The following is a 54568-nucleotide window of genomic DNA, read 5'->3' as shown; positions in this document are numbered from 1 at the left end:
TATATAAACCAAATACATAATCAGTGTAAAAATTACCCTGGTGCGCTATTGTGGCCGAGTTGGCATTAAATATAACCGAGTTACAATCCCATTTAATATAGGCCAAGGTTGGGTTTTTGGTGAACAGGTCATCAACTATACCATATACAAAATCTTGCACCTTAGGATTGGTTAAATCTAACACCAGCTGATTACGCATGTAATACTCCGGGCGTTGCGGTTGTTTAACTACCCAGTCGGGGTGTTTTTCGTACAGCTCACTTTTAGGGTTCACCATTTCCGGCTCAATCCAGATGCCGAATTTTACACCGGCCTCTGCTGCGGTTTTGGTTAAATAGGCTATGCCGTTGGGGAGTTTATTTTTGGTCACTTCCCAATCGCCCAAGCCAGATTTATCGCCGTTGCGCGGATATTTGTTACCAAACCAGCCGTCATCCAACAAAAACAAGTCGACACCTAATGTTTTGGTAGTTTTTAATAGCTCGGCAAGCTTGGGTTCGTTAAAATCAAAAAAGGTCGACTCCCAATTGTTTAGCAACGTCAATCTAGGGCCCTCGCCGTCGGCGATTTTATATTTGCGCGCCCAGCTTTGCAGGCTGCGGCTTGCGTCGCCTTTACCTTTATCACTTAGGATGTATACAAACTTTGGCGTAACAAATTCGGTATTAGGTTTAAGCGTATAATCGGCAGCATGGTTGTTAATACCGGCAATTAAGCGCAGGTTATTGTTAGGGTCAACCTCGAAATCGATTTTATAGTTACCGCTCCACTCAAGGTTGCCGTAAAGCACTTCGCCTTCATCTTCGGTAGCGGGTTTGTTAAGCGATACCATAAATACCGGCGGTTGGAACAGATCAGCACGGGTACCCAATTTGCTATCCAGGGTTTTTATTCCGTGTGATAGTTTTTCTTCTTCAGGCTTCATTTCCTGCGCCCATTCGCCGTGGTAATGATTTAACCAATAACCATCCGATTGCAGATATAAATTAGCCGATGCATATTTATTTAATACCACATCCTTTTTTTCGTGGTGTTTAATTACGGTCCACTGCTCGGTAACGTTTTCTTTAATATAGGTTTGATAATTTAACGTAACATCAAAATTGTAAACCGAGTCGCGCAGGTTAATACTTACCAGGGTGATGTTATCGCTGATCTTTGTTGTGGTGTGATCGACATATTTTAAAGCCAATGATCTGTTGCCATCAGCATGTGTTACTGCTAACGCAGGCTCTAAAATATCAATACTGCCGGCGGTAGAATAAGCCATATTTGCCTCGCCGGTATGCGAAATATACCGGTATTGTTTAGCAATGGCCGCATATTCGCTTTGGTTGGCCAGTTTCGTACCGAAATACAGTGCATTCAACTGCTTTTTGGGTGTTACCTGTAAAACCAGGGCGTTCTTTTGCGATTCGACTGCTACAATGGTTTGTGCTTTTGCAATAAAAATATTTGCGGCTAAAAAAATAACAGGGACTATCCTTTTTATAATTGTCATGCTTATATTGGTTATAATACTTTGATAGGAAATTGGTTTGGGCTAAGATAAAAATATTTATATCAATGTAATATCTTCAATATTAGCTATGTATTAAGCTTATTTATCATCAACTAAAAAAATATTTGTAACTCCATGCAACCATTTGCTACTAAGTATCATCTTACCTTTAAATGATGTTGTTGAAACCTACTTATACAATTGATGAACTAATAGCCCGCTGCAAGGCTGGCGAACGCAAAGCGCAGGAGCTGCTGTATAAGCAGTTTGCAGCTAAAATGCTGGGCGTTTGCATGCGCTACGCGGTTGATAAAATGGAGGCGGAGGATATGTTGCAGAATGGTTTTATGAAAGTATTTAAAAAACTGGAGGATTACCGCGGCGATGGCGCTTTTGAAGGGTGGGTGAGAAGGATAATGGTACACAGCTCCATAGAGTATTACCGCAAGCACCATAAAATGGTACAGATGGTAGATGTTACCGAAATGAGCAACGAACCATCAGTAAACCCGGCAGCGATGGCAAATATGGGTGTTAAAGACCTGATGAATATTATTCAGCAATTATCACCAGGGTACCGGATGGTATTTAACCTTTACGCGATAGATGGTTATTCGCACAAAGAAATTGCCGCGATAGTCGGCATAACAGAGGGAGCCTCAAAATCACAACTATCAAGGGCACGTACAATATTAAAGGAACAGGTTTTAAAAATGGAGGAAAAGGAATATGGATATGCAGGATAAGGAGTTTGATAAAATCTTTAACGAAAAATTTGAAGACTTTGAAGTTGAACCATCTGCAATGGTGTGGGATAATATTGCCGGAGAACTGGACGGAAAAAAAGCTAAACCAGCTATTATGCCCTGGTTAAGCATCGCCGCAACAGTTTTGGTTGTACTTACCGCGGGTATATTATTCCTGCAAAAAGGTGAATCAACAGATAATCAGCCTAAAACAAAAAAACTAGTTGCAAACCATGTTGAAACACCAACAACTATAACATCGGCATCACCGGTTGAAACTGTAACTACTAAACCGGCAGAAAATGTTGAATCGACCACACCGCACCAACATAATGTTGTAGCGTCAATAAATAATACGTCAGCTCCGGTTAATAATACAGCCGAACCGGTTATAAAAACAACAGAAACTGTAAAAAATGATAATCCACAATTAATAGCCGCGGTAATCGACCCTGCATCTACCCATGTAAGTACAGCAACTGTTCCGGATGTTACGTTAGCGCCACAAATGCTTGAGGTTGGGCAACAAGTTGAAAAACCGGTAATGGCAGCACAGTCTACAGCACCTGCCAAAAAACGTGGCATCCATAATCTGGGCGGCTTAATAAACGTCCTGGTGGCCAAAGTTGACAAACGCGAGGATAAGCTGATAGAGTTTAGCGATAGCGATGATGATGATAATGGATCAGACCTGACGGGTATAAACCTTGGACTAATAAAAATTAAAAAACAACAATAAAATCTACTTATACAATCTAAATACACACTAACATGAAACGTTTAATAATAGCTGCATTACTATGTGGCGTGGCAAGCCTTGGCCTTGCGCAAAAAACTACTACAACTACTGTAACCACTACCACCATTAATGGAAGTGACACAACAAAAACAACAAGTACCACTACTAATAATAAAACCAAAGTTACTTTTGGCAACATGAACGATTTTAAAACCAGGAGAGACAGTATGCGCCGTGACCGTAAACCATCAGGCTTTAACTTCGGGATTACTTTTTCAAGATTCGATCTGGGTTTAACTACGCTTATTGATAATGGCAGCTTTACACTATCTCCTAAAAACGATTTCCTGAGCTATCGTTCCTGGAAATCAAGCAACGTAGGTTTCGACCTGCTACAATTTGGTTACCGCTTTACGCCTAACTTTAAAGTTTATATATCGGGCGGGTTTGACTGGATGCTGTTGCGTTTACGTAAGGATATCACTATACAACGTGATGCGCCTACGTTAACTTATGTAAATGATAACATCCACTTCAGTAAAAACCGTTTTTCATCAACCTACCTGCGCGTACCATTATCGTTCGAGTTCAGGTCACACGAGTATAGCAATGGCAAACGTTTCCGCTTTATTGTAGGCCCTGAAGCGGGTATATTATTAGGTGCGCGTGTTAAACAGATAAGCGAAGAGCGTGGCAAGCAAAAGCTGGATGACGATTATCACTTTGCCAAAGTACGTTATGGTGCGTTTACCCGGATAGGTTACGGTTCGGCAGGTTTATTTGCCAAGTATTACATGAACGATATGTTTGAGAACAGCCCGGCCCAGGAAGGTTTGAAAAACTTCGCGGTAGGTGTAACCTTCGGTTTCTAACAAATACCAAATCTATATATAAATGCAAGGGTCCCGATTTATCTGGACTCTTGTTGTTTTAGCTATATTTGCGGCATGACAGATACACCCTTTTTACAAACATTAGCTGTAACCAAAACCTATCCCGGCGAACGCCTGGCAGGTGTAAAAAGGATAAGCCTTACAATTAAACCACAGAAGATAACCGCCATAATAGGCGAGAGTGGCAGCGGCAAAAGTACCTTGCTGAAATTGTTGTTTGGTTTGCTGTCGCCGGATGAGGGTAGGGTGCAGTTTAAAGGCGAGCGCATATGGGGCCCCGAAGAAAAGCTGATCCCGGGCCACGATGCCATGAAAATGGTTACCCAGGATACCGATGGACTAAATGTTTATGCCAAAGTATGGGATAACATTGCCGTATTACTCCCTAATACCGACGTAACCACCAAAGAGGAACGCACCACGCAAGTACTTAAACAACTAAACATCCAACACCTGGCTGATAAGCAGGCTTTTTTTTTAAGCGGCGGCGAAAAGCAGCGCGTAGCCATAGCCCGCGCCCTGGCAACCCGCCCCGAAGTGCTGTTGTTGGACGAGCCTTTTAACCAGGTTGATACCTCCTTCCGCGAGGGGTTGCAGCAGGATATAAGGCAGGTGGTGCATGATATGGGGTTAACGGTTATCATGGTGTCGCACGACCCTGCCGAGGTGCTATCTATGGCCGATGAACTGATCGTGCTAAAAGATGGAGAGATCATTGAAGCTGGGCATCCCAAAGCCTTGTATCAAAATCCGCAGAATCTTTATACCGCCAAGTTACTTACCAATTGTAATGTGCTATCTGCCGACGACGCCAGGAATTTCGGCATTAAAACCAAGGTCGAGCACGTGGTGATATACCCCGAATGGGCTGCGCCAACTGGTAGCTGGACCCGCAAGGACTTCACCGTAAAGCAGGTATTATTTAAAGGCAGCTATGAAGACCTGTTAGTTGAAAAGGATCATATCGTCCTGCGCTTATTGAACGACCAGCCCGGCAAATATCGTACGGGCGATACCGTGCATATTAAGATCAGTAAGTACCTGGAGTTTTAGGCGTTAAAGCATGTGTTTGTTTCACGAGTGTGTGAAACAGATGAAACAAGTGAAACAAGATTTTGAGTTAAGCGGTTGATTAACAGTTTTTTATGGAAAATCCATGAAACAAAATGAAACAAAAATGCAGCAGCAATTTGCTAATAATCAAAGAGTTATTAAAAATAACATTTGTTTAAACATGTAAATATGCCTGAAACACTTTTTTCGGGTAAGGTTGACTAATTTATTTTAGCCAAAAATAATTGCTCCGTCGCTAATCAGGTAAAACCCACGGCTTGTAATTTTGCTATCTATGCCCATCATTGCTGCAAAATCACTAACCTTCCACTCTCACTCAAACCTTCCTGGTTTTACCTGATCGCGCCTCGAAGCTTATATACCGCCGGTGACCCTAACACCGACAGTTTTATTGTAATTAGGCTCGTAAAAAGCAGAATATCACAAACCCACCCAACCCCATTCTGCTTTAATAACTATTAACTGACAGTGATCTAATTCTGTTAGTTGAAACAAATATAAATTATATTTCTAATTTATATAATGTCGTTTTAATTAAATACGTAAAATTATCTCCTTTGGTTTTCCATAACTCAAAACAATTTTTACAAACAGTTATTCTACTATCAAACAAACAACTACAACTATGAAAAAGAAGATCTATGGCTTTGTATTGCTGGCAGCAGTATTAGGCATGTTAACCACAAGTTGCGGCGCTATGAAAGGTGCTGCGCCACCACCGCCTCCGGGAGCGCCTGCACATCCGTAATTAACTTTACATCCGCTTTAATTAATTTAAGGCGGATGTTTTGTTTTGATGGATTTTGCGTAGCTTTATTTAACCATGAAACGCCTTATCTTGCTAATCTTCGTTTGTTTTGCAGCCTTTGCCAAAGCGCAAACAAATGGTGTTGATACTGCAATAAAATTTGATCATGTTATTACGGCTTATGAAAAACATTGGGTGGTTTTAAAAAAACCTGATACTGCCCTGTATTACACATTTGGATATGTTTATATCCAAAGCGATAAGGGTTTTATGTTTAAGGAGGCCGGGCAATTTGAAATCGATCAAAAAAATCAATATATACTTCGAGCGGGTAAAAAGGATAAATACGTGTTTAGTGCAGACAATGCAGATCAGTTCGCTCCGGCCAGGGTAATTCGCCTTAGGGATACTATCGGAGGTATGAATTCTAAACAGATAAGACTTCCACAGGCTGCTGTTTTACCCTCAAAACATTTTAAAGAACTGAAAATAGAGGACGAACCAAAATGGATAAAACCTTATTATACTTACAGCGATACCCTTGAACACAATTATAGGTGGGGCTGCTACCATAATGAGGAGACTGACTTTACCGTAGGAATAATTTATTGGGAAAAGGTTTACAAAATTTCGCCCCATTATAAAGGTGTAAAAGTGCCCATGGATAATGCCGCCTGGATCAATCACCAGGGGATTGAGATGAAGTTAGGCTCGGCCTATAATTCGACAAAACAATACGATAAAGCTATAGTATTATTTAAAGATGCAATACGGAATGATCCCACAAATCTTGGCTTCTATTTCGAATTAGGCGCTACTTATAGGGGAAAAGCAGATTGGCTTGGAGCAATTGATGTTTACAAACGAGGATTGGATCAGATTAAAGTTGATAAATCAGAGTTTAAAAGTTGGATGGCCGGTTTTATAAGTAACGCCTACACGGACCTAAAGAATGATGAAGAAAGTAAAAAATGGCGTGCCAAAAGTTTGGAATATAGTCCCTGTCCAAGCTGTGTTTATTAGGGATAACTGCGTTAGGGGGGGTAGTAGCGGATACCGGCCCTTGCGCCTAATGCCTGCAGCCGTATAAGCGGATAACCCGGGCCGAAGGCAACGCCATTATCACTTCATTAACACACCCCTGCAACCGCACTGTCTTTGGCACCCCTTCTCCAGAGGGGAACTTAATTCAACCGGTTCCAACACTCGCTAAACCAACTTAATCCAATTACTAAACCCACCCACAACCACTCACCCAATCAACTTAATCTAACTACTTAACTATCACAATACATCCATTCATCACCAAAGCGAAAATATTTTTTCATAACCTCTTGAAAATCATAAAATAAGTCCGTACTTTTGCAGTCCCTAAAACTGCCCACCAATGAAGGAGGACAGGGGGACTTTAAAAAAACAAAACAAGAAAGCAAGAATGCCTACTATCAATCAATTAGTTAGAAAAGGTAGAGTAGCTCTGGTTGACAAGAGTAAGTCGCCAGCGTTGGACAGCTGTCCACAGCGAAGAGGAGTGTGCACCCGTGTGTATACCACTACCCCTAAAAAACCAAACTCAGCAATGCGTAAAGTTGCCCGTGTGCGCTTAACCAACGGTAAAGAAGTAAATGCTTACATCCCTGGTGAAGGTCACAACTTGCAAGAGCACTCTATTGTGTTGATCCGTGGTGGTCGTGTTAAAGACTTACCTGGTGTGCGTTACCACATCATCCGTGGTGCGTTAGATACTTCTGGTGTTGCCGGTCGTAACCAACGTCGTTCAAAATATGGTACTAAACGCCCTAAACCAGGCCAAGCTGCTGCAGCCCCTGCAAAAGGTAAAAAGAAATAATTAAAGGAGGATAGTAACAATGAGAAAATCGAAACCAAAAAAAAGAATCCTTCTTCCTGATCCAAAATTCAATGATATTTTGGTAACCAGGTTTGTTAACAACATGATGTTTGATGGTAAAAAATCTACCGCTTACACTATATTTTATAATGCAGTTGATATTGTTGAAAAGAAAACCAGCGAAAGCGGTTTAGAAACCTGGAAAAAGGCTTTAAACAATGTTATGCCTGCAGTTGAAGTTAAAAGCCGCCGTGTTGGTGGTGCTAACTTCCAGGTACCAACCGAAGTAAGACCAGAGCGTAAAATTGCTTTAGGCATGAAATGGTTAATTAGCTATGCACGTCGTCGTGGCGAAAAAACCATGATGGAGAAATTAGCCGGCGAGATCATATCAGCAGCTAAAGGTGAAGGTGCAGCAGTGAAAAAGAAAGAAGATACGCATAAAATGGCCGAGGCTAACAAAGCGTTCTCTCACTTTAGATTCTAATTAAAGAATTATTGAATTAGTGAATTATTGATTTGGTAACATCAACCTAATCAATAATTCATTATTTCGCAGATTCAATGAACATTAACATATTCATTAATTCAATAATTCAATAACTCAATAATTAAAATGTCAAGAGATCTAAGATATACAAGAAATATAGGTATTGCCGCCCACATTGATGCTGGTAAAACCACCACTACCGAGCGTATACTTTACTACAGCGGCGTTAGCCACAAAATAGGCGAGGTACACGAAGGTGCAGCTACAATGGACTGGATGGCGCAAGAGCAGGAGCGCGGTATTACCATTACTTCGGCAGCTACTACAGTTGGTTGGAAATACAGAGGACAAGACTACCATATCAACATTATTGATACACCGGGACACGTGGATTTTACCGTAGAGGTAAACCGCAGCTTACGTGTATTAGATGGTTTGGTTTTCCTTTTTAGTGCTGTTGATGGTGTTGAGCCGCAGTCAGAAACTAACTGGCGCCTGGCTAACAACTACAACGTTGCCCGTATTGGTTTCGTTAATAAAATGGACCGTAGCGGTGCCGACTTTTTAAATGTTGTAAAACAAGTAAAAAGCATGTTAGGCAGTAACGCTGTACCATTGCAATTGCCAATTGGTGCCGAAGAAAATTTCAAAGGTGTGATTGATTTGATCAACTGGAGAGGTATTGTTTGGAATGAGCATGATAAAGGTATGACCTTTACTGAAGTGCCTATCCCTGAGGATATGATCGAAGAAGCTACTGAGTGGAGAGAGAAATTGTTGGAATCAGTAGCTGATTATGATGAGACTTTGATGGAGAAATTCTTCGAAGATCCGGCTTCAATCACTGAACGTGAAATTTTAGATGCATTGCGTAAAGCAGTGTTAGATGCTAAGATCGTTCCTATGGTATGTGGTTCATCTTTCAAAAACAAAGGTGTACAAACGATGCTTGATTATGTGATGGAATTACTTCCTTCACCTATGGACGTGGAAGGTATCATTGGTACTAACCCTGATACCGGCGAAGAAGTTTTACGTAAGCCATCAGAGAAAGAGCCTTTTGCAGCTTTAGCATTTAAAATTGCAACAGATCCTTTCGTAGGCCGTTTATGCTTTATCCGTGTTTACTCTGGTAACTTAGAAGCAGGATCATACATACACAATATGCGTTCTGACAATAAAGAGCGTATCTCTCGTATCTTCCAAATGCACGCTAACAAGCAAAACCCAATACCTAACGTAGGTGCTGGTGATATTGCTGCGGTAGTAGGCTTTAAGGATATCAAAACAGGTGATACCCTTTGCGACGAGAAACACCCGATCATATTGGAGTCAATGAACTTCCCTGATCCGGTTATCGGTTTAGCTATCGAGCCTAAAACTCAGGCTGATGTAGATAAATTAGGTATCGCTTTAGGTAAATTGTCTGAAGAGGATCCTACGTTCCACGTAAAATCTGACGAAGAAACCGGCCAAACTGTAATTTCAGGTATGGGCGAGCTTCACCTGGATATCATCATGGACCGTCTTAAACGCGAGTTTAAGGTTGAGGTTAACCAGGGTGCGCCACAGGTAGCTTTCAAAGAGGCTATCACAGGTAGTGTACAACACCGCGAAACATACAAGAAACAAACCGGTGGCCGTGGTAAATTTGCTGATATACAAGTTGTATTGTCTCCAAATGATGAAGGCAAAGAAGGGTTAACATTTATTAACGAAATTTCGGGTGGTTCAATCCCACGTGAGTTTATCCCATCTGTACAAAAAGGCTTTGAGGCTTCATTGGCAAATGGTGTGTTAGCAGGTTACCCGCTTACCGGGTTAAAAGTACGTTTGATTGATGGTTCGTTCCACGCTGTCGATTCAGATGCTTTATCATTCGAGTTAGCTGCCAAGATGGCTTACCGCGAGGCATTGCCACGTTGTAAACCGGTATTGTTAGAGCCGATCATGAAAATCGAGATCTTAACCCCTGAAGAAAACATGGGTGACGTTATCGGTGACATGAACCGTCGTCGTGGCCAGCTTTTAGGCATGGATTCACGTGCGGGTGCGCAGGTAATTAAAGCTACTGTACCACTTTCAGAAATGTTTGGTTATGTAACCCAGTTACGTACTATCACATCTGGCCGTGCTACTTCAACCATGGAGTTTGATCACTATGCTGAAGCGCCTAAAAACGTTCAGGAAGAAATAGTTGCTAAAGCAAAAGGCAGAAAAGCAGCCGGAAGTAATGCGTAAATAGAGATTAGTTGATTGGTGATTAGAAGTTAGTTACCAATCAACTTTTTAATAAATAAACAATCCGATCGCCCTAATAAATAGCTCTTAGGAACGATCATTAAAAACAAACAAGATGAGCCAAAGAATCAGAATCAAATTAAAATCTTACGATTACAACCTGGTTGATAAATCAGCCGAGAAGATCGTAAAAACAGTAAAGCCGACAGGCGCTGTAGTTAGCGGACCACTTCCGTTACCAACCGAAAAGAAAATTTTCACTGTTTTGCGTTCACCACACGTAAACAAGAAAGCACGTGAGCAATTCCAATTATGTTCTTACAAACGTTTATTGGATATCTACAGCTCAAACTCAAAAACTGTAGATGCGCTGATGAAACTTGAATTGCCAAGCGGCGTTGAAGTGGAGATCAAAGTATAACTGTACCGGAAGATCCGAAACATATAAAAAGCCATTCGATTTAGTTCGGGTGGCTTTTTTGTGTACAAGAGCGTTATAAATTAAATGCAAATTCTGTATATTTGAATATGAGCACTTATGTAATAACTCCAACAGTTGAACAAGAGAAAATTATAACTGCGTTCTTAGAAGAGCAACATATATCTTTTTTTAAGGAGGATGAAACTTTGCCAGATTTTGTTTTAGAAGGAATTGCTAAAGGGCAGTCTGAAATTGCCGCAGGGCACTTTATCACCCATGAAGAATTTGTAAATAGAATTACGAAGGGCAAATGATCTATACGGTAATTTATTCGCCGGTAGCTATAGAAACGTTTGATGAAATTACAAAGCAGATAAACAATAGATGGGGTGATAGATATGTTGATGAATTTACACAACGCACAATAAAGGTTATTGAAACAATACGAAGCTCGCCATTTATTTTCCAGGTAATAGAATCAAACGTGAATGTTCGAAAAGGGGTGATTCATAAAAATTGCTCAGTGTTTTATGAGATCAGAGATACCACAATAGATATATTATTCTTTTGGGATAACCGGCAAAACCCAATCCTTTAAAGGTTTATCAACACCCAACATACCCCAGCCCCAACAGCAGTATTAAAAAAATTAACAACATTATTCCCAATCAAACCTTTACGCTCCAACAAAGCGCCCAATACCGAATCAGTCAGGTTGCCGATAAAACCTGCTGATACAATCCAAAGAATAGCAATACTCCATCCAAAGGAACAAGCATAAAGAAAGGCTATCAGTAAAGCGCCGGCCAGCCCGATCAACGTCCCCTCCATACTTACCACGCCATCCAAACCACGGGTATCTTTTTTAAAAGTCAGGATATTCAAAAAACGGTGGCCATAAACTGTTCCTAATTCTGAGGATAAGGTATCGGCTGTAGCTGCTGCGAAGCTGCCTGCTATCATTAATGTAATGAGTGTTGCTTGGTTCGGAGAATACCAGCCATAAGCACCCAGTAGTGCCGCAACTCCACCATTGGCCAATACCTGCCCGGCAGTCCGCCCGCTTGTATGTTGTTCGGCTGCGCTGATGGCGGCTTTCTTATTTAACTGCCAGCCCGTGGCCCATGATCCGGCTATGAAAAATAAGGCTAACATTACTAAGCCGGTAAAACCTGCACCTTTGTAAATAAGTATGCCAACAAACGCGCCAGTTATAGCACCGGCAACGGTAAGCTTCTTGGCTGTGTAGCTTAAAGCAGCACTTAATAATAAAATAATAGAGATGATAATATCGGTAGTTGACATGGCCTATTCTTCCGGATTTAAAAAATCCTGCCAAACGCCTTCCAACTCATCAACTAATTCAGGCCGGATAGAAATACCCGATGCCTGCGGTGTCCAGGTTTGTGCAGCCAGGTTCCCGGTCTTTAAAATATCAAGGGTAAGTATTGGTTGTTTATCGGGATTGAGTAATATATCTATAGCTATAGTGATGCGATGATAATGCCTGCCTTTACGAAAAGCCAGGTAAGGATCAGAAGCGATAATGCCTGATGCGAAGATCCCTTTAGGTTCAACCCCAACACGAACAATGTAAGCCCTGTCCCCCGGCTGGATGGTTTTATGGCTGGCTACGCTCCAGTTATCTTCCAGCTTGCCAGTATCGGCTAACTTTTTAATATCATCGTCCATGTCAGCCCATTCAAACTTTAAGGGGTTCCAGCCAAACAGGTAAGCTTTCATACAGGTTTATTTTTTTAACTATTATGGTGTTCCGGGGTGTTCCACATGTTCCAGGGTGTTCCACATTTCAAAAATGGAACACCTGTTATTTTAAGGGTTCGGTAAAAGTTAAGCGATTATTAAATGGATCGTAAACAATTCTCCCCCTTTAGGGGGGCCGGGGGGCTTAACCCCTGCCTGTCAACTCATCAATCTTATTGCGTTCGGTTTGCAGCTCACGCGCCAGTTTCTTTTCCTTTTCGTTGGCTTTGGCTTTATAGGTTTTAAATTCTTCTTCCAGCTCGTTATAAAGGGTAGTGCGATAGGTGGCTTCCCTGCGTGCACCTCCCGATCTGGCAATAACCACACCTGCCACAATCCCAAAAACAATAACCAATCCCCACATAATAATATTATAGGTTGATTTTGCAAGCGCTATGCCAAACAGGCTTATCGTATCAGTTTGAGTTATGGTTTGCTCTTTGGCAGTCACATCGGCCTGCAGGCCTGCAATGGTTTTATTTTGTTCGGCAACTTTGTCATTTGCTGCTTTTAACTGGCCGCGGGTATTTTTTAGCGTGTCGGTAAAATTCTTCCATATAGCATCAACAAAAGGCCGCTGATAGGTGTAAACCTTCGTTAACAGGTATAGGTATTGGCCGTTAAGGCTTTTATCAACCCTTTGCGGCGCAACTGTGGTGCTGTCAGCCTTAACATCCGGCGGAGTAGTAGCTATAGTTGTTGAGGATGGATGGATAGGCTGGGGTGCCGCCGTAACTTTCTTTAGGCTATCGGCTTTTTGCCGGGCCCTGAAAGTTTTGGCATACGGGCCATAACCGTATTTGCTGTAGGGCCTGCCTGTTTTTGGGTTAATAGGTATGGCACCCGGTTGTGCAGCAGTTATTACAGGCTTGGCAACAATTGTTTTTTTAACAGTAGCTTTTTTTACACTATCCTGCGCTGCAACGTTAGTTATATAAATAGTAAGTGTTAGTAACAGCGTTAGTTTCAACATGAAATTGGTGTTCATAATTGTAAAATTAGACAATGATATATTAAAAAAACAGTAAAAAAATGCTTTGTTGCGTTTTTAGGGTATAATTGGCGCAGCTAATGTAAACCTTAATACGCATTTTTGCTTAGCATAGTTATATTAGCAGAATGAATATTGGAATTATCGGCTTAGGCGATATGGGGCGTTTATACGCTAAAGCTTTTTCAAAAGCGGGGTATATCGTAGCAGGTTGCGACTTGCCGGCTAACCGCCAACAACTTGAAGAAGAGCTTGCTCCCTTTAATATCAAAGTATTGGATAGCGGCAAGGAGATCTCTGAAACCAGCGACCTGATCATCTATTCGGTCGAGGCTGAGAAAATAGCCAAGGTAGTTGCCGAGTTTGCTTCCTACACCAAACCGGGTGCTATTGTAGCAGGGCAAACATCCGTAAAAACCCCCGAGATTGAAGCCTTTGATAAATACCTGCCGGCAACCGCGCAGATAATTACTTTCCACGGGATGCACGGCCCCGGTTTTGAGCCCAAGGGACAAACCCTGATACTGATACCGCACCGTGCGGATGAAGCCGCGAGGCAACGCATGCTCGCCCTGTTTAATGCCATAGGATCAGAGATAGTTGAACTGGCCGATTACCATGAGCATGATAAAATTGTAGCCGACACACAGGCTGTAACCCACGTTGGTTTTGAAAGCATGGGTACCGCCTGGAAAGCCGCAGGGTTTTTCCCCTGGGAAAACGCTTCTTATATTGGCGGTATTGATAATGTAAAGATATTGACCACCCTGCGCATATTCAGCTATAAAGCGCACGTATATGCCGGCTTAGCCATAATGAACCCGTATGCCCGCCAGCAGGTGAGGCAGTATGCGGTATCAGAGTCGGAATTGTTTAAGCTGATGATCCAGGAGGAGGAAGCCATTTTCCGCGAACGGCTATACCGCGCTCGCGATTTTGTTTTCCATGAAAGCCGCAAGCCTATTATGTTAAATGATAAGGTGATGAAAGAGTTTAGGCTATCACAAAATCATGACCTGCAAAAACCAAACTCGCACTTAAGCATATTAAGTATGGTTGATGCCTGGTATCATTTGGGTGTTAACCCTTACGACAACCTGATCTGCCAGACGCCACCATTCCGCCTGCGTTTAGGCATTGCCGAGTATTTGTTTAAAGATGAAGAACTGTTGGAGGAATCTATCCAGGCCGCGTTATACAATAAAACTATTCGTGGTGATGATCTGGAGTTTCACTCGGCCGTGCGCGAGTGGTCGTCCATTATAGGCTATGGTGATATGGAAGGCTATAAGAAACACTTTAATGATGTGCAGGCTTTCTTTAAAGACCGTTTGCAGGAAGGCAATAAGCAGAGTGCTGAATTGATAAGAAGGTTGATGACGGAGTAGAAAGAATTTTAATTTCGGAAGTCTGTCCCGATAGCTATCTGGATCGGAATTACTTTATCCGCTTATTCGCGTAGCCTTTCATCCGTATAAGTTATCTCTGTACGGCCATGTTTAACCGGTTTGCCATTCTCATCAACACTTACAAAAACAATTTTATCTATCGTAAGTATAGTTTTTTGGGTGATCTTGTTACGCACCTCGCAGGTTAGGGTGATGGAGGTATGGCCAAAACCAATTGCTTTAATACCTAACTCGATAATATCTCCCTGGCTGGCCGAGTTTATAAAATTAATTTCGGACATGTATTTAGTAACGCAGCCATTAGTGCCCAACTGTATAATGGTATATATAGCAGCTTCCTCGTCTATCCATGACAGCAGTCTGCCGCCAAATAGCGTTCCATGTGCATTAAGGTCTTCGGGTTTTACCCATTTGCGGGTGTAGAAATTCATAGTAGTTATTTTAGCGCAAATATACTAATCTTCATTCTCCTCATCGTCTGCTTTCCCCCATTCCACACGCAGGTCGTTAATATTTTGGGTGGATTTGCTAATCTCCTCTCGATATTTTACCTGATCGTTATCACGGTATTCTTTATATAACAATGTATACAATTTACATTCCTCCAAAAGCAGGCGCGATTTTACATTGGCTAACTTCTTTTGTTTTTTAGGAAGCGTTAATTGGTCCATTTGTACAGATACCTTTTTTAAGGTATCAATTTGCGGTAACGCTGTATGTGTGAATACAGACATGAGCGTATCATGGTTTGTGGTGTAATTACCGTAAAAATCTATCCTTAATGAGTCTGATAGCTTTTCTCCCCGCAGGCTTAGTTTTTCCAGGTCTTTAAGCTGGTATACCGGTGCAAACTGCAAACATAGGCCGGTATATATTATAGTAAGAGCCAAAGGGCCAATTATAATAAGTTTTTCCTTATAGTTTTTTAATCCCCAATAAGCCACCCATCCAAATAAGTAACCTGCTATTAAGCCACCAAAATGCGCTGCATGGTCTATCCGCTTGCCAAGAGGTATAATATTATAGGCCACAAAAATCACGGTGCTTATTAACAATGCCCTGCGCGCGTTGCCTTCATAAAATTTGGTACTGAGTAAAGCAAGTAAGATGCCGAATAGTCCAAATATTGCCCCTGATGCACCTGCCGCAACGCCATGATCATGCCATACTACGGATGTTATGCTGGCGCAGACACCGGTTAGTAAATAAAGCGCGAGGTATTTCCATTTGCCCAGCTTACTTTCTAACAATGATCCTATATATATTAATACAACCATATTGCCGGCAATATGCAAAAGCGAGAAATGCAAAAATGTATTGGTTATTAAGCGCCATACCTGTCCGTTAAGTACTTGTGTGCGGCTGCTAAACCCAAGCGACAGGTAAATATCCTCAATACTATTTATTAGATACCTGGGACCGGCAGCATGGTGCTGCGCAGCCATTATAGTCATTGCCAGTATCAGTACTATCATTATAATATGGCTTATAATATATACCGCTATGTTTACCAGTACTAATATTGGCGTAATAAAATAATCCTTTGCTGGGGTAAAGGCCGCTAAAAATCTGTGTAGTTTTTCTTTATAACCCATCGGTGGGTTATCTAAACTGATGAACTGGTTTTCTGGGATACTGTCTATTAATTGCTGGGTGGTTTCCTGCAGGGAATCTTTTAGGTGATATTCAACATATTCAATTTCGCCGTTAAGCAGCAACTCCAGGTTTTTTTCGTTTTTGCCGTAATCGTTAAAAAAGAACTGGTAGCCCACACACTCGCTTTTAATTATGGCGGTGTTATTAACTATACGTACAGACACTTCTTCGGCATAACTTTCCCACGAAATAGAGGTATAGCCTATAATACCGTCCCTATCGAAATAACTAATGCGCCAACCCAGGTTATTAAAGGCGTGATATAATAAAGTAAGGTAATGGTCGGCGCTATATTCACCTAATGGGATGGTTGTTACTTTACGTGGTGATATGCCCCAGGCCATATGGAAAATACTTAATTATTAATTTCGGCAGTTAGTTCACTGCTTGCTGGTTTACTGATCTGCAGATAAGTTAGCGCTACTGCGAAGAATAGCCAAAGATGCCTGAAGTTTAATATGTCTGTTGAAATTCCATCTATCAAAAAGAATAAATAAATTAAAAACAAAGCCAATAAAAAATTATCTGTAAGCAGGTCTTTTCTTTTAGCAAATTCGTTAAAAACAAAACCCAAAACAACCAGTAGCATAATACCTGCAAACAAGCCATTCTCGGCAAATGCCCCCAGATAGGTTGAGTGAGGATCAAAATGACCCAACCTTGGGGGGATGCCAAGGCGCTCTTTATATTGCCATAAATAATTATTAAAATTTCCTGTCCCTACTCCAAAAAAAAGGTGGTCGCGGGCTATTGCAATATCCGCTCTTTTTGTGGCCAGGTAACTGGCTTCTATTGCAACATAATTATCGGTTTGAAAAACTATCCTGTTAGTAGAAAAGGCTGTCGATTTAAGGTTCTCCATCTCTTGCGAGCCCTTTTTTAATACAATAACCTGCGTAAAAAATATCATCGGTATAGCAAACAGGGCTACTATACATATAAGTGCAGTTTTATTAAGCCTACCTATTGCTTTAAATATAAAAATAAGCATTGCTGCAATTAAAAGTAATATTGATTTGGAGAACGTTAAGATAACACAAACACAAAGAAGCGCGAAAACGATAGTTACTGTTTTGCGCAAAGGGCTATCCTTCCAAACCCCTGTTATAAATAACAACAGGAATATAAGAACGCTTATTAACATAGAGGGATATATGGTTGGCCCCTGTAACCTATATATAGATCCAAAATAAGGGTAATTGGTGGCATTAAAAATATATGGCGCCCATCCCCTTTTAAATGCCATCATGTATCCCATTATAGCAAACAGAACAATACCAAAGGTGCAAACAACAAATATTTTGGTTAATTTAATTAGCAAGTCGTTTTTATTTAGCGTGTTAAAGTAGTAGCTTAACGTTGCAAATATGGTAAATAGGTAAAATCGCCCTGTGCTTTCTAATATAGCAGCCTTGCTGTGGCTTAACAAGGAACTTGCCATATCAAACGCCATGTAAATTAATACAATTAGTATAAAGTTGCGGTTGTGTTTTAAATTGTAGCCAATAAGTTTTTTATAGGGGATAAAGGGAATCATTAATAAAAAAATGATCTCGGTAAGCTGAAGTTTTGTGCCCAGGTGCCTGATATGAACCAGGTTGGTGAAAAATACAGATGCAATTAACCCGACACATAAAAAATTGAAAATGTTAGCACTGATGCTTTTGTTATCATTTAAATGTGTGTGGTTATTTAGCATATTATAATGTCGCCAGGATTTTATAGTTACAATGATAGTAAACCAACAAGTAAATCAGTCAAATAATCAACTATTTATCGCGTAGAAATATTTATAAAAAAATATCTTGCTAAGTATTTGACAATTAAAGTAAAGTTGCTATCTTTGCCGTCCCTTAACGGGGGAAATAATATGCCTTGAACGAAGCCCTACTGCTTCGATGGGCACAAATAACATAAAGAAAATGTCAGGATTAATTGGTAAAAAAGTAGGAATGACCAGCATATTCGACGACTCAGGGAAGAATATCCCTTGCACAGTTATCGAAGCTGGCCCTTGCGTAGTAACACAAGTAAGGTCTGTTGATACAGACGGATATGCAGCTGTACAGCTTGCATATGGCGAGAAAAAGGAGAAAAACACTTCTGGTCCGTTAAAAGGCCATTTCCTAAAAGCCGGTACTGCCCCAAAACGTAAACTTGTTGAATTTAAATCTTTCGAAGACGAAAAAGCTCTTGGTGACACTGTTACTGTAGATATTTTCGCTGAAGGAGATTTTGTTGATGTAGTTGGCACGTCAAAAGGTAAAGGTTTCCAGGGTGTGGTTAAACGTCATGGTTTTGGTGGTGTGGGTATGCAAACTCACGGTCAGCATAACCGTTTACGTGCTCCGGGTTCATTAGGTGCTTCATCTTGGCCTTCACGTGTATTTAAAGGCATGCGCATGGCAGGCCAAATGGGCAATGAGCGTGTAAAAGTTCAAAACTTAGAAGTTTTGAAAGTTTATACCGAGCAAAACCTTATAGTAGTTAAAGGTTCCATCCCAGGGGCTAAGGGTTCATTCGTTATAGTGGATAAATAAGATGGAAGTTAAAGTATTAAACGTATCAGGTAAAGAAACAGGTGCCAAGGTGCAGCTTCCTGAAGCCATATTCGGTATCGAGCCCAATGATCATGCTATTTACTTAGACGTTAAGCAATTTTTAGCTAACCAACGTCAAGGTACGCATAAATCAAAACAGCGTAACGAAATTGCAGGTTCAACCCGCAAATTATATAAGCAAAAAGGTACAGGCGGTGCCCGTGCAGGTAGCGTAAAATCACCATTGTTTAACGGTGGTGGCCGTGTATTCGGTCCGCAGCCACGCGATTACAGTTTCAAATTAAACAAGAAACTTAAAGTGTTAGCACGTTATTCGGCCCTAACCTATAAAGCTAAAGACAGTAATGTAATTGTTTTGGAAGATTTTAGCTTCGACGCTATTAAAACCAAAAGCTACATACAACTGGTTGCAGATTTAAAAGCTACTGATGTTAGAACATTATTAGTATTGCCTGCAGCAAATAACAATGTGTATTTATCAAGCAGAAACCTTAAAAAAACAAAGGTTATTACAGTTGACCAAATCAATACTTATGATGTATTGAACGCAGGTAAACTGGTGTTAACAACCGGTGCTGTTAAAATTTTGGAGGAAGCATTAGCTAAGTAATATGGAAATTTTAAAGAAACCCTTACTTACTGAAAAAGTAGCTCAATTAACAGAGAAGCTTAACCGTTATGCTTTTATCGTTGACCCAAGGGCTAACAAAATTCAGATCAAAACAGCAATCGAGGCCATGTATGGCGTTAACATCACCGCTGTTAATACAATGAGATACGTAGGTAAACTGAAAAGTCGTAACACTAAAGCTGGTCCTGTTTCAGGCCGTGCAGCTACAGTAAAGAAAGCGATCATCACGTTGAAGGACGGAGAAACAATAGATTTTTATAGCAATATATAAATAGAGAGATGGCAGTAAAAAGATTTAAACCGGTTACCCCCGGTACCCGTTTCAGGGTAGGTGCTGATAACTCTGACATTACTACAAACGTGCCAGAAAAGTCGTTGATAGCTAATGTTAACACCAGATCAGGTGGACGTAACCATAGCGGTAAAATGACTATGCGCTACTTAGGTGGTGGTCACAAACAGTTATACAGATTGATCGACTTTAAACGCAATAAGTTTGACATCCCTGCAAAAGTTGCAACTATTGAGTACGATCCTAACCGTTCTGCACGTATAGCATTGCTACATTTTGTAGATGGCGAGAAAAGATATATGATTGCTCCTGCGGGATTAACAGTTGGCATGACAGTAGTGTCTGGCGAATCTGTAGCTCCTGAAGTGGGTAACACCATGCAGTTAAAGTCTATACCATTGGGTTCTATAATTCATAACATCGAATTAAACCCGGGCCAGGGCGGCATCATTGCACGCTCGGCAGGTACTTACGCACAGCTTGCAGCGCGTGATGGCAAATATGCCGTTATCAAATTGCCATCAGGCGAAACCCGTATGATATTGTCTACTTGTTTAGCAACTATCGGTACAGTTTCAAATGGCGAGAAGCAAAACGAAGTATTAGGTAAAGCTGGCCGCAAACGCTGGTTAGGCCGTCGCCCAAGAGTTCGTGGTGTAGCCATGAACCCGGTAGATCACCCTATGGGTGGTGGTGAGGGTAGAGCCTCAGGTGGTCATCCACGCTCACGTAAAGGTTTATTAGCTAAAGGCTACAAAACCCGTGACAAGAAAAAAGGGTCTGATCGTTATATCATTGAAAGAAGGAAGAAATAATAATGGCACGTTCAATAAAAAAAGGACCTTATATTGATCATAACCTTGACAGAAAAGTCTTGGTTTTAAATGAATCAAATAAAAAATCGGTTGTAAAAACATGGTCACGTCGTTCCATGATTTCTCCTGATTTCGTTGGTCATACATTCGCGGTACACAACGGTAACAAATTTATACCTGTGTATGTAACAGAAAACATGGTTGGTCACAAGTTGGGAGAATTTGCTCCAACCCGTACATTCCGCGGTCACGCAGAAAAGAAAAAATAAGCAATGGAAGCAACAACTAAAATCAAAAAGTCTGTATTAATCAGACAACGCAAAGAAGAGGCAAAAGCTCAGCAAGGCGGCGCTTCTGTTGCTAAACTGCAGAACTGTCCAACTTCGCCACGCAAAATGCGTCTGGTAGTTGACCTGATCCGCGGTGTTAACGTTGAGAAGGCGTTATATACTTTGAAATTTTTAAATAAAGAAGCAGCTATACGTGTAGAGAAGCTTTTGTTATCAGCTATTAAAAACTGGGAAGCAAAAAACGAAGGACAACGTGTTGAAGACAGCGCTTTATTTGTAAAAGAAGTATCAGTAGGCGGTGGTCGTCAAAACAAAAGGATGCGTCCAGCGCCGCAAGGCCGTGGATACCGTATCCGTAAACGTTCAAACCACGTAACGCTAATTGTGGGTAGTAAAAACGATATCAATTAATTATAATGGGACAGAAAGCACATCCAATAGGTAACAGATTAGGAATCATCAGAGGTTGGGATTCTAATTGGTTCGGTGGCAATCATTATGCCGATAAATTAGTTGAAGACGAAAAGATCCGCAAATACTTATCAGCGCGTATCAACAAAGGTGGCGTATCTAAAATTGTAATAGAGCGTACTTTAAAACGTATAACTGTAACTATACACACTGCCCGTCCGGGTATTGTTATAGGTAAAGGTGGTACCGAAGTTGATAAGATCAAAGAAGAGTTGAAAAAACTAACTAAAAAGGAAGTTCAGATCAACATATTTGAGATTAAACGCCCTGAGCTTGATGCACAATTAGTTGCAGAAGGTATAGCAAAACAACTTGAAGCACGTATATCATTCCGCCGTGCCATGAAAACTACAATTGCTTCAACCATGAGAATGGGTGCAGAAGGAATTAAAGTTATGACATCAGGCCGTTTAGGTGGCGCTGAGATGGCACGTAGCGAACAATATAAAGAAGGAAGAATTCCATTGCACACTTTCCGTGCAGACATTGACTATGCATTGGCCGAAGCCTTAACTACTTATGGTAAAATAGGTGTTAAAGTTTGGATTTGCAAAGGCGAAGTTTATGGCAAACGCGATCTATCTCCAAATATTGGTGGTACAAGCAGCGCCAGCGGTAAAGGTGGCCGTCCAGAAGGCGCAGCCGGAGGATTTGGTGACCGCAGAGGTGGTAATGAAAGAGGTGGAGAACGTGGTGGCGAGCGCAGAGGCGACCGCAAACCAGGTGCCGGTAACCCAAACAACCGCGGTGGTGGTAATAATCGCCCGGGTGGACAAGGTGGTGGCCCTAACAGAGGTGGTGGAAACCGCCCGGGTGGACCAGCTAAAAGATAATAACAGAAGTTAGAATACGATATCGATAAGATATAAAAGCTTAAGAAAATGCTACAGCCAAAAAGAACGAAGTTCAGAAAGATGCAAAAAGGCAGAATGAAAGGTTTAGCCACCCGTGGTGCTGAACTGTCATTTGGATCTTTCGGTGTAAAATCACTTGAAGCCGCCTGGATCACCAGCCGTCAGATAGAAGCTGCACGTATTGCTGTAACACGTTACATGAAACGTGAAGGGCAAGTGTGGATCAGGATTTTCCCTGATAAACCGGTAACTAAAAAGCCTGCAGAGGTACGTATGGGTAAAGGTAAAGGTGCTCCGGAATATTGGGTAGCGGTAGTTCGCCCCGGAAGGATCATTTTTGAAGCAGAAGGTGTACCACTGGAAGTTGCTAAAGAGGCTTTACGCCTTGCAGCACAAAAACTACCGGTACAAACAAGATTTGTAACACGTAGAGATTACGTAGAAGCATAAATAGAAATTGTTGTAAGTTATAAGTTGTGAGTTTTAAGTAATTATAAGATTCTTACAACATACAACTGGCAACTTATAACTGATAATAATAATAGAAATGAAGAACTCAGAAATTACAGCCATCGCAACTGAAGAGTTGGTAGCAAAATTAGGCGAGGAAAGAGCAAATCTAACCAAGCTAAAATTTGCACACGCGGTTTCAGCGATTGAGAATCCAACCCGTATTACAAAAGTGCGCAAGGATATTGCTCGTTTAAATACTGAATTAACAAAGCGTAAGGCAGCGCAAGCTTCTGAACAGAATTAATTTTTTACGCGTCGAGGAAAATGGAAAGAAATTTAAGAAAAACACGTACCGGCCTGGTAGTTAGCAATAAGATGGAAAAATCTATTGTAGTTGCTGTGGAGCGGAAGGTGAAGCACCCGATCTATGGTAAGTTTATTAAGAAAACTACCAAGTTTATGGCACATGACGAAACTAATACCTGTGGTATTGGTGACACCGTATTGATTATGGAGACTCGTCCGCTGAGCAAGAGCAAAAATTGGAGATTAGTTCAAATTTTAGAAAGAGCTAAATAAGATGGTACAACAGGAATCAAGATTAAATGTAGCTGACAACAGCGGAGCTAAAGAAGTTTTAGTGATCCGTGTGTTAGGCGGTACCGGTAAAAGATATGCCTCAATTGGTGACAAGATTGTAGTAACTGTAAAAAGTGCGCTACCTTCTGGTAACATTAAAAAAGGTACAGTATCAAAAGCCGTTGTGGTTAGGACCAAAAAAGAGATCCGCAGAAAAGATGGTTCATACATCCGTTTCGATGATAACGCGGCGGTTTTGTTAAACAACCAGGATGAGCCGAGAGGCACACGTATCTTTGGCCCTGTTGCAAGAGAATTGCGTGAGAAACAATTTATGAAAATTGTATCATTAGCACCGGAGGTATTGTAACATGGATAAGAAAGCAGCACAAGGAAAACTAAAGATCCGCAAAGGCGATTTAGTAAAAGTTATAGCCGGCGATTCAAAAGGATCACAAGGCAAAATAGTTGAAGTAATATTAGCTAAAAATAGGGCTATTGTTGAAGGTGCCAATATGGTGTCAAAACATACCAAACCTAACGCGGCTAATCCTAACGGCGGTATTGTTAAACAAGAAGCAGCTATACACATTTCAAACCTGGCATTGGTTGATCCAAAAACAGGCGCGACCACACGTGTAGGCCGTAAATTGAATGATGCCGGTAAATTAGTAAGGGTAGCAAAAAAATCAGGGGAGGAAATTAAGTAATGGAATACACACCACGATTAAAATCGAAATACAAAGAAGAAATACGCACTAACCTGAAAGATAAATTTCAGTACAAAAGCGTAATGCAGGTTCCAAAACTGGAAAAAATTGCAATTAACCAGGGTGTTGGTGGTGCTACTACGGACAAGAAATTGATCGAGAACACTATCACTGAGTTAACTACCATTACCGGTCAGCAAGCTGTTGCTTCAAAATCTAAAAAAGATATTTCAAACTTTAAATTGCGTAAAAATATGCCAATTGGCGTACGTGTTACTTTACGTGACAATACCATGTATGAGTTCCTTGATCGTTTGATCTCTGTAGCTCTTCCACGTATCCGCGATTTCAAAGGTATTAACGATAAAGGTTTTGACGGAAGAGGAAATTATACTTTAGGTATAACTGAGCAAATCATTTTCCCAGAGATCAACATTGACAAAATTAACAAAATACAGGGTATGGATATTACCTTTGTAACCTCTGCAACCAACGATGTTGAAGCATTAGAGTTACTTAAGCAATTTGGTTTACCATTTAAAAATCAAACTCCAACTAACAATGGCTAAAGAAGGTGTAAAAGCGCGCGAAGTTAAACGTGCTAAGTTAGTAGCAAAATATGCTGAAAAAAGAGCAGCTTTAAAAGCAGCCGGTGATTTTGCAGGTTTAGATGCTTTACCAAAAGCGTCATCAGCAGTAAAATTGCACAACCGTTGCAAATTAACAGGCCGCCCTCGTGGTTATATGCGCCAGTTTGGTATTTCACGTGTTACATTCCGTGAAATGGCTTTAGCTGGTAAAATACCGGGAGTAAAGAAAGCAAGCTGGTAATTTAAAGGTTATACGTGTTACGTTTTACGTAGTACGGTTTGCCTGTTAAAGCCACGTATAACGTAAAACGTAATACGTACAACAAAAAGAATTAACCGATGGCAGGTCGTCTCTGATGTTAGGAGAAGGAAACCACCATCACAACAAATAAATAATGAATACAGATCCAATCGCAGATTATCTTACCCGTGTAAGAAATGCTATTAAAGCCAACCACAGGGTTGTTGAGATTCCTGCATCTAACCTAAAGAAAGAAATCACCAAGGTGCTTTTTGACAAAGGTTACATTGCAAACTACAAGTTTGAGGAAAACGGTCCGCAAGGCACTATTAAAGTGGCTTTGAAATACCATCCAATAACTAAAATTCCTGCTATCCGCTCAATCGCACGTATAAGCAGACCAGGTTTCAGAAAATATGCTGGCACAGAGAAATTGCCACGTGTATTAAATGGTTTAGGTATCGCTATCCTATCAACTTCTCACGGTGTAATGACCGATAAAGAAGCGCGTCAGCAAAATATAGGTGGCGAAGTTTTATGCTACGTTTATTAATCAGAGGAGGAAAGAAGCAATGTCAAGAGTAGGAAAATCACCAATACCAGTACCGGCAGGCGTTACAATTACCGTATCTGAAGATAATTTAGTTACAGTAAAAGGCCCTAAAGGCGAGTTGTATCAAGCGGTGGATACAGATATAAAAGTTGTGCAGGAAGGTACAGAACTATTAGTTCAACGCCCAACTGATCAAAAACGTCATAAAGCATTACACGGTTTATACCGCGCATTGTTAAACAACATGGTTGTTGGCGTAACAACAGGTTACAAAATAGAACAAGAATTAGTAGGTGTGGGTTACCGCGCAACTAATACAGGTAATACATTAGATTTAGTGTTGGGTTTCTCTCACCATTATGTTTTTGAATTACCAAAAGAAATTAAAGTTTCAACTACTGCTGAAAAGGGTAAAAACCCAACTATAATTCTGGAATCAAACGATAAACAACTGATTGGCCAGGTAGCGGCAAAAATACGCTCGTTACGTACGCCAGAGCCTTACAAAGGTAAAGGTATCAAGTTTGTTGGCGAAGTATTGAGAAGAAAAGCAGGTAAATCAGCATCTAAAAAATAATCGTCATGGCAGCTAGAGCGAAATTATCAAGAAGAGAAAGAATTAAGATGGGAATCAGGAAGCGCCTTTCAGGTTCTTCAACCCGTCCTCGTTTGTCAGTGTACAGAAGCAATAAAGGTATTTATGCGCAGATCATTGACGATGTAACAGGAAAAACTATTGTATCAGCATCATCTTTATCAAAAGAGTTTACTGCTGATGGTACCAAGTCAGATCAATCAGTTGCCGTAGGTAAACTGGTTGCCGAGAAAGCTATTGCAGCTGGTATTAAAGATGTAGTTTTTGACAGGAACGGATACTTGTATCACGGTCGTGTTAAATCACTGGCTGAAGGTGCACGTGAAGGTGGGTTAAACTTTTAATCGAAAAGAGAAATGTCAACAATCAACATAAAAAGAGTAAAAACCAGCGAGATCGAGTTAAAAGACCGTTTGGTAAGCATACAGCGTGTAGCCAAAGTAACTAAAGGTGGCCGTACATTCAGCTTCTCAGCTATCGTAGTGGTAGGTGACGAAAATGGTGTAGTAGGTTACGGTTTAGGTAAAGCAAAAGAGGTTACAGAAGCTATTGCAAAAGGTATTGATGATGCTAAAAAGAATTTGGTAAAAGTTCCGATTATCAACAACACTATACCTCATGAGCAAATAGGTAAATTCTCAGGTGGCTTTGTATTCCTTAAGCCTGCAGCAAACGGTACCGGTGTAATAGCTGGTGGTGCGATGCGTGCAGTATTAGAGTCGGCAGGTGTACATAACGTACTTGCAAAATCAAAAGGATCATCAAACCCGCACAACGTGGTTAAAGCAACCGTATCTGCATTATCACAATTACGTGATGCACATACTGTAGCTCAACAACGCGGAATTAGTTTAGGCAAAGTTTTTAACGGATAATTATCATGTCAAAGATCAAAATTACCCTGATTAAGAGCGTGATCGATAGGACCGAGCGCCAAAAAAGAACAGTGGAAGCACTGGGCTTAAAGAAAATTAACCACAGTGTGGAAGTTGAAGCCAACGCGGCTATTATAGGTATGGTTAGAAAAGTTAACCACCTGGTAGCAGTAGAAAATATCTAATATCATGAATTTAAGTAATCTGAAACCTGCAGAAGGTTCAACCAAAAATAGAAAAAGAATTGGTCGTGGTACAGGTTCTGGCCGTGGTGGTACATCAACCCGTGGTCATAAAGGTGCCGGTTCACGTTCAGGAAAAAAAACAAAAATAGGTTTTGAAGGTGGCCAAATGCCATTACAACGCCGTGTTCCTAAAGTTGGATTTAAAAATCCTAACCGCGTGGAGTACGTTGGTGTTAACCTTGATGTATTGCAAGAACTAACAGATAAATATACACTTACAACTATAGACTTTGCTACTTTAAGGGAGCATGGTTTAGCGTCAAAAAACGACTTAATTAAAATATTGGGCCGTGGCGAGTTGAAAGCCAAATTAGAAGTTACTGCACATGCATTTACAGCTACCGCGCAAAAAGCTATTGAAGCTGCCGGTGGTACTATAGTTAAGCTATAAAACTTTAAACTTTCAAATGAAGAAGTTTTTCACTACAATATCCAATATCTGGAAAATTGAAGATCTAAGAGTGCGTATTACTAACACACTCTTATTTCTTTTAATATATCGTGTAGGTTCTTTTATCCGTTTGCCGGGAGTTAGTGATGCCATCGCATCAAAAGACAAGGCAGAAGGATTGGTAGGGCTGCTAAATATGTTTGCAGGAGGTTCGTTTTCACGGGTCTCTATTTTTGCATTAGGCGTTATGCCTTATATCTCTGCTTCCATCGTGATGCAGTTATTAGGTATTGCTGTGCCTTATTTTGCTAAAATGCAAAAAGAAGGAGAAAGCGGCCGTAACAAAATTAACCAGTGGACCCGTTACCTAACAATATTGATTACAGCTGCGCAAGCGGCGGCTTACCTGCGTTCGCAGGTAACACCTGACGAGATGCTGATAAGTAACCCAATGTTTACTATAATGAATACGTTTGTATTAACAGCGGGTACATTATTTGTAATGTGGTTAGGCGAGAAGATCACAGACAAAGGTATTGGTAACGGTATCTCCCTGATCATCATGGTTGGTATTATTGCGCAATTACCAGGTGCATTTGTAGCTGAGTTTCAAAACCGTACAACCGGTAGCGGTGGCTTAATTACATTTATTGTTGAGCTTGTTGCTTTACTGGGTGTGGTTATGTTTACTATACTAATTGTACAGGGAACCCGAAAAATTGCGGTACAGTATGCCAAGCGTATTGTAGGTAACAAACAATATGGTGGCGTGCGCCAGTATATACCTTTAAAGGTAAATGCTGCCGGTGTAATGCCTATCATCTTTGCTCAGGCATTGATGTTTATACCGGCAACTTTGGCATCGTTTTTCCCTACTGCTGCATCAAATGGTATATTGATAAAATTGTCAGATTATACTTCTTTGTTACACAACGCTGTGTTTGCAGTTCTGATTATCCTGTTTACTTATTTCTATACAGCTATTACGGTTAACCCGAAGCAAATGGCCGAGGATATGAAACGTAATAACGGATTTATACCTGGTGTTAAACCAGGCGAGGCTACAACCAGTTACATTGATGACATTATATCAAGGATTACTTTACCGGGATCTATATTTTTAGCTATCATAGCTATCATCCCGGCACTGGCAAGCTTAGTTGGTGTTAATTCATTATTTGCAAGGTTCTTTGGTGGTACATCATTGATCATCCTTGTTGGTGTTGTTTTAGATACCTTACAACAGATAGAAAGCCATTTATTAATGCGTCATTATGATGGCTTAATGAAAACAGGCAGAATAACTGGCCGTACATCAATACCTGCTGCCACCGGAACAACACCGACAGCAATTTAATAACGAATGTCAAAAATTCATTATAAGTCTGCCGAGGAGATCGAGCTTATTAGATTAAGCTCGATCTTGTTGGCAAAAACACACGGTGAAATAGCGAAAGTTATAGCGCCGGGAATAAAGACTATCGAATTAGACAAACTTGCAGAAACCTTTATACGTGATAACGGCGGCATCCCATCTTTTTTAAATTACGGAGGGTTTCCTTACTCGCTTTGTATTTCATTAAATAACCAGGTAGTACACGGCTTCCCAGGCACCTATGCTTTAAAAGAGGGCGACCTGGTATCGGTAGATTGTGGCGTAACGCTTAATAAGTACGTTGGCGATTCGGCTTTTACTTATGCCATTGGCGAGGTAAGTGACGAGATCAAAAAGCTGATGCGTGTTACGCGCGAGTGTTTAGACCTGGGCATCGAAAAGGCAGTAGTTGGTAACCGCATTGGTGATATTGGTTACGCGGTACAGGAGCATGCTGAAAAGAATGGTTTTGGTGTAGTGAAAGAATTGGTAGGCCACGGAGTGGGACTAAAGCTTCACGAAAAACCGGAAGTGCCAAACTACGGCAGGCGCGGATCAGGCATAAAGTTAGAGGAAGGGATGGTGATAGCCATTGAGCCGATGATAAATGCCGGTCGTGCAGGGGTTAAGTTTTGGGATGATGGCTGGACAGTATCAACTGTTGATGGTAAAGCATCTGCCCATTATGAGCATACAGTAGCTGTAAAAAAGGGAAAAGCAGACATATTAACGTCATTTGAGTATGTCGATAATGTTTTATCAGAAAAAGTTAATTAATTAAAAATATTTTATTAATTTTGCGTCCCGCTTTCAGGGCGGATAATTAAGTAATAATCAGTAAAATATGGCAAAACAATCTTCGATTGAACAGGACGGCACAATTCGCGAAGCGTTATCAAACGCAATGTTTAGGGTTGAGTTAGAGAATGGTCACGAGATTATTGCGCACATATCAGGTAAAATGCGCATGCATTATATCAAGATATTACCTGGCGACAGAGTGAAACTGGAAATGAGTCCATACGATCTGTCAAAAGGAAGAATAACGTACAGATATAAATAATAAATAGAGATGAAAGTTAGAGCATCCATTAAAAAGCGCAGTGTTGATTGCAAGATCATCCGTCGTAACGGGAAACTTTATGTGATAAACAAAAAGAATCCTAAGTTCAAACAGCGTCAGGGATAATTAAAAGCATTGTAATGATCCGTACAACGGTGGCCCGCCGTTCGGTCTTACTACAAACAAAAAACAAATATGGCAAGGATTTCAGGTATTGATTTACCAAAAAACAAAAGAGGAGAGATAGGTTTAACCTACATCTACGGAATAGGCCGCTCAAAATCTCAAGAAATTTTGACTAAAGCTGGTATCGACTTTAATATTAAAGTACAAGATTGGAATGATGACCAGTTAGCTTTGATTCGTGGTATTATCAACGACGAAATTAAAGTTGAAGGCGCGTTACGCTCTGAAGTTCAGTTAAACATCAAACGTTTAATGGATATAGGTTGCTACCGTGGTACACGTCACCGTAAAGGTTTACCATTACGTGGCCAACGCACTAAAAACAACTCACGTACTCGTAAAGGAAAACGTAAAACAGTTGCTAACAAAAAGAAAGCTACTAAATAGTAAGTGATTAATGATTAAGTGCAGAGATGCGCTATATTCATTAGGAATAAAATAAATTAAAAAGATTAATGGGTCCGAGTTATTTAGTAACTCAGTAATTCATTAAATCAATAATTAAAAATCAAAATGGCTAAAAGTAAAAAAGTTACCAAAAAGCGCGTTGTAATTGTTGAAGCCGTAGGCGAAGCACACATCAACGCAACTTTTAACAATATCATTATTACCCTTACCAACAAAAGCGGACAAGCCATCTCTTGGTCGTCTGCAGGTAAAATGGGTTTTAAAGGTTCTAAAAAGAACACACCTTACGCTGCTGGACAAGCTGCCGGCGATTGCGGTAAAGCTGCTTATGACTTAGGTTTGCGTAAAGTAGAGGTGTTTGTTAAAGGCCCGGGATCAGGTCGCGAGTCGGCTATCCGTACTTTGCAAACTACCGGTATTGAGGTAACTACCATAAAAGACATCACACCGCTTCCGCACAACGGATGTCGTCCTTCAAAAAGAAGAAGAGTTTAATTAACCCGATTTTTAAAGCTAAGATTCGGCAGCTACAGGCTGCATGATACTTTAAAACAAACACAAAATGGCAAGATATACAGGCCCCAAATCAAAAATTGCGCGTAGGTTCCGCGAGCCGATCTTCGGTCCGGATAAAGCGTTAGAAAGAAAAAACTATCCACCCGGAATGCATGGCGCTTCTAAAAGAAGAGGAAAGCAATCTGAGTACGCGGTACAGTTAATGGAGAAACAAAAAGTTAAATACACTTATGGTGTGTTAGAGCGTCAGTTCGAAAACTTGTTTCACCGTGCTTCTGCTAAAGAAGGTATCACCGGCGAAAACTTATTGAAATTCTTAGAGGCCCGTTTAGACAACGCAGTATACCGTTTAGGTATTGCTCCGTCACGCTCGGCAGCCCGTCAATTAGTTGGCCACAAACATATCACTGTTAACGGATCGGTAGTAAACATCGCTTCTTACCAGGTTAAAGCAGGCGACGTTATTGCAGTACGTGAAAAATCTAAAACTTTAGAGGCTATCACAACTTCAGTTGCAGGCCACAGAATTAACAAATATAGCTGGTTAGAGTGGGATGCTAATACCTTAACAGGTAAATTTCTTAACTATCCAAACCGTGACGAGATTCCTGAAAACATTAAGGAAAATCTGATCGTCGAGTTATACTCAAAATAATAACGATAATAACACGGATAGTGGTTGGCATATTATGTCAACCATTTTCGTGGTTTAAATCAGTCCAATTAAGTAAACAATAAATAAAGGATATAAATGGCAATATTAGCATTTCAGAAACCAGACAAGGTTATCATGCAAAAGTCTACTGATTTTGAGGGTACGTTTGAATTTCGTCCGTTAGAACCAGGCTTTGGTATAACTATTGGTAATGCGCTACGTCGTATATTACTTTCATCGCTTGAAGGTTATGCAATTACTTCTGTACGTTTTTCAGGCGTTATGCATGAGTTTTCAACTATAAAAGGAGTTGTTGAAGACGTAACCGAGATCATATTAAACTTAAAACAAGTTAGGTTTAAAAAGACAGGTGAGTCTGGCGACAGTGAGAAAGTTTTCGTGATCATCAATGGTCAGGATACTTTTAATGCTGGTGATATAACTAAGTTCTCAAATAACTTTACAGTTTTAAATCCTGATTTGGTTATCTGCAACATGGATTCATCAGTAACGCTTGAAATCGAATTCACGATCAATAAAGGCCGTGGTTACGTAGCAAGCGAAGAAAATAAAAATCCGGATGCGAACGTAGGTGTTATAGCTATCGACTCTATCTACACCCCGATCAAAAACGTAAAATACACTATAGAAAACTATCGTGTTGAGCAAAAAACCGATTACGAGAAATTAGTATTGGATATTGCTACCGATGGTTCTATCCATCCCGAAGACGCGTTGAAAGAAGCTGCTAAGATCCTGATCCAGCACTTTATGTTATTCAGCGACGAGAACATGATGTTAGAAGCGCAAGCTAAAGAAGAAACTAAAGAAGTTGACGAAGAAATTTTACATATGCGTAAGATCCTTAAAACGGAGTTAGTTGATCTTGATCTTTCTGTACGTGCATTAAACTGCTTAAAAGCAGCTGATATCCGCAGCCTGGCTGACCTGGTATCATATGACGTAGCTGATATGTTGAAATTCAGAAACTTTGGTAAAAAATCATTGACTGAAATTCAAGACTTAGTAAAATCAAAAGGTTTATCTTTTGGCATGAACTTGTCAAAATTTAAATTAGACGAAGAATAATTATTGAAAAGAGGTTAGAGATTAGTTAAATAGTCTTTAACCTCTTTTCATTTATAATAAAAAGAGTAGTTACAGCAAGGCGATCTTGCTAACTCCAAACACAGATTTTTAACGGAGTATTTGCATAATTCCGCGGGCTTGACTGAAAAGCCGCCCAACGGTATGCACGTGCCACAAACAACAAAACAATGAGACACGGTAAAAAACACAACCACTTAGGCCGCACCACCAGTCACCGTAAAGCGATGATGAGTAACATGGCTACTTCGCTTATCTTACACAAGCGCATCACTACTACATTAGCAAAAGCAAAAGCTTTACGTGTTTATGTAGAACCAATCCTTACAAAAGGTAAAGACGATACTACACACTCACGTCGTACTGTATTTAGCTACCTGCAAGACAAAGACGCAGTTACTATCCTATTCCGCGAAATTGCTGAGAAAATTGCTTCTCGTCCAGGTGGTTATACTCGTATTATCAAATTAGAAAATCGTTTAGGCGATAACGCTGAAATGGCAATCATCGAGTTAGTTGATTACAACACAGTATACGGTGCAGACGCAGCACAAACAGCTAAAAAATCAACACGTCGTCGTGGTGGTTCGACAGCTAAAGCAAAAACAGACGCGCCGGTTGCAGCAGCACCAGTTGCTGAAGAAGTTGCAGTAACAGAAGCTCCTGTTGAAGATGTAGTTGAAGCACCAGTTGCCGAAGAAGCTATTGAAGCTCCGGTAGCAGAAGAAGCAGCACCAGCTGTTGAAGAAACTCCTGAAGCACCAGCTGCTAACGAAGAAAACGCTGAGAAAGGCGAATAATTAATTATCGCTTTTAGCATATTAAAAACGCCCCGCTCATTTGAGTGGGGCGTTTTGTGTTTAAAAATTTTTGGAAGCTTGATGTTATAGTTTAGATTTATATAGATTATCATTAAAATTTGAGCTATGATAAAACGAGGTATAGCACCGGTACACCCGGGCGTAATATTAAAAGGACTTTATTTAGAACCACTGGAAATAACAATTACCCAAGCCGCAGGCCAATTGGGTATTGCCCGTAAAACATTATCGCAATTGGTTAACGGCCACATGGGTGTGAGCGCAGAAATGGCTATCCGTTTATCGAAAGCGTTAAATACCACGCCGCAATTATGGATGAATATGCAGCAAGGCTATGATCTATGGATTGCTGAGAAAAAATCGGCAGATATAAAGGTGTTGCCGTTTGCAATGGCGTCTTAGTAACTTCTATACCACGTTTCAATCATGACTTCAGTTCGTTGGATATTTTTATTTTTTGCCATAAACTGCTTATGGCTATCTATCTGTTATGGACAATCGCCAAAAGATATTATAGAGAATGTCAAAAAATCTTTTTCTGAGATAAATAACGACAAACTACTACAAAGCGTAAAACTCGATAATACTTCAGTAATTGGACAAATGACTGATGGGGGTAACTCATTAACCGGCTATTTTAATGGATCAACGATTCGCAAAATAAAAGTATGGGTGGGATTATCTTTTGGTATACGTCAATATGAATACTATTTAAAGGACAATCAAGTGTTTTTTATTTATGAGCGCGAGGAAGATTTTCGCTACGATAACAAAACCGGTCAAATCTTATACACTCACCCAAAACTCGGTTTTGAAGGAAGATACTATCTAAACGAAGGGAAAATTATAGATGTCAAGATTAATGGGAAAAAGCGATTCGGCGAAAAACCAATAATTAGCTCTTTAAAAGATATCAAAGTTAACGTAAAACGATATACAAAAGCTCTTCAAGCAGATTTGTAATTAATGAGTTAAGTTGTTTTCTGCCAACCTGTCACCACAATCAGACACCATTCTGACGAAATATTACCCTTTTTGTATACGCCTTTTGCCATTAAAGCTAAAAAAACTGCCAAACCCAAATTGGCACAACCATTGTTAAAGAGGTAGTATAAAACAATCAAGTAAAAAATCAATAATCATATGTCTAAAATAATCGGAATCGACTTAGGAACAACAAACTCCTGCGTAGCTGTAATGGAAGGTAACGAGCCTGTAGTTATAGCTAACAGCGAGGGAAAACGTACTACGCCGTCAGTAGTAGCTTTTATCGACAACGGCGAGCGTAAAGTAGGTGATCCTGCAAAACGTCAGGCTATTACTAATCCTACAAAAACTATTTCATCTATTAAACGCTTCATGGGTAACCAGTTTAACGAGGTTACTAAAGAAGCTGCTCGTATGCCTTATACAGTAGTTAAAGGAGACAACAATACACCACGTGTAGAAATTGGCGATCGTAAATACACTCCACAAGAGATCTCTGCAATGATCCTTCAGAAAATGAAGAAAACTGCCGAAGACTTTTTGGGCCATGAAGTTACCGAAGCGGTTATTACCGTACCGGCTTACTTTAATGATGCACAGCGCCAGGCTACTAAAGAAGCCGGTGAAATTGCAGGCTTAAAAGTACGCAGGATCATTAACGAGCCTACCGCTGCTGCCCTTGCTTATGGCCTGGACAAAGCGCATAAGGATATGAAAATTGCCGTGTTTGATTGCGGTGGTGGTACGCATGACGTGTCAATCCTTGAGTTAGGTGATGGCGTGTTCGAAGTAAAATCAACGGATGGTGATACACACTTAGGTGGTGATGACTTTGACCAGGTGATCATTGACTGGATGGCAGACGAATTTAAAAGCGACGAAGGTGTTGATCTGCGTAAAGATCCAATGGCTTTGCAACGTTTAAAAGAATCAGCAGAGAAAGCTAAAATTGAATTATCAAGCTCTCCGCAAACAGAAATTAACTTACCATATATCACTGCTGCTGATGGCATGCCTAAGCACTTAGTGAAAACTTTAACCCGTGCTAAGTTTGAGCAATTGGCTGATAGCCTGATCAAACGTACTATCGAGCCTTGTAAAACTGCTTTGAAAAATGCAGGTTACAGCACTTCTGATATCGACGAGGTTATTTTGGTAGGTGGTTCTACACGTATCCCTGCTATACAGGATGCCGTGCAAAAATTCTTCGGTAAAGCGCCATCAAAAGGTGTTAACCCGGATGAAGTTGTTGCTATCGGTGCTGCCATACAAGGTGGTGTATTAACCGGCGAAGTTAAGGATGTATTGTTATTAGACGTTACCCCGCTGTCATTAGGTATCGAAACTATGGGTGGTGTGATGACAAGATTGATCGAATCAAACACAACAATCCCTACTAAAAAATCTGAGACATTCTCTACCGCGTCTGATAACCAGCCGTCTGTTGAGATCCATATCTTACAAGGCGAGCGCCCTATGGCACAAGGTAACCGTACCATTGGCCGTTTCCACTTAGATGGATTGCCGCCTGCGCCACGTGGTGTACCACAGGTTGAGGTAACTTTTGATATCGATGCTAACGGTATATTACACGTATCGGCTAAAGATAAAGCTACCGGTAAAGAGCAAAAGATCCGTATTGAAGCATCATCAGGTTTAACTGATGCCGAGATCAAGAAAATGAAGGACGAAGCTGAAGCTAACGCTGATGCTGACAAAGCGGCAAAAGAAGAAGTTGAAAAACTGAACAGCGCTGACGCCTTGATTTTCTCTACCGAGAAGCAATTGAAAGAGTTTGGTGATAAATTACCGGCTGACAAAAAAGCACCTATTGAAGAAGGTTTAACTAAATTAAAAGAAGCTTATGCTTCTAAAAACCTTGCTGATATAGATGTTGCACAAGCAGAGTTGAACACTGCCTGGACAGCAGCTTCCGAAGAGATGTACAAAGCGTCTGCCGAAGGTGGCCAACAACAGCCAGGTGCTGACGCAGGCGCGCCAGGTGCAGGTCCGCAAGACCACTCTGACACCGTGACTGACGTTGACTTTGAAGAAGTAAAAGACGACAGCAAATAATTCTCAAATATATATTAGTAAAGCCCGGTAGATTATTCTTCCGGGCTTTTTTGTGCTTTACGTTTTTGTGCCGGTTTATCGGCGTATTTACGTGCATTGTATCTGCGCAAAATAAGGAACATGGGCCATAGCAAGGCGTAAATTATTGGGTAAAATGGCACACCGAAAAAACCTAATAATATAATACAGCTAAAAAATATAGGTATTGCAACAGCCCTGGCTTTAAATAAATGAATAAACATTGGCGTAGGCTGATGCTTAACTAATTTATTGGCGGGATTAAACACATACCTTATGAAGAAGTAATTAATTAACCCGGTTGCTATAATATTAAGATTATAAAAAACGTGCGAAACCTCATAGCCATAGTTTTCACTGTAATAGGCTGATGAAAAAGGCATTACCACCACAGCAAAAAGGAAAAGAATATTGATCCAAATCAGCTTTTCGGTATAAGTATTTACAAACCCAAATATGCGGTGATGGCTTCGCCAATAAACAGCAATTACAAAGAAACTCATGGTAAAGGCCATGAACTTAGGCCATAGTTCACTTAATTGTTGTAGTTGATGTTGAACATCTTTGTTAGGCAGCTCATGAATGTTAGGCGTTTTTATTTCAATAATTAACAGGGTGATCGCGATAGCAAAAACAGCATCGCTAAATAAAATTATACGGTCTACCTGGAAGTCTTTGCGATCCGGGTCATGTTGCTCCAAAAAATGTTCGTGTTGTGGCATAGTTAATTAATGCCAAAAGATAGGAAAAAGTAAGGGGAAAAGGAATAATAAAAATCACGTCATTGCGAGGAACGAAGCAATCTCTTCACATGCGAATCAATTTGTAGATTGATCGTGCTGGCTATCGCCAAATGAGGTTTATCTAATTGAATGTCCTACGCAGAGATTGCTTCGTTCCTCGCAATGACGTGATTAGTAGGAGATCATTAATGATTGAGTATCATTCAAGGTTTCTCTATCTATCACCCCGTCAAACCCATGCCCAACAACCTGTAGCTTATCATACTTAGACTGATAACTCCCCTCAACCTCACCAAACGTAATTTCTTTTTTCTGCGGATCAAAAGTTATGGTACGTTTATAATAGATGCCATTTTCGTTATCATAAGTCAGCCCATCATCCTCGTAATAAATAAACGCGTTTATCTCATTTCCATTCCAGATATTTATTAATAATACACCATCGCCAACCTCATTGGTGCTTTGGATAATGTTCTGCATCGGGATAATAGCACCCGTTTTTACAAATACCGGCAAATCAGTTAGGGGGCAAGGGACATTAATAACCTGCCCACCACTAAATTTCTCATCAGATCCTAAACGATACCAATCGCCTATAGGTAAATAAACATCAACGTTATCAACTGTGCTGATTACAGGAGCTACTAATAATGCATCGCCAAATAAAAACTGGTTCTGATACCTGGTATCAAATATATTTTCATCCCAGGTATAGTCTATAGCCAGCGTGCGGCTTAATGGCAGGCCGGTTTGGGTAGATTGGTAAAAGCTCGAATAAATGTATGGCAGTAGTTTATATCGCTGCTCAATACCTTTTTTAATGATCTGCTCATATTCATCACCCCATTGCCATGGCTCGCGCATAGTCATACCTAACGCGGCGTGGTTACGGTACATGGGTACGTAGGGCCCAAGCGAATTCCAGCGCACCATTAACTCGGGCGTTGGGTTACCCATAAAGCCGCCAATATCTACACCTATTAATGACATGCCGGTTAACCCCAAGCTATTCACCAGGCGTTGGCCAAATAGCATGTGCTCATCGGTAGCGGCGTTATCACCCGTCCAAACGGCCGAATAACGCTGTGTGCCGGCATAAGCGGCCCGGGTGAGTATAAATGGACGTTTGCCGTTTAAAATGCGTTTGGTGCCGTTATAAGTGGCCCTCGCCATTTGCATGCCGTATACATTCCTTATCTCTGGCATAAATTTATCGCCAAACTTTACCATCCAGGGCATGTTTTGGCCCCAGGCAGCGGGCTCGTTCATATCGTTCCAAAAACCTTCGACACCGGGATCGGTAAGGGCCTTAAAAGATGCCCCCCACCATTCGCGTACTTCCTCATTTAAGAAATCGGGGAAATGGCAGCGTCCCGGCCAAACACGGGCGGTATATAGCTCGCCGTTGGGATAGGTAGCAAAGTAATGCTTATCTACGCCCTCTTTATATTCTGGGTAGTTTTCATCTATTTTAATACCGGGGTCAACGATGGTAACCAGCTTGAAGCCCATGGCCCTTAACTCCTCGATCATTCCTTTCGGATCAGGGAAAGTCTCCTTATTCCAGGTGAAGATCTTGTAGCCGTCCATATAATCAATATCGCAATACATCACATCGGCCGGGATCTGCTTTTGGCGGAACTTGCGGGCAACCTCCAGTACCTCGTTGGCGCTCATATAGCTCCATCTGCATTGCTGATAACCGAGGCTCCAAAGCGGCGGCATTTCCATGCGGCCGGTAAGCCAGGTATAATCTTCCAAAATATTACGGATACCCTGCGCACCAAAGAAATAATAGTTCATATCCCCGCCATCTGCGCCGAACCAGCTCATTTGCTCGTCGGTAGTAGCGCCAAAGTCGAAGTAACTTTTATGCATATTATCAAAAAATAACCCGTAAGTTAACCCGCTATGCAGGCCGATGAAGAACGGGAAGGTTTTATATAGCGGATCGGTAGTGATAGTATGCATTGCGGCATCCGTGTTCCAGTTTACATAGTTGCAGCCGCGGCGGTTAAGGTCGCCGGCCTTTTCACCCAGGCCAATAAATTTTTCATCAGTATATAATTTGCGGTAATTAATAACCCGCTCGGCCTGCCAGTTGGTGCCAAAACGTGCATCGTCCTCGCTTAGCGGTTTGCCATCTGCAGTATAAAAATTAAAACGTAATGGGTTTGTGTGGACGATGAGTTTTAAGGCCGATGTAGTTAGCTCAACCCGATCATTTAAATGTTGCCAGGTAAAATCATCCAAAGGTTTCTCTATTACCGCGAAGGATTCATCCGAATGATTAAAATCCTTACTGATACAAACCCGGATAATTGTAGGGCTGTAAACCCAAACCCGTGCTTCAGCTTGCGGGGTTTTAATAACTAACGCGCCATTTTGGTAGGTAACGGTATCGGCATTTCCTAATATTTCTAACTGCATATATAGGCAACAGCGTTAATGGTTTTTTAGTTTGGGAAAGATAAGATAAAACAAAAATCCCGCCGTTAAGCAGGATTTTCTATTATTAATAATCTTTAATTAATTCTTTTAACTATTATGGTGTTCCATAGTGTTCCGGGTGTTCCTCTTTCGCAAAATGGAACACTATTTACTTAACTCCAGAGATTAGCCGGATAAGTACCGTTTTCAACCAGTTCTGATATTGATTTTTGCACTATTGGCTTATCTTCTTTATAAGTAACACCAAACCATTTTGACGCGGTTGGGATAACTTTAAAAGACGCTGTGCCGCTTTTTATCAGTTTATCAGCAACCAACGGAATAAAGAACTCTGCTTTCGGATTTGCCTCGTTAGCATCTACAAACTCACGGAACATTGATACACTTTGATCAAACACTGCCGGGGTAAAGCCCCAGAAATTCATGGATACGCGGGTGTCATTCGGCAGCGGGTGCTCGCCGGTGCTGTCCTTGTAAGCAACTTTACCACCATCGGTAAAGTAAACTTCGGTACGCTCGTTCACCTCGGTCATGTTACCTTGGGCGTTAACCTCGCACACACCGCGTGATACAGAACCGTAATCAGACAAAGTTTTATCTATCTGGTAACCAATTAGCGCATAGTGGGTATCATCCGCTTCGGTGGTTAAAAACTTAGCCATTTTCTCGAAAGCATCATAGCCATAATAGTCATCCGCGTTAATAACGCAAAAGTTTTCTTTCACCTGGTTGCGGGCAGCTAATACCGCGTGGGCAGTACCCCACGGTTTAGCGCGCTCGATGGTTTTGTCTATACCGAAAGGCTTCAGATCAAAGTTTTGGAAAACATAATCTGTCTCTATACGGCCGGCCAGTTTAGGCTCAAATATCGCCTTGAAAGAATCTAAAAACTCCTCGCGGATAATGAAGCTGATCTTACCGAAGCCGGCACGGATAGCGTCATGGATAGAATAATCAATAATGGTTTCGCCATGTGGACCGAAGCCATCAATCTGCTTCATGCTGCCATAACGGCTGGCCATACCTGCGGCCAATATTAATAGTGTAGGTTTCATATCTTCAGTGATAGCGTTGTTCTTTGAACGTTAAATGTAATGATTGTTTATTTAATGTACCTAAAGTCTTGTCCGTCTTTAATGTTTAACAGGCACTCATAAATTAAACGGATAACATTATCGCAATCTTCTTTATGTACCATCTCAACCGTGGTATGCATATAACGCAGGCATAATGATATCAATGCCGATGGCACACCATCATTAGAATAAGCAAAGGCGTCAGTATCAGTACCGGTTGACCGGGATGATGCCTGGCGCTGGAACGGGATACCAGCTTTTTCTGCAGTGTCCATCAACAGCTTGTTCAGGTTATTTTGTACAGCAGGGGCGTAGGATACTACCGGTCCGCGGCCGCAGGCCAGGTCGCCCTGAGTTATCTTGCTGATCATCGGGGTTTGGGTATCATGCGTTACATCTGTAACAATAGCAACGTTTGGTTTAATGCGATGTGCTATCATTTCTGCACCACGTAAACCTATTTCTTCCTGTACGGCGTTTACAATATATAAGCCAAACGGCAGTTTCTTTTTATTCTCTTTTAGTAAACGGGCAACCTCGGCAATCATAAAGCCACCTACGCGGTTGTCTAAAGCACGGCCTACGTAGTAGCGGTCGTTCAAGATCATAAACTCATCCTCGTAAGTAATTACGCAACCTACGTGGATCCCCAGGTTCTCAACTTCGTCTTTTGACGTAGCGCCGCAATCTAAAAAGATATTTTTAAGCGATGGCGCCTCTTCCTTTTCGCCGGCCAAACGGGTATGAATAGCCGGCCAGCCAAATACCGCTTTAACAACGCCCTTATCGGTATGGATATTAACGCGTTTTGATGGCGCTATCTGGTGATCTGAACCACCATTACGGATAACATAGATCAAACCATCGCTGGTAATGTAGTTTACAAACCACGAGATCTCATCGGCATGGGCCTCGATAACTACTTTATATTCGGCTTTTGGGTTGATGATGGCTACGGCTGTGCCATAGTTGTCGACATAATGATCGTCAACATAAGGTTTGATATAATCCAGCCATAATTCCTGGCCTTTCCACTCGAAACCGGTAGGCGAGGCGTTATTGATATATTTTTCAAGAAAAGTTAATGATGTATCGGTTACAACAGGAACGTGTTCTTTTTTATCTGATTTCTTTTTAGCCATAGTGTTAGCCGTTTAATTGGCTTGGCAAATATAATATTTAGCTTTAAGCGTAAAGCATAAAGCTAAAAGCTTTTTTAATCAGCTTTCAGCGCATTACTAATATTAGCTTTCCGCTTTAGTCTTTTAGCTTTGAGCTTAAAAAGTCTTTTCCATCACTTCATAATCTATCCCGATATTGGAATAAGTTTTGCCGGTTTGCACCAAACCAAACCGCTGGTAAAAACCGATAGCAGTAACGCGCGAATTGCACCAGATGCGTTTGGCACCCATTGCGATAGCGAAATCTAACACATAGTTTAATAAGATCGTCCCGGTACCCTTGCCTTGCTCATCATTAGCCACAGCAAATTTGCGGAACTGGAAATCGGTGCCTTCATGGAATAAAGAAACTACCCCTACAATATAATTGTCTTTAAATGCGGCAAAGTGATAACCATCTTTATCCTCATCCATCTTCATTTGAGCAATGGTTTGATCCGGGTACATCACATCCCGGCGCAGTTTCCAGGTTAGTTCGGGGCGGATTTGTTCGATTTGGATGGTATTCATAATTATATAGTTGTCATTCTTCGCTATGCACAGAATGACAAAAAGGCTTTACAACGGTATATTCCCATGCTTTTTCCTCGGATTATTAACCACTTTATTCTCCAGCATTTTAAAGGCGTGGATAAGCTTTAATCTTGTTTCTGCCGGTTCAATAACCTCGTCAACAAAACCACGCTCGGCAGCGCGGTAGGGGTTGGCAAAGGTATCGGAGTATAGTTGCTCTTTCTCTTTCCACTTCGCCTCCGGGTTCTCCGCCGAACTGATCTCGCGCTTAAAGATGATCTCGGCAGCGCCTTTGGCGCCCATAACCGCAATCTCGGCAGATGGCCAGGCGAAGTTCATATCGGCACCAATATGTTTAGAGTTCATTACATCATAAGCGCCGCCATAAGCCTTGCGGGTAATCACGGTAATACGCGGAACGGTAGCCTCACAGAATGCATACAACAGCTTAGCGCCGTTAGTGATGATGGCGTTCCACTCCTGGTCGGTGCCCGGTAAAAAGCCCGGTACATCCTCTAATACTAATAACGGGATATTAAAACTATCGCAAAAACGCACAAAGCGTGCGGCTTTGGTTGATGCATGCCTGTCTAACACGCCCGCCAAAAACCCGGGCTGATTGGCGACTATGCCAATACTGCGGCCCGCCAGCCGGGCAAAACCGACAACGATATTTTCGGCAAAATCTTTATGTACCTCTAAAAACGAATCGGTATCAATCACATGCGTAATAATCTCGCGTACATCATAAGGCTGCAAGGCGGCCTCGGGTAATATATCGTTTAGCTCAGGGCGAAGCTCGTTTGTTGGTTCGTAGGGTAATGCAGGGGCTTTATCCTCGCAATTTTGCGGCATATAGCTCAATAGCTTTTTAACATGCTGAATGGCATCTATTTCGTTAGCACAGGCAAAATGCGTAACACCCGATTTACTGGCATGCGTATTTGCGCCACCTAATTCTTCGGATGTCACTATCTCGTGCGTAACGGTTTTAACCACGTTGGGTCCGGTTACAAACATGTACGAGGTATGCTCGACCATTAAAATAAAATCGGTTATCGCAGGCGAATACACAGCGCCGCCCGCGCATGGGCCCATAATGGCCGAGATCTGCGGCACTACACCCGATGCCATGGTATTACGGTAAAATATATCGGCATAGCCGCCCAAAGAAACCACACCTTCCTGGATGCGCGCGCCGCCCGAGTCGTTCAACCCTACAACAGGTGCGCCATTCTTGATAGCCAGCTCCATAATCTTACAGATCTTTTCGGCATGGGTTTCAGACAGCGATCCGCCGAAAATGGTAAAATCCTGCGAATACACGTATATCAGCCGGCCATTAACTGTGCCATAGCCGGTTACCACGCCATCGCCGGGATACTTTTCGGTTTCCATTCCAAAATCGGTTGACCGGTGGGTAACCATCATACCAATTTCCTGGAAAGAGCCTTCATCCATCAAAAAGTGTAAACGCTCGCGCGCAGTTAACTTTCCTTTTTTATGCTGACTTTCAACGCGGGCCTTGCCGCCGCCGGCTAATGCATGCTCGCGTTTATGTTTTAGTGTTTTTATTTTGTGATCCACAATAGTAATTATAGTGTAAGATTATAAAATTAGCAATTAAATTGTACAATTACCTTCAACAAAACAACAGCTATGCTGTTAGATTTGTTATATTTGACGCAGTGAACGCTATAAATAAAAAAATAACAGGTATAATGTTTATACTGGTCTTCGTAGTGAAGATGGGCATATCACTTGCGCCTTTATTTACTTTTTTAGATAGCGGTACTGTGCGTGCAGCTATTATGCAGCTGGAGCAAGAATCAAAAGGCGAGAAGGAGAACCCTGACAAAGATGCCTTTAAAGAAAAGAAGAGTTTTGATGAACACTTATTAGCGTTTTTTCATTACGATCCTTTTCTGTTAGAAACAAACTACCTACACAACCTGGAACACGCACTATTAGTGCAGCTTTTCCACCCCGTGGTTCCCACCCCACCTCCCAACGTTTAAATGAATTAACCCGGGCCTCGGTTCCGGGATATACCTCTATTCATTTAATTTTTCAATTCAATTTTATTCTATATGCATTTAAAGCAAGATGGGACAGCTATGGGCAGTCTTAATCTCAAAAAATATTTTTTGCCAAAAAATCTTAAAAAAGATCTCCCTTCAAGTATTGTGGTTTTTTTGGTGGCATTGCCGCTTTGTTTAGGCATCGCGTTAGCATCGGGCGCGCCACTGTTCTCGGGGATCTTAACCGGTATTATTGGTGGTGTAGTAGTAGGCGCGTTAAGCGGATCACAACTAAGTGTAGCCGGCCCGGCAGCAGGCTTAACCGTAATTGTATTTAATGCAATAAATGGCTTAGGCTCGTTCGAGACCTTTTTATTGGCCGTGTTATTAGCAGGCGTTATCCAGATAACGCTGGGTATTATTAAGGCGGGTACCATAGGTAACTATTTCCCATCCGCAGTTATTGAGGGGATGCTGGCCGCGATAGGTATCATCCTGATCATGAAGCAATTCCCCCACGCGGTTGGCTATGACGCCGATTTTGAGGGTGATGAAGCCTTTAAGCAATTAGATCAAAACAATACTTTCTCAGGCATATTGAGGGCATTGTCAAAGATCAATTATGGTACAACAATAATTGCTGCAGTATCTATTTTACTATTGATATACTGGCCTAAATTTAAAAAGCTGGCTGTAGTGCCGGCGCCATTGCTGGTTGTATTAGCCGGTGTGATATTGGGCTTAGTATTTAACGGAACTGATCTGGCATTAAGAGACAAGCAATTTGTACATATCCCGATAGTAAATAACGCCGCGGAATTTTTCAGCCTGTTTAAATCACCCAACTTCTCGGCAATAGGTAATAAAGAGGTTTGGATAACTGCCGCTACCATTGCCATAGTAGCAAGTTTGGAAACGCTGCTTAGCCTTGAAGCGGTCGACAAATTAGACCCCATCAAACGGATCTCGCCAACCAACCGCGAGTTAGTGGCGCAGGGCGCGGGTAATATTATTAGCGGTTTATTAGGCGGGTTGCCTATGACGGCGGTAATTGTGCGTTCGTCAGCAAACGTTAATGCCGGTGCGCGTACCAAGATGAGTGCTATCATACATGGTGTGTTGCTGTTGTTGTCGCTGTTGTTTATTCCGGCGGCCATCAATTACATCCCGCTATCGTGTTTAGCCGCTATCCTGCTGGTTACCGGTTATAAACTGGCCCGGATAAGCTTGTTTAAGCATATGTGGCACCAGGGGCTGCCGCAGTTTATACCTTTTGTGGTAACCATAGTTGCGGTGGTATTAACCGATCTGTTAATAGGTGTGGGCATTGGTATGCTGGTGGGTATATTTTATATCCTTCGTACCAATATGCGTAACCCGTTTTTCTATCATATTTCAGACAGTGCCGACCATAAGATCATCACGATAGTACTGGCCGAAGAAGTGTCTTTTTTAAACAAGGCCGCTATACAGATCACCCTAACCAATTTACCTAAGGAAACCGAGGTTATTATAGATGGCACTAACTCAAGGTATATTGATCCGGATGTTTTGGAAATTATCCACAACTATAAACACAATGCTTACACTAAGGCCATTATTGTACAGCTGGTTGCTATAAAAGACCACTACGATGTGCCTAAACTGAAAGAATTAATTTTTAAACCCTAACTAAGAAAAGTCATGAAAACCGATAATGATAAAACAGAAATAACAACCGCTATTAAAAACGGAAGTATAAAATTAGCGCAAAAAGAAAGCTACAATTCCCTGCTATCAGGCAACCGCAAATGGGTAGCCGAACAGTTAAAAGGCGACCCGGATTACTTTAAAAAGCTATCGCAGGGGCAAAGCCCCGAGGTATTGTGGATAGGCTGCTCTGACAGCCGCGTACCCGCAAACCAGGTTACCGGCACCAAGCCGGGCGAAGTATTTGTGCATCGCAACATAGCCAACGTATGCGTGCACTCGGACATGAACATGCTGAGCGTGCTGGACTATGCCGTAAATGTATTAAAAGTTAAGCACGTAATTGTTGCGGGTCATTATGGCTGTGGCGGTGTAGCGGCGGCATTAACCCACAAGCAATTTGGGCTGATTGATAACTGGCTGCGCCATATTAAAGATGTGTACCGTCTGCATGCCCACGAGCTTGACCGTATAACCGATAAGGATGCTAAAATTAACCGACTGGTTGAACTGAATGTAATTGAGCAGGCTTATAACCTTTGTAAAACAACCATTATCCAAAACGCCTGGAAAGAGCGTGAGGACCTGCAGGTACACGGCTGGGTAGTTGATATCAACACCGGGCTGGTTAGGGACCTGAAAGTAACTAACAACGATTCGCAAAACCTGGGATATGTATATGAGTTAAACCCGGAAGCGGTGGCTGCACACGCATAAGATAGTTTTTAGTGTGAAGTGGATCCCGGTGCTGCAATTGCAGGCCGGGATTTTTTGTGCCTTGCAAATGGTATAATAGTTATATATTTAACAATATCACAACAGGTATTTATGCTGAGACAATCAAAAGGCGACCGCACACTTAAAGAGAACCTGATGCTGGCATCGTCAACAGCGATGGTGTCGGGTATGACCAATGTGGTGGGGCTGGTGGCTTTTTTAGCGTTTACATCAAACATAACCGGCCACGTGGCCAACTTATCCAAACATATTGTTGAGCAAAACTTTAGCGAGATCCTGATCTTCCTGCTTTGGTTGTTCATGTTTTTTGCGGGCGCGTTTTTATCGAGTTTTATCGTGCGGTCGTTAGAGGATAAAAGCTATTACCGGGCGCATTCTATCCCCGTGATTATCGAGATAATTGTTTTATTATTTGTGGCGATATACGGCCATAACTTTTATCGGGAAACACAAACCGAACGCGAAATTGTAATAGCCACCGTCCTGTTTGCTATGGGGTTGCAAAATAGTTTGGTATCAACCATATCCGGCGGGTTAATCAAATCATCACACTTAACGGGTTTGTTTACCGACCTTGGCGGTGAGGTGGCCGAGTGGCTGCACCCCAACGCCAAAAATACGGAGACTATGCGCGATAAGATTTTTATCAGGGTTACGATATTAACATTTTATCTTTTAGGTGGTATTATTGGCGGATACTTCTTTAATTTGTATGATTTTGCAGTGTTTTACTGCATACCATTTATATTGCTGACGATACTATATTTTGATGTTTCTGAACTGGCGCTGCATAAAGTAACGCGCAGGTTTAGCAGGAACAAAAACTAACCATCAACCCAATAAAACATAATTGCCATGTGCGCAAAACATATACATAATACCAACCATATAACTTACGAGGCCCTTTTAGAAGGCAATAAGAAGTTTATTGAAAAGTCGCTGGCCCTCGACCCACAGTATTTTGAGAAACTGGCAAACGGGCAAAACCCGCCGGTTTTATGGATAGGCTGCGCCGATAGCCGGGTACCGGCCAACCAGATAACCAATACCGCCCCGGGCGAGATATTTGTACACCGTAACATAGCCAATATGGTTATCCATACGGATATGAACATGCTAAGCGTACTGGATTATGCGGTGAACGTATTGAAGGTAAAGCATGTTATTGTTACCGGCCATTATGGTTGCGGTGGGGTAATAGCCGCCATGAGCAACAAAGAGTTTGGTTTGATTGATAACTGGCTGCGCCATATAAAGGATGTATACCGGATCCACGCTGATGAGCTAATTGCTATAAAAGACGACCAAAAGCGGGTAGACCGCCTGGTTGAGCTTAACGTTGTTGAAAACGTTTATAACCTTTGCAAAACATCTATTGTACAAAATGCATGGGCCAAAGGGCAAGAGCTATCTGTGCACGGTTGGGTTTATAGTATTGAAACCGGTATTATAACCGATATGAAGGTAAGCACTACCGATAACGAAAAGATGGATAGTGTGTTTAGGTTTAGCCCCCTAACCCCCTAAATGGGGAATAATAGCTCATTGTTAAAATGCAAAAGGCGCACCCATTTTCGGTGCGCCTTTCTTTAAGTGTTTCAAAAGTACCCCCTTTAGGGGGCGGAGGGGGTTACTTCTGCAAAAACGGGTACCTATAATCCTTCGGCGGATCAAAGGTTTCCTTGATGGTTCTTGGTGATACCCAGCGCAGCAGATTGATCATTGATCCGGCCTTATCGTTGGTGCCTGATCCGCGGGCGCCGCCAAACGGCTGCTGGCCCACTACTGCCCCGGTTGGCTTATCATTAATATAGAAGTTACCCGCAGCGTTGCGTAAGGCGTGCGTTGCTTTCGCGATAGCGTAACGGTCCTGCGATACGATGCTGCCGGTAAGCGCGTAAATTGAGGTTTTATCTACAATATCCAGTATCTCGTCAAATTGGTCATCCTCATAAACATAAACCGTCAATACCGGGCCAAACAGCTCTGTGCACATGGTTACGTAGTATGGGTCGGTTACTTTTATAACGGTGGGTTGGATAAACCAGCCCTGGCTTTTATCGTAAGTACCGCCGGCAACAATTTCAACACCTTCATCCGCTTTAGCGGCATCAATATATTTAGCCAGCTTGTCAAACGACACTTCGCTGATCACCGCGTTTACAAAGTTCTCAAAGTCTTCGGTTGGTCCCATTTTTATGGAGGCCAGGTCGCGTTTCATGTTCTCCTCAACCGCCGGCCATAACGATGCCGGGATATAAGCCCGTGAGGCCGCCGAACATTTCTGCCCCTGGTACTCAAACGCGCCGCGAACTAACGCTGTGCTCACCACATCGGCGTTGGCGCTGGGGTGGGCAAGTACAAAGTCTTTACCACCGGTTTCCCCAACTATGCGCGGGTAGGTTTTGTATTTATGGATGTTGGTGCCAATGGTTTGCCAGATGTTCTGGAACACCGCGGTCGACCCGGTAAAGTGGATCCCTGCAAAATCAGGGTGGTTAAATATTACGTCGCCGGCAACCGGGCCGTCAACATAAATAAGGTTGATAACACCCGGTGGCAAGCCTGCTTCCAGGAACACCTGCATCAATACATTAGCGGCATAGATCTGTGTGTAGGCAGGTTTCCAAACTACCACGTTACCCATCATAGCTGCCGATGACGGCAGGTTACCCGCGATAGCCGTAAAGTTAAACGGCGTAAGCGCGAACACAAAGCCTTCCAGCGGGCGTTGCTCCACGCGGTTCCAGATCCCTCTTGGCGATATTGGCGGTTGCTGCGCGTAGATCTCGGTCATGTAATGCACGTTGAAGCGCAGGAAATCTATCAGCTCGCAAGCCGCGTCAATCTCGGCCTGGTAAGCGTTTTTAGATTGCCCCAGCATCGTAGCCGCGTTTATTTTAGCGCGGTATGGGCCGGCAAACAGGTCGGCGGCTTTCAGGAATATGGCGGCACGTTGTTCCCATGGCATGTTTTCCCAGTCGGCTTTGGCAGCAAGGGCGGCATCAATAGCTTGCTCTACGGTGCTTTTATCGCCCTCGAAAAAGTTAGCCAGTAAGTGTTTATGGTCATGCGGCGGGCGAATCTCCAGCCGTTTTCCTTCGTACACCTGCTTATCGCCAATGTACATGGGTATATCAATTTTATAGGCCCTGGCTTCGGCAAGGGCATCTTTTAGCGCGGCACGCTCTACGCTGTGCGGACCGTAATTCAGTACAGTCTCGTTTTGCGGCGTAGGGACATTGAAAAATCCTTTTAGCATATGGAGTAGTTAATTTTTACGAAGTTACGGATAATGTGCAAATGTGCGGATAGGGAGATGTGCAAATGATTTTATGATGACGTGTGGATGTGCAAATGTTCGGATATGCAGATAAAGGAATATAAGCTTTCATGGTCCCCTCAGGGTCTCTCGGAGAGGACCCTGAGGTTGCACCCACGTCCTCAGGGTCCTTTTCAAGAGACCCTGAGGGGACAGAAATGTGCAAATGTGCGGATATGGATATGTGCAAATGATTTTATGATAATAAACTGTGTACTGTGCCAGGCACAGGTGTAACACTTGGCACAGGTGGCACACCTGGCACAGTAGTTTAATTATATAAAGAAATATTTGTATAAATAAAGAATATTCTGTATTATTGTAAATAAACCTATTTTTATGAGCTCATCACGACCATCATGGATTGAAGAAATGCGGCTGGAAGCGCAGAATATTGCCGAAGGAAATATCAAGGCGCTTAAACGGCAGGAGGCACGCACCGATCCGAACAAAGATCTTTTTAGAATTAAGACTGCCGACCAATGGCTAACCGACGAACACGATAAACCGCCTGCCCGCCAGTTAATGGGTAGCTTATGGCATGAGCACGAGCTTTGTATTTTATTTGCCGATACCAACTTAGGCAAATCTATACTGGCTGTACAAATTGGTTATAACCTGGGCAAGCAAAGTTTTATCGAACCTTTTTGCAGCCAGGTACACGAAGCGTTAAAAGTACTGTATATTGATTTTGAGTTAAGCAGCAACCAGTTTAAGGCACGCTATACCGATCCGCAGGATGGTACGCTGCATTTTGGTGAGCATTTTGTACGTGCCGAGTTTAATCCGGATGGTGACGACCCGTTATTGTATGAGCGGTATGATGATTACATCCGCAGCAGGATAGAAGCCGGAATAAAAAAAACCAACGCTAAAGTGCTGATTATTGATAATATCACTTGCCTGGGCAACGCTACCAATAACGCTAACAGCGCTTTGCCATTAATGAAAAATTTAAAGGCGCTAAAAAGCAAATATCAACTGAGTGTGTTGGTGCTGGCACATACGCCAAAACGTAACCAGCAGCGGCCCATTACCGTTAACGATTTGCAGGGCAGCAAGATGCTAAGCAATTTTTGCGATAGCGCGTTTGCCATAGGCCAAAGCGCCACAAAACCCAACCTGCGTTACATCAAACAAATAAAGCAGCGCAATACAGGTAATGATTATGGTGCTGATCATATAGCACTGTTCACCATTAAAAAACAGTATAGTTTATTGGGATTTGAATTTAAAGGATATGATGAGGAACAGGTACATCTGCAAAAAATAGTAATGGTACTTAATGACCATGTTATTGAACAGATAGGCGACCTTAACCGGCAGGGCTTATCTGTAAGGCAAATTGGCGCACATCTAAAAATGAGTTCGTCGACAGTAATGCGGGCGCTTAAAAAGGTGAAGGTGGAAGCGGCGACTTAGCAGGCGGGCCACAAGCGGGACGCTTGCGGCAATGAGTGGGCTTTGACTTATACTTTATTGTCATTACTTTAGGATTAAAAAAAGACATGGAAACCGAGGAAGAAGTTTATTTTGAATTATCTGATGAAGACAGTTTTGTAAGGGTATCTCTGAATAAATATAGCTATCCTGAATCGAAAAATGTTTATGATAAAAATTGGATATCATCTAAAATTATATTAAGATCAGGACCTTTCGCTGCTACATTTGCTGCTGAGTTTATGGCAGTAGATTTTGAGAAATTTAAAAAAGAACTCGAATATTTATATGACCATTTAGATAGTTCAGCAACTTTTAACGGACTTGAAAGAAATTTGGAAATACAAATTCAAGGAGACGGCATAGGACATTTGAAAGCAATTTGCAACGCAAGTGATGAACCTGGATATGGCAGAAATTTTAAATTTTATATTGAGTTCGATCAAACTCAATTAATGCCTTTGATTAGACAATTAGCTAATATATTGCAATCGTTTCCTGTTATAGGTGAATTTCGAGGATTTTAATTGTTCGCTGCCACAAGCGGGACGCTTGCGGCAGCGATCGGACACTTGCGGGGGCGCCATCACACCAAACTACCTCTCCAACCAACTAAAATCGCACTCCAAATTCTCCCTGTCCCAATTACCGGTATTTGCGGCTGCTACGTAGGTAGTTTCCAAAAAAACCATTAAAGCTTTTTCAGGATCGGCGGCGTTGCGTACATCTTCATATTTTAAAAAGAACTCGCCCATTTCGGTACTGTAAAATGCTTCGGCGGGTTTAACGGGTTGGGTGCCGAAGTCGGCAGGAGTAGGATAGCAGTAAGCATAAAACGCGGGATGCGGAAAGGCATCGCTGCCGGGCCAGAAACCGCAGCTGCTCACCTCGTGCGAGTAAGCTTCCTGCATCACACGGTCGGGCATGTTTGGCGCACCGCCGGGGTGCAATGGCGCCCTCCGTCCCGAGAAACGGGTAACCGCCAAATCAAACGCTCCCCAGAAAAAGTGTACCGGGCTGCACTTGCCGCTAAACCCGGCCCTGAACCGGGTGAATATGGTATTGATGGTTAGTAATGCTTTATGGAAATACTCAACCTGTGTTTTATCGTAAGCTTGATGCACTTCATCCCCGGCAAATGGTATAGCCGGATCAATTTCATTTGGCCTGGCATAGATAGTTACCTCAATATCCAGCAGGGCCAATTTCTCAAAAAGCTCTTTATAAAAGCTGGCTACCGTGCGCGGGTACAGGTCCATTGTTTGACGGTCGCCGCTGCTGCAGTTGATAATGAGCTGATGGGCGATAAAGTCAAAATCTATCTGGAAACTCCGGTCGCCGTTGGGGATGCTTTGCGTAGTTAACCCGCGCGGCGACACGTACAAGGTAACATGCCACGAGTGGTTAAGCCACGGCATTTTTTTAAGCCTGATCTTGCCGACTATCTGCGTCCATAATTGTACGGTAGCAATGGTGTCTTTTAATTGGGAGTATGATAGTTGGGGCCAGTTTTGTTTAGTCATGGTAGATATTAAAAAAATACGTGTCATTTCGAGCGATAGCGAGAAATCTATACACAATCAGGCGGATAACTATCTATGTATAGATCCCTCACTATCGTTCGGGATGACAACGGGTGTTGTGTTAATCGTTTACCTCATCATTTAAAAATGTCCATTCGGGGTTCAGTGACGCTATTAAAGCGTTTTTCTTAATCCTGCTCCATTTCTTTATTTCCTTTTCACGTTGAATGGCGTACTCAATATGTGTAAAATGCTCGAAGTAAACTAAATTGTGGCAATAGTATTTTCCTGCGAAAGAGCTTTTATTGCCTTTGTTTTCCGTGTGTTCAAATAATCGCCTGTTTAGATCATTAGTAACTCCTACATACAATACTGTTTTTATAGGATTGGTTGTGATGTAAACGTAAAAATTATAGTTCCACATTCGGTTAGCTTGTGTATAGATCTCTCACTATCGTTCGAGATGAACTGTGTTAATATATCTATTTCCCTCCTAACATCGCCCCCCTTATCAACTTAACCGGGGCGTTGCCGTAGCTCAGGAATTTTTCGTTAAACTCTTTTACTTTGTATTTATCGGCACCGACCTTGGCTTTGTAGGCTTCGCGCAGGTCGATGATCTCTTTATAGCCATCAAAATAGCTATCCAATTGTACGCTGCTTACGCTTACACGTTTCCACTTGCCGTCGGCTTCTGCCTGTTGCTGAAATGCCTCGCGGGTTAAAAATTTAAGGGCACCTTCCTGGGTCATGTTATTACAGTGCACCGCGAAATCAAGGATACTGTTACAAACCGAGCGCAAGTGCCATTTGTACCACATCAACCGCATTTCGGGCGATGGGTCATAGCCGGCATCCAGCATCATTTCTTCGCCATAAACGGCCCATCCTTCAACCATCGCTCCGCTGCCGAAGATGGATTTGATCATGCTCGGCGCTTTGTTGGCATAAACCAGTTGCGCGTAATGGCCGGGGATGCCTTCATGGATGC

Annotated in this window: 69 protein-coding genes (2 of these 69 cut by a window edge); 52 read left to right on the top strand and 17 right to left on the bottom strand. The window is 41.9% G+C overall.

What is annotated here, in order from left to right; genetic code table 11:
- Positions 1 to 1501 carry the 5' portion of an alpha-galactosidase gene (locus ABIB50_RS20665; RefSeq protein WP_429382848.1) on the bottom strand. Its footprint begins 680 nt before the window's first position, so 1501 of the gene's 2181 nt are visible here — the first part of the coding sequence; its start codon is at positions 1499 to 1501; its stop codon lies beyond the left edge, outside the window.
- Positions 1502 to 1677: 176 nt separating this feature from the next.
- Between ABIB50_RS20665 and ABIB50_RS20660 the strand changes: the two genes are divergently transcribed.
- The 12 genes from ABIB50_RS20660 to ABIB50_RS20605 all read left to right on the top strand — a co-directional run bounded on the left by ABIB50_RS20660 (position 1678) and on the right by ABIB50_RS20605 (position 11300).
- Positions 1678 to 2247, top strand: coding sequence for an RNA polymerase sigma factor (locus tag ABIB50_RS20660; protein ID WP_429383092.1), 570 nt, complete (start codon positions 1678 to 1680; stop codon positions 2245 to 2247).
- On the top strand, positions 2231 to 2986 hold the full coding sequence (locus tag ABIB50_RS20655; RefSeq protein WP_429382846.1) for a hypothetical protein: 756 nt from the start codon (positions 2231 to 2233) through the stop codon (positions 2984 to 2986). The genes ABIB50_RS20660 and ABIB50_RS20655 overlap by 17 nt, the downstream gene beginning before the upstream one ends.
- Positions 2987 to 3018: 32 nt before the next feature.
- On the top strand, positions 3019 to 3858 hold the full coding sequence (locus ABIB50_RS20650; RefSeq protein WP_429382844.1) for an outer membrane beta-barrel protein: 840 nt from the start codon (positions 3019 to 3021) through the stop codon (positions 3856 to 3858).
- A gap of 75 nt (positions 3859 to 3933) precedes the next feature.
- Complete coding sequence (locus ABIB50_RS20645) at positions 3934 to 4932, top strand: ABC transporter ATP-binding protein (RefSeq protein ID WP_429382842.1); 999 nt, start codon at positions 3934 to 3936, stop codon at positions 4930 to 4932.
- Between the two features lie 646 nt (positions 4933 to 5578).
- Positions 5579 to 5701 (top strand): hypothetical protein, encoded by a 123-nt coding sequence (locus ABIB50_RS20640; RefSeq protein ID WP_429382840.1) that lies wholly within the window; start codon positions 5579 to 5581, stop codon positions 5699 to 5701.
- A gap of 75 nt (positions 5702 to 5776) precedes the next feature.
- The gene (locus ABIB50_RS20635; protein WP_429382839.1) at positions 5777 to 6724 is read left to right on the top strand and encodes a tetratricopeptide repeat protein; all 948 of its coding nucleotides are present in this window, start codon (positions 5777 to 5779) and stop codon (positions 6722 to 6724) included.
- A gap of 412 nt (positions 6725 to 7136) precedes the next feature.
- Positions 7137 to 7550, top strand: a complete 414-nt coding sequence (rpsL, locus tag ABIB50_RS20630; protein ID WP_230545452.1) for a 30S ribosomal protein S12 — start codon at positions 7137 to 7139, stop codon at positions 7548 to 7550.
- A 19-nt stretch (positions 7551 to 7569) separates the two neighbouring features.
- Positions 7570 to 8037: a 30S ribosomal protein S7 gene (rpsG, locus tag ABIB50_RS20625; protein ID WP_230545277.1), complete on the top strand. Its 468-nt coding sequence runs from the start codon at positions 7570 to 7572 to the stop codon at positions 8035 to 8037.
- 129 nt (positions 8038 to 8166) lie between these two features.
- Positions 8167 to 10281: an elongation factor G gene (fusA, locus tag ABIB50_RS20620; protein ID WP_429382837.1), complete on the top strand. Its 2115-nt coding sequence runs from the start codon at positions 8167 to 8169 to the stop codon at positions 10279 to 10281.
- A 115-nt stretch (positions 10282 to 10396) separates the two neighbouring features.
- The gene (gene rpsJ, locus ABIB50_RS20615; RefSeq protein ID WP_022830652.1) at positions 10397 to 10702 is read left to right on the top strand and encodes a 30S ribosomal protein S10; all 306 of its coding nucleotides are present in this window, start codon (positions 10397 to 10399) and stop codon (positions 10700 to 10702) included.
- Between the two features lie 107 nt (positions 10703 to 10809).
- The gene (locus ABIB50_RS20610) at positions 10810 to 11016 is read left to right on the top strand and encodes a hypothetical protein (protein WP_429382835.1); all 207 of its coding nucleotides are present in this window, start codon (positions 10810 to 10812) and stop codon (positions 11014 to 11016) included.
- Positions 11013 to 11300, top strand: a complete 288-nt coding sequence (locus tag ABIB50_RS20605) for a type II toxin-antitoxin system RelE/ParE family toxin (RefSeq protein ID WP_429382833.1) — start codon at positions 11013 to 11015, stop codon at positions 11298 to 11300. Before ABIB50_RS20610 ends, ABIB50_RS20605 begins: the two co-directional genes overlap by 4 nt.
- Here the strand turns inward: ABIB50_RS20605 and ABIB50_RS20600 are convergent.
- The 3 genes from ABIB50_RS20600 to ABIB50_RS20590 form a co-directional block, all read right to left on the bottom strand.
- Complete coding sequence (locus ABIB50_RS20600) at positions 11297 to 12007, bottom strand: DUF92 domain-containing protein (protein ID WP_429382831.1); 711 nt, start codon at positions 12005 to 12007, stop codon at positions 11297 to 11299. The genes ABIB50_RS20605 and ABIB50_RS20600 overlap by 4 nt on opposite strands.
- A gap of 3 nt (positions 12008 to 12010) precedes the next feature.
- On the bottom strand, positions 12011 to 12445 hold the full coding sequence (locus ABIB50_RS20595; protein WP_429382829.1) for a hypothetical protein: 435 nt from the start codon (positions 12443 to 12445) through the stop codon (positions 12011 to 12013).
- 166 nt (positions 12446 to 12611) lie between these two features.
- A complete protein-coding gene (locus ABIB50_RS20590; RefSeq protein WP_429382827.1) occupies positions 12612 to 13454 on the bottom strand; it encodes a hypothetical protein in 843 nt (280 codons plus the stop codon).
- Positions 13455 to 13585: 131 nt separating this feature from the next.
- On the opposite strand from ABIB50_RS20590, the gene ABIB50_RS20585 reads away from it, so the two are divergent.
- Positions 13586 to 14845, top strand: coding sequence for a prephenate dehydrogenase/arogenate dehydrogenase family protein (locus tag ABIB50_RS20585; RefSeq protein WP_429382825.1), 1260 nt, complete (start codon positions 13586 to 13588; stop codon positions 14843 to 14845).
- A 62-nt stretch (positions 14846 to 14907) separates the two neighbouring features.
- Here the strand turns inward: ABIB50_RS20585 and ABIB50_RS20580 are convergent, their stop codons facing one another.
- Genes ABIB50_RS20580 through ABIB50_RS20570 form a run of 3 tightly spaced genes read right to left on the bottom strand, consistent with a single transcriptional unit; the run spans position 14908 to position 18221 of the window.
- Entirely contained in the window at positions 14908 to 15297 is a 390-nt protein-coding gene (locus ABIB50_RS20580) for an acyl-CoA thioesterase (protein WP_429382824.1), read from the bottom strand.
- Between the two features lie 24 nt (positions 15298 to 15321).
- Positions 15322 to 16866, bottom strand: a complete 1545-nt coding sequence (locus tag ABIB50_RS20575; RefSeq protein WP_429382823.1) for a rhomboid family intramembrane serine protease — start codon at positions 16864 to 16866, stop codon at positions 15322 to 15324.
- A gap of 11 nt (positions 16867 to 16877) precedes the next feature.
- Positions 16878 to 18221, bottom strand: a complete 1344-nt coding sequence (locus ABIB50_RS20570; protein ID WP_429382821.1) for an O-antigen ligase family protein — start codon at positions 18219 to 18221, stop codon at positions 16878 to 16880.
- A gap of 223 nt (positions 18222 to 18444) precedes the next feature.
- Here ABIB50_RS20570 and rplC point away from each other — a divergent pair, with 223 nt between their 5' ends.
- The 32 genes from rplC to dnaK all read left to right on the top strand — a co-directional run bounded on the left by rplC (position 18445) and on the right by dnaK (position 36862).
- Complete coding sequence (gene rplC / locus ABIB50_RS20565) at positions 18445 to 19062, top strand: 50S ribosomal protein L3 (protein WP_429382819.1); 618 nt, start codon at positions 18445 to 18447, stop codon at positions 19060 to 19062.
- Between the two features lies 1 nt (position 19063).
- On the top strand, positions 19064 to 19693 hold the full coding sequence (gene rplD, locus ABIB50_RS20560) for a 50S ribosomal protein L4 (RefSeq protein ID WP_429382817.1): 630 nt from the start codon (positions 19064 to 19066) through the stop codon (positions 19691 to 19693).
- Between the two features lies 1 nt (position 19694).
- Positions 19695 to 19985: a 50S ribosomal protein L23 gene (gene rplW, locus ABIB50_RS20555; protein WP_230545265.1), complete on the top strand. Its 291-nt coding sequence runs from the start codon at positions 19695 to 19697 to the stop codon at positions 19983 to 19985.
- Between the two features lie 8 nt (positions 19986 to 19993).
- Entirely contained in the window at positions 19994 to 20821 is an 828-nt protein-coding gene (rplB, locus tag ABIB50_RS20550) for a 50S ribosomal protein L2 (protein ID WP_429382814.1), read from the top strand.
- 2 nt (positions 20822 to 20823) lie between these two features.
- A complete protein-coding gene (gene rpsS, locus ABIB50_RS20545; RefSeq protein WP_114005430.1) occupies positions 20824 to 21090 on the top strand; it encodes a 30S ribosomal protein S19 in 267 nt (88 codons plus the stop codon).
- A 3-nt stretch (positions 21091 to 21093) separates the two neighbouring features.
- Entirely contained in the window at positions 21094 to 21522 is a 429-nt protein-coding gene (gene rplV / locus ABIB50_RS20540; RefSeq protein WP_429382813.1) for a 50S ribosomal protein L22, read from the top strand.
- Positions 21523 to 21527: 5 nt separating this feature from the next.
- Entirely contained in the window at positions 21528 to 22415 is an 888-nt protein-coding gene (rpsC, locus tag ABIB50_RS20535; RefSeq protein WP_429382812.1) for a 30S ribosomal protein S3, read from the top strand.
- A 48-nt stretch (positions 22416 to 22463) separates the two neighbouring features.
- Positions 22464 to 22886 (top strand): 50S ribosomal protein L16, encoded by a 423-nt coding sequence (gene rplP / locus ABIB50_RS20530; RefSeq protein ID WP_429382810.1) that lies wholly within the window; start codon positions 22464 to 22466, stop codon positions 22884 to 22886.
- 97 nt (positions 22887 to 22983) lie between these two features.
- On the top strand, positions 22984 to 23193 hold the full coding sequence (gene rpmC, locus ABIB50_RS20525) for a 50S ribosomal protein L29 (RefSeq protein WP_429382808.1): 210 nt from the start codon (positions 22984 to 22986) through the stop codon (positions 23191 to 23193).
- Between the two features lie 20 nt (positions 23194 to 23213).
- The gene (rpsQ, locus tag ABIB50_RS20520) at positions 23214 to 23468 is read left to right on the top strand and encodes a 30S ribosomal protein S17 (RefSeq protein ID WP_144246489.1); all 255 of its coding nucleotides are present in this window, start codon (positions 23214 to 23216) and stop codon (positions 23466 to 23468) included.
- A 1-nt stretch (position 23469) separates the two neighbouring features.
- On the top strand, positions 23470 to 23838 hold the full coding sequence (rplN, locus tag ABIB50_RS20515; protein ID WP_066006038.1) for a 50S ribosomal protein L14: 369 nt from the start codon (positions 23470 to 23472) through the stop codon (positions 23836 to 23838).
- Position 23839: 1 nt separating this feature from the next.
- Positions 23840 to 24178, top strand: coding sequence for a 50S ribosomal protein L24 (gene rplX / locus ABIB50_RS20510; protein ID WP_429382806.1), 339 nt, complete (start codon positions 23840 to 23842; stop codon positions 24176 to 24178).
- Positions 24178 to 24747 (top strand): 50S ribosomal protein L5, encoded by a 570-nt coding sequence (gene rplE / locus ABIB50_RS20505; protein ID WP_429382805.1) that lies wholly within the window; start codon positions 24178 to 24180, stop codon positions 24745 to 24747. Before rplX ends, rplE begins: the two co-directional genes overlap by 1 nt.
- Positions 24740 to 25009: a 30S ribosomal protein S14 gene (gene rpsN, locus ABIB50_RS20500; RefSeq protein ID WP_429382803.1), complete on the top strand. Its 270-nt coding sequence runs from the start codon at positions 24740 to 24742 to the stop codon at positions 25007 to 25009. Before rplE ends, rpsN begins: the two co-directional genes overlap by 8 nt.
- Before the next feature lie 154 nt (positions 25010 to 25163).
- On the top strand, positions 25164 to 25562 hold the full coding sequence (gene rpsH / locus ABIB50_RS20495) for a 30S ribosomal protein S8 (RefSeq protein WP_429382801.1): 399 nt from the start codon (positions 25164 to 25166) through the stop codon (positions 25560 to 25562).
- A gap of 19 nt (positions 25563 to 25581) precedes the next feature.
- Positions 25582 to 26139: a 50S ribosomal protein L6 gene (gene rplF / locus ABIB50_RS20490; protein ID WP_429383090.1), complete on the top strand. Its 558-nt coding sequence runs from the start codon at positions 25582 to 25584 to the stop codon at positions 26137 to 26139.
- A 5-nt stretch (positions 26140 to 26144) separates the two neighbouring features.
- Positions 26145 to 26501, top strand: coding sequence for a 50S ribosomal protein L18 (rplR, locus tag ABIB50_RS20485; RefSeq protein ID WP_230545255.1), 357 nt, complete (start codon positions 26145 to 26147; stop codon positions 26499 to 26501).
- 12 nt (positions 26502 to 26513) lie between these two features.
- Complete coding sequence (gene rpsE, locus ABIB50_RS20480; protein ID WP_144246482.1) at positions 26514 to 27032, top strand: 30S ribosomal protein S5; 519 nt, start codon at positions 26514 to 26516, stop codon at positions 27030 to 27032.
- Between the two features lie 5 nt (positions 27033 to 27037).
- A complete protein-coding gene (gene rpmD, locus ABIB50_RS20475; RefSeq protein WP_429382799.1) occupies positions 27038 to 27217 on the top strand; it encodes a 50S ribosomal protein L30 in 180 nt (59 codons plus the stop codon).
- 4 nt (positions 27218 to 27221) lie between these two features.
- Entirely contained in the window at positions 27222 to 27668 is a 447-nt protein-coding gene (gene rplO / locus ABIB50_RS20470; RefSeq protein WP_429382797.1) for a 50S ribosomal protein L15, read from the top strand.
- A gap of 16 nt (positions 27669 to 27684) precedes the next feature.
- The gene (gene secY / locus ABIB50_RS20465) at positions 27685 to 29025 is read left to right on the top strand and encodes a preprotein translocase subunit SecY (protein WP_429382795.1); all 1341 of its coding nucleotides are present in this window, start codon (positions 27685 to 27687) and stop codon (positions 29023 to 29025) included.
- 6 nt (positions 29026 to 29031) lie between these two features.
- Positions 29032 to 29820: a type I methionyl aminopeptidase gene (map, locus tag ABIB50_RS20460; protein WP_429382793.1), complete on the top strand. Its 789-nt coding sequence runs from the start codon at positions 29032 to 29034 to the stop codon at positions 29818 to 29820.
- Between the two features lie 67 nt (positions 29821 to 29887).
- Entirely contained in the window at positions 29888 to 30106 is a 219-nt protein-coding gene (gene infA / locus ABIB50_RS20455) for a translation initiation factor IF-1 (RefSeq protein ID WP_090643449.1), read from the top strand.
- A gap of 9 nt (positions 30107 to 30115) precedes the next feature.
- Entirely contained in the window at positions 30116 to 30232 is a 117-nt protein-coding gene (gene rpmJ, locus ABIB50_RS20450) for a 50S ribosomal protein L36 (protein ID WP_082855993.1), read from the top strand.
- A 69-nt stretch (positions 30233 to 30301) separates the two neighbouring features.
- Positions 30302 to 30679: a 30S ribosomal protein S13 gene (rpsM, locus tag ABIB50_RS20445; protein ID WP_230545249.1), complete on the top strand. Its 378-nt coding sequence runs from the start codon at positions 30302 to 30304 to the stop codon at positions 30677 to 30679.
- Between the two features lie 126 nt (positions 30680 to 30805).
- Positions 30806 to 31195, top strand: coding sequence for a 30S ribosomal protein S11 (gene rpsK / locus ABIB50_RS20440; protein WP_429382791.1), 390 nt, complete (start codon positions 30806 to 30808; stop codon positions 31193 to 31195).
- A 67-nt stretch (positions 31196 to 31262) separates the two neighbouring features.
- Complete coding sequence (gene rpsD, locus ABIB50_RS20435) at positions 31263 to 31871, top strand: 30S ribosomal protein S4 (RefSeq protein WP_429382789.1); 609 nt, start codon at positions 31263 to 31265, stop codon at positions 31869 to 31871.
- Between the two features lie 96 nt (positions 31872 to 31967).
- Positions 31968 to 32960 (top strand): DNA-directed RNA polymerase subunit alpha, encoded by a 993-nt coding sequence (locus tag ABIB50_RS20430; RefSeq protein ID WP_429382788.1) that lies wholly within the window; start codon positions 31968 to 31970, stop codon positions 32958 to 32960.
- 188 nt (positions 32961 to 33148) lie between these two features.
- The gene (gene rplQ / locus ABIB50_RS20425) at positions 33149 to 33778 is read left to right on the top strand and encodes a 50S ribosomal protein L17 (RefSeq protein WP_429382787.1); all 630 of its coding nucleotides are present in this window, start codon (positions 33149 to 33151) and stop codon (positions 33776 to 33778) included.
- Between the two features lie 126 nt (positions 33779 to 33904).
- On the top strand, positions 33905 to 34201 hold the full coding sequence (locus ABIB50_RS20420) for a HigA family addiction module antitoxin (RefSeq protein WP_429382785.1): 297 nt from the start codon (positions 33905 to 33907) through the stop codon (positions 34199 to 34201).
- Positions 34202 to 34225: 24 nt separating this feature from the next.
- The gene (locus ABIB50_RS20415; RefSeq protein ID WP_429382783.1) at positions 34226 to 34762 is read left to right on the top strand and encodes a hypothetical protein; all 537 of its coding nucleotides are present in this window, start codon (positions 34226 to 34228) and stop codon (positions 34760 to 34762) included.
- Positions 34763 to 34942: 180 nt separating this feature from the next.
- On the top strand, positions 34943 to 36862 hold the full coding sequence (gene dnaK / locus ABIB50_RS20410) for a molecular chaperone DnaK (protein ID WP_429382782.1): 1920 nt from the start codon (positions 34943 to 34945) through the stop codon (positions 36860 to 36862).
- A gap of 32 nt (positions 36863 to 36894) precedes the next feature.
- Here dnaK and ABIB50_RS20405 read toward each other — a convergent pair whose 3' ends face one another.
- The 6 genes from ABIB50_RS20405 to ABIB50_RS20380 all read right to left on the bottom strand — a co-directional run bounded on the left by ABIB50_RS20405 (position 36895) and on the right by ABIB50_RS20380 (position 44431).
- The gene (locus ABIB50_RS20405) at positions 36895 to 37602 is read right to left on the bottom strand and encodes a TMEM175 family protein (RefSeq protein ID WP_429382781.1); all 708 of its coding nucleotides are present in this window, start codon (positions 37600 to 37602) and stop codon (positions 36895 to 36897) included.
- 192 nt (positions 37603 to 37794) lie between these two features.
- Positions 37795 to 40053 (bottom strand): glycoside hydrolase family 31 protein, encoded by a 2259-nt coding sequence (locus ABIB50_RS20400; RefSeq protein ID WP_429382779.1) that lies wholly within the window; start codon positions 40051 to 40053, stop codon positions 37795 to 37797.
- Between the two features lie 173 nt (positions 40054 to 40226).
- Positions 40227 to 41129 carry a nucleotidyltransferase family protein gene (locus ABIB50_RS20395; protein WP_429382778.1) on the bottom strand — a complete coding sequence of 301 codons (903 nt, stop codon included), beginning with the start codon at positions 41127 to 41129 and terminating at the stop codon, positions 40227 to 40229.
- A 47-nt stretch (positions 41130 to 41176) separates the two neighbouring features.
- Positions 41177 to 42292 (bottom strand): M42 family metallopeptidase, encoded by a 1116-nt coding sequence (locus ABIB50_RS20390; RefSeq protein ID WP_429382777.1) that lies wholly within the window; start codon positions 42290 to 42292, stop codon positions 41177 to 41179.
- 135 nt (positions 42293 to 42427) lie between these two features.
- Entirely contained in the window at positions 42428 to 42841 is a 414-nt protein-coding gene (locus ABIB50_RS20385; protein WP_429382776.1) for a GNAT family N-acetyltransferase, read from the bottom strand.
- Between the two features lie 48 nt (positions 42842 to 42889).
- Positions 42890 to 44431, bottom strand: coding sequence for an acyl-CoA carboxylase subunit beta (locus ABIB50_RS20380; protein ID WP_429382774.1), 1542 nt, complete (start codon positions 44429 to 44431; stop codon positions 42890 to 42892).
- 134 nt (positions 44432 to 44565) lie between these two features.
- Here ABIB50_RS20380 and ABIB50_RS20375 point away from each other — a divergent pair, with 134 nt between their 5' ends.
- From ABIB50_RS20375 to can (ABIB50_RS20355), 5 genes are all read left to right on the top strand, one after another.
- Positions 44566 to 44862, top strand: coding sequence for a hypothetical protein (locus tag ABIB50_RS20375; RefSeq protein WP_429382773.1), 297 nt, complete (start codon positions 44566 to 44568; stop codon positions 44860 to 44862).
- Between the two features lie 72 nt (positions 44863 to 44934).
- The gene (locus tag ABIB50_RS20370; protein WP_429382771.1) at positions 44935 to 46536 is read left to right on the top strand and encodes a SulP family inorganic anion transporter; all 1602 of its coding nucleotides are present in this window, start codon (positions 44935 to 44937) and stop codon (positions 46534 to 46536) included.
- 12 nt (positions 46537 to 46548) lie between these two features.
- Positions 46549 to 47271, top strand: a complete 723-nt coding sequence (can, locus tag ABIB50_RS20365; RefSeq protein WP_429382769.1) for a carbonate dehydratase — start codon at positions 46549 to 46551, stop codon at positions 47269 to 47271.
- Between the two features lie 111 nt (positions 47272 to 47382).
- Positions 47383 to 48120, top strand: coding sequence for a YoaK family protein (locus ABIB50_RS20360; protein WP_429382768.1), 738 nt, complete (start codon positions 47383 to 47385; stop codon positions 48118 to 48120).
- A 27-nt stretch (positions 48121 to 48147) separates the two neighbouring features.
- Positions 48148 to 48819: a carbonate dehydratase gene (gene can, locus ABIB50_RS20355; RefSeq protein ID WP_429382766.1), complete on the top strand. Its 672-nt coding sequence runs from the start codon at positions 48148 to 48150 to the stop codon at positions 48817 to 48819.
- Between the two features lie 103 nt (positions 48820 to 48922).
- On the opposite strand, the gene pruA is transcribed toward can (ABIB50_RS20355), so the two are convergent.
- The gene (gene pruA / locus ABIB50_RS20350; protein WP_429382765.1) at positions 48923 to 50554 is read right to left on the bottom strand and encodes an L-glutamate gamma-semialdehyde dehydrogenase; all 1632 of its coding nucleotides are present in this window, start codon (positions 50552 to 50554) and stop codon (positions 48923 to 48925) included.
- A gap of 399 nt (positions 50555 to 50953) precedes the next feature.
- Between pruA and ABIB50_RS20345 the strand changes: the two genes are divergently transcribed.
- Together ABIB50_RS20345 and ABIB50_RS20340 are read left to right on the top strand one after the other, a co-directional pair.
- Positions 50954 to 52036 (top strand): AAA family ATPase, encoded by a 1083-nt coding sequence (locus tag ABIB50_RS20345; protein WP_429382764.1) that lies wholly within the window; start codon positions 50954 to 50956, stop codon positions 52034 to 52036.
- Between the two features lie 86 nt (positions 52037 to 52122).
- Positions 52123 to 52581 carry a WapI family immunity protein gene (locus ABIB50_RS20340; RefSeq protein ID WP_429382762.1) on the top strand — a complete coding sequence of 153 codons (459 nt, stop codon included), beginning with the start codon at positions 52123 to 52125 and terminating at the stop codon, positions 52579 to 52581.
- Positions 52582 to 52650: 69 nt separating this feature from the next.
- Here the strand turns inward: ABIB50_RS20340 and ABIB50_RS20335 are convergent, their stop codons facing one another.
- The 3 genes from ABIB50_RS20335 to ABIB50_RS20325 form a co-directional block, all read right to left on the bottom strand.
- Positions 52651 to 53577 (bottom strand): DUF5996 family protein, encoded by a 927-nt coding sequence (locus tag ABIB50_RS20335; RefSeq protein ID WP_429382760.1) that lies wholly within the window; start codon positions 53575 to 53577, stop codon positions 52651 to 52653.
- A gap of 121 nt (positions 53578 to 53698) precedes the next feature.
- The gene (locus ABIB50_RS20330) at positions 53699 to 54001 is read right to left on the bottom strand and encodes a GIY-YIG nuclease family protein (RefSeq protein WP_429382759.1); all 303 of its coding nucleotides are present in this window, start codon (positions 53999 to 54001) and stop codon (positions 53699 to 53701) included.
- A 58-nt stretch (positions 54002 to 54059) separates the two neighbouring features.
- Positions 54060 to 54568, bottom strand: partial view of a DUF885 domain-containing protein gene (locus tag ABIB50_RS20325; RefSeq protein ID WP_429382757.1) — the 3' portion only. 1243 nt of this gene lie beyond the right edge of the window; 509 of the gene's 1752 nt are visible here — the last part of the coding sequence; its start codon lies off the right edge, out of view — the gene reads right to left on this strand; it ends in the stop codon at positions 54060 to 54062.

It is taken from the genome of Mucilaginibacter sp. UYCu711, from assembly GCF_050433825.1.
Lineage (GTDB): Bacteria > Bacteroidota > Bacteroidia > Sphingobacteriales > Sphingobacteriaceae > Mucilaginibacter.
This window is presented reverse-complemented; position numbering and strand designations above follow the sequence as displayed.

Bases quoted from the DNA above. Each gene is read 5' to 3' on its own strand.
- ABIB50_RS20385 (WP_429382776.1), bottom strand. From the start codon at position 42,841: ATGAATACCATCCAAATCGAACAAATCCGCCCCGAACTAACCTGGAAA.
- ABIB50_RS20570 (WP_429382821.1), bottom strand. From the start codon at position 18,221: ATGCTAAATAACCACACACATTTAAATGATAACAAAAGCATCAGTGCT.
- ABIB50_RS20390 (WP_429382777.1), bottom strand. From the start codon at position 42,292: ATGGCTAAAAAGAAATCAGATAAAAAAGAACACGTTCCTGTTGTAACC.
- rpsS (WP_114005430.1), top strand. From the start codon at position 20,824: ATGGCACGTTCAATAAAAAAAGGACCTTATATTGATCATAACCTTGAC.
- ABIB50_RS20640 (WP_429382840.1), top strand. From the start codon at position 5,579: ATGAAAAAGAAGATCTATGGCTTTGTATTGCTGGCAGCAGTATTAGGC.
- rpsE (WP_144246482.1), top strand. From the start codon at position 26,514: ATGTCAACAATCAACATAAAAAGAGTAAAAACCAGCGAGATCGAGTTA.
- rpsJ (WP_022830652.1), top strand. From the start codon at position 10,397: ATGAGCCAAAGAATCAGAATCAAATTAAAATCTTACGATTACAACCTG.
- rplO (WP_429382797.1), top strand. From the start codon at position 27,222: ATGAATTTAAGTAATCTGAAACCTGCAGAAGGTTCAACCAAAAATAGA.
- ABIB50_RS20595 (WP_429382829.1), bottom strand. From the start codon at position 12,445: ATGAAAGCTTACCTGTTTGGCTGGAACCCCTTAAAGTTTGAATGGGCT.
- ABIB50_RS20655 (WP_429382846.1), top strand. From the start codon at position 2,231: ATGGATATGCAGGATAAGGAGTTTGATAAAATCTTTAACGAAAAATTT.
- ABIB50_RS20345 (WP_429382764.1), top strand. From the start codon at position 50,954: ATGAGCTCATCACGACCATCATGGATTGAAGAAATGCGGCTGGAAGCG.
- ABIB50_RS20370 (WP_429382771.1), top strand. From the start codon at position 44,935: ATGCATTTAAAGCAAGATGGGACAGCTATGGGCAGTCTTAATCTCAAA.
- ABIB50_RS20635 (WP_429382839.1), top strand. From the start codon at position 5,777: ATGAAACGCCTTATCTTGCTAATCTTCGTTTGTTTTGCAGCCTTTGCC.
- ABIB50_RS20590 (WP_429382827.1), bottom strand. From the start codon at position 13,454: ATGAACACCAATTTCATGTTGAAACTAACGCTGTTACTAACACTTACT.
- ABIB50_RS20645 (WP_429382842.1), top strand. From the start codon at position 3,934: ATGACAGATACACCCTTTTTACAAACATTAGCTGTAACCAAAACCTAT.
- ABIB50_RS20430 (WP_429382788.1), top strand. From the start codon at position 31,968: ATGGCAATATTAGCATTTCAGAAACCAGACAAGGTTATCATGCAAAAG.
- ABIB50_RS20585 (WP_429382825.1), top strand. From the start codon at position 13,586: ATGAATATTGGAATTATCGGCTTAGGCGATATGGGGCGTTTATACGCT.
- rplV (WP_429382813.1), top strand. From the start codon at position 21,094: ATGGAAGCAACAACTAAAATCAAAAAGTCTGTATTAATCAGACAACGC.
- rplR (WP_230545255.1), top strand. From the start codon at position 26,145: ATGGCAGCTAGAGCGAAATTATCAAGAAGAGAAAGAATTAAGATGGGA.
- rplW (WP_230545265.1), top strand. From the start codon at position 19,695: ATGGAAATTTTAAAGAAACCCTTACTTACTGAAAAAGTAGCTCAATTA.
- rpmD (WP_429382799.1), top strand. From the start codon at position 27,038: ATGTCAAAGATCAAAATTACCCTGATTAAGAGCGTGATCGATAGGACC.
- rpsD (WP_429382789.1), top strand. From the start codon at position 31,263: ATGGCAAGATATACAGGCCCCAAATCAAAAATTGCGCGTAGGTTCCGC.
- rpsH (WP_429382801.1), top strand. From the start codon at position 25,164: ATGAATACAGATCCAATCGCAGATTATCTTACCCGTGTAAGAAATGCT.
- can (WP_429382766.1), top strand. From the start codon at position 48,148: ATGTGCGCAAAACATATACATAATACCAACCATATAACTTACGAGGCC.
- rplX (WP_429382806.1), top strand. From the start codon at position 23,840: ATGGATAAGAAAGCAGCACAAGGAAAACTAAAGATCCGCAAAGGCGAT.
- rpsN (WP_429382803.1), top strand. From the start codon at position 24,740: ATGGCTAAAGAAGGTGTAAAAGCGCGCGAAGTTAAACGTGCTAAGTTA.
- ABIB50_RS20330 (WP_429382759.1), bottom strand. From the start codon at position 54,001: ATGTGGAACTATAATTTTTACGTTTACATCACAACCAATCCTATAAAA.
- ABIB50_RS20420 (WP_429382785.1), top strand. From the start codon at position 33,905: ATGATAAAACGAGGTATAGCACCGGTACACCCGGGCGTAATATTAAAA.
- rplF (WP_429383090.1), top strand. From the start codon at position 25,582: ATGTCAAGAGTAGGAAAATCACCAATACCAGTACCGGCAGGCGTTACA.
- ABIB50_RS20600 (WP_429382831.1), bottom strand. From the start codon at position 12,007: ATGTCAACTACCGATATTATCATCTCTATTATTTTATTATTAAGTGCT.
- rpsM (WP_230545249.1), top strand. From the start codon at position 30,302: ATGGCAAGGATTTCAGGTATTGATTTACCAAAAAACAAAAGAGGAGAG.
- rplN (WP_066006038.1), top strand. From the start codon at position 23,470: ATGGTACAACAGGAATCAAGATTAAATGTAGCTGACAACAGCGGAGCT.
- map (WP_429382793.1), top strand. From the start codon at position 29,032: ATGTCAAAAATTCATTATAAGTCTGCCGAGGAGATCGAGCTTATTAGA.
- ABIB50_RS20360 (WP_429382768.1), top strand. From the start codon at position 47,383: ATGCTGAGACAATCAAAAGGCGACCGCACACTTAAAGAGAACCTGATG.
- dnaK (WP_429382782.1), top strand. From the start codon at position 34,943: ATGTCTAAAATAATCGGAATCGACTTAGGAACAACAAACTCCTGCGTA.
- rpsC (WP_429382812.1), top strand. From the start codon at position 21,528: ATGGGACAGAAAGCACATCCAATAGGTAACAGATTAGGAATCATCAGA.
- secY (WP_429382795.1), top strand. From the start codon at position 27,685: ATGAAGAAGTTTTTCACTACAATATCCAATATCTGGAAAATTGAAGAT.
- infA (WP_090643449.1), top strand. From the start codon at position 29,888: ATGGCAAAACAATCTTCGATTGAACAGGACGGCACAATTCGCGAAGCG.
- ABIB50_RS20395 (WP_429382778.1), bottom strand. From the start codon at position 41,129: ATGAAACCTACACTATTAATATTGGCCGCAGGTATGGCCAGCCGTTAT.
- ABIB50_RS20575 (WP_429382823.1), bottom strand. From the start codon at position 16,866: ATGGCCTGGGGCATATCACCACGTAAAGTAACAACCATCCCATTAGGT.
- ABIB50_RS20660 (WP_429383092.1), top strand. From the start codon at position 1,678: ATGTTGTTGAAACCTACTTATACAATTGATGAACTAATAGCCCGCTGC.
- rpsK (WP_429382791.1), top strand. From the start codon at position 30,806: ATGGCTAAAAGTAAAAAAGTTACCAAAAAGCGCGTTGTAATTGTTGAA.
- rplQ (WP_429382787.1), top strand. From the start codon at position 33,149: ATGAGACACGGTAAAAAACACAACCACTTAGGCCGCACCACCAGTCAC.
- ABIB50_RS20400 (WP_429382779.1), bottom strand. From the start codon at position 40,053: ATGCAGTTAGAAATATTAGGAAATGCCGATACCGTTACCTACCAAAAT.
- rplB (WP_429382814.1), top strand. From the start codon at position 19,994: ATGGCAGTAAAAAGATTTAAACCGGTTACCCCCGGTACCCGTTTCAGG.
- ABIB50_RS20650 (WP_429382844.1), top strand. From the start codon at position 3,019: ATGAAACGTTTAATAATAGCTGCATTACTATGTGGCGTGGCAAGCCTT.
- rpmC (WP_429382808.1), top strand. From the start codon at position 22,984: ATGAAGAACTCAGAAATTACAGCCATCGCAACTGAAGAGTTGGTAGCA.
- ABIB50_RS20415 (WP_429382783.1), top strand. From the start codon at position 34,226: ATGACTTCAGTTCGTTGGATATTTTTATTTTTTGCCATAAACTGCTTA.
- fusA (WP_429382837.1), top strand. From the start codon at position 8,167: ATGTCAAGAGATCTAAGATATACAAGAAATATAGGTATTGCCGCCCAC.
- can (WP_429382769.1), top strand. From the start codon at position 46,549: ATGAAAACCGATAATGATAAAACAGAAATAACAACCGCTATTAAAAAC.
- ABIB50_RS20335 (WP_429382760.1), bottom strand. From the start codon at position 53,577: ATGACTAAACAAAACTGGCCCCAACTATCATACTCCCAATTAAAAGAC.
- rplP (WP_429382810.1), top strand. From the start codon at position 22,464: ATGCTACAGCCAAAAAGAACGAAGTTCAGAAAGATGCAAAAAGGCAGA.
- rpsL (WP_230545452.1), top strand. From the start codon at position 7,137: ATGCCTACTATCAATCAATTAGTTAGAAAAGGTAGAGTAGCTCTGGTT.
- ABIB50_RS20340 (WP_429382762.1), top strand. From the start codon at position 52,123: ATGGAAACCGAGGAAGAAGTTTATTTTGAATTATCTGATGAAGACAGT.
- rpmJ (WP_082855993.1), top strand. From the start codon at position 30,116: ATGAAAGTTAGAGCATCCATTAAAAAGCGCAGTGTTGATTGCAAGATC.
- rplC (WP_429382819.1), top strand. From the start codon at position 18,445: ATGTCAGGATTAATTGGTAAAAAAGTAGGAATGACCAGCATATTCGAC.
- rplE (WP_429382805.1), top strand. From the start codon at position 24,178: ATGGAATACACACCACGATTAAAATCGAAATACAAAGAAGAAATACGC.
- rpsQ (WP_144246489.1), top strand. From the start codon at position 23,214: ATGGAAAGAAATTTAAGAAAAACACGTACCGGCCTGGTAGTTAGCAAT.
- rplD (WP_429382817.1), top strand. From the start codon at position 19,064: ATGGAAGTTAAAGTATTAAACGTATCAGGTAAAGAAACAGGTGCCAAG.
- rpsG (WP_230545277.1), top strand. From the start codon at position 7,570: ATGAGAAAATCGAAACCAAAAAAAAGAATCCTTCTTCCTGATCCAAAA.
- pruA (WP_429382765.1), bottom strand. From the start codon at position 50,554: ATGCTAAAAGGATTTTTCAATGTCCCTACGCCGCAAAACGAGACTGTA.
- ABIB50_RS20610 (WP_429382835.1), top strand. From the start codon at position 10,810: ATGAGCACTTATGTAATAACTCCAACAGTTGAACAAGAGAAAATTATA.
- ABIB50_RS20580 (WP_429382824.1), bottom strand. From the start codon at position 15,297: ATGAATTTCTACACCCGCAAATGGGTAAAACCCGAAGACCTTAATGCA.
- ABIB50_RS20605 (WP_429382833.1), top strand. From the start codon at position 11,013: ATGATCTATACGGTAATTTATTCGCCGGTAGCTATAGAAACGTTTGAT.
- ABIB50_RS20405 (WP_429382781.1), bottom strand. From the start codon at position 37,602: ATGCCACAACACGAACATTTTTTGGAGCAACATGACCCGGATCGCAAA.
- ABIB50_RS20375 (WP_429382773.1), top strand. From the start codon at position 44,566: ATGTTTATACTGGTCTTCGTAGTGAAGATGGGCATATCACTTGCGCCT.